This is a genomic window from Arthrobacter sp. SLBN-53, from assembly GCF_006715585.1.
Classification (GTDB): Bacteria; Actinomycetota; Actinomycetes; order Mycobacteriales; family Mycobacteriaceae; genus Mycobacterium; species Mycobacterium neoaurum_A.
On record NZ_VFNN01000001.1, the window covers coordinates 4694866 to 4752128 of the forward strand.

Sequence of the window (57263 nt, forward strand, 5' to 3'; positions counted from 1 at the left end):
TCACGCCATCTGCCGGCGCTGCGGGTGCCGGTGGCGGCGCCGCAGGTGGCGCCGCGGCTTCCGGGTCCGCTGGTGCCGCTGTTCCGGCGTCTGCGGCCGGTGCCGCGGGAGCCGCTGGTGCTTCTGGCGCCGGCGGAATGGGGCAGGTGGGCGGCATGCTCGGAATGCCCATGCAGATGGCCCAGCAGGCCGCGCAGATTCCCCAGCAGGTCGGTGGGATGGTGGCGTCGTTGCCTCAGTCGGCCATGCAGGGTGCCCAGCAGGTGGGGGAGCAGGTTCAGCAGATCGTCGAGCAGTTCTCCGACAAGGAATCAAAGGACGGCGAGTCGAAGCCCGAAGAGCGTTCGGAAGCGGGCGAGCGCGGTGAGCGTGCTCCAGTCGACAAGCCGTCGCGTGCCGCTGAAGACAACGCGACGATCAATCTTTAGGGCGCGCTGTCGGCAGGCCCGGTGACAATGCCTCCGCAAACGTAGTACTACTCGTAGTACTGGTACTGCCTGTAGTACTACGGGGTTCAGCTGACCATTGCCGGTAGGGCGTCGGTGGTGAGCACGCTGATGTGCTGCCAATAAATCCAGTCGGTGATAGCGGCGCGTTGGAGTTCGGGGTCGAGCGCTGTCTGGGCCTTATGCAGGGCGACGGCTTGCAGGTGGTCGGCGTAGGTGATCATCGCTTTCAGGTGGGCGCCGGCGCGGTCGGGGTTGGCGCTCAGTAGCGGCTTGCACACTTCGAGCAGCAGGTTGATCCGGTTGTCCGGCGGTGGGGTGGCGTCGGCGGGGGTGGGCGGAAGGAGTTCGGCCAGCCCGGCCGGTCCCACCGTGGCCAGTTTGGTGGCGACAGCTGGAGCTATGACTTCAAGTCGGCTGCGGCCCTGCATCTTTCCGGTGTCGGGCATGTCTTCCGGGGTGAGGATGTCGCGGGCGGCGCCGAGGTCGAAGCCTTTGAGGTTTGCTTCGGTGCCGATGACGGCTTGCAGGGTGAGGTTGTGGTGGCGTGCCCATTCCTGCAGGGCGAGCAGGGGATAGGTGGCCCAGGTGCCTCGGGTGGAGGCGGGGATGGATTCGTCGGCGGAGACCATCTTGACCTGTGGGGGCAGTTGGACGTGCTCGGGGATGTAGGCGAGCCCGTAGTTGTTGGCGACCAGGATTTGACCGTCGCCGGTGACGCCGGCGATCCAGAACAGGCTGGGGTCGGTGATGTCGACGTTGAGCGCGGCGGCAATGTGCCGGGCCAGTTGGCGTGGATTGTTTCCCTTGCGGCGCAGGGCTCCTGCGGTCGCTGCGGCGGCAATGGCATCGCGTTCGGCGCGCGCGGCCGAGATCGGGACCGGGGCAGCCGCCGCGCCCGCGGCGCCTTGGCTGGTCGAGGTCGGTGCGATGGCGGGGCCGACGGATCCGGCTGCGGGTGCGACCGGTGCGGCAGGAGCCGGCGTCGATGGGGGCGCCAATGGCATGGGCGGAGCTCCGGTCGGGGGCGCGGCGGGTGCCGCGGGTGCGGGAGCGCTGGGTGCGACGGGTCCACCGGTGTGGTTGACCGCGGCCGCCGGCGAGGTTGCACTGGATGTGTCGGGTGCCTGGTAGACCGCGGGTGCCGGTGTTGCGGGTGCTGGGGTCGGCTGTCCCAACGGTGCTTGGGTCAGCGGGGGCTGCGTCGAGCCGGCGGCCTTGGTGATATCGCTGAAACCCTTTTGGAAGTCCTGCTGGGGCGTATTGACTGGCGCGGCACCAGAACCCGCGCCGCTGCCGGCCGAGGCTGCGGGGGCTTGGGGGCTGCCGCCGGAGGCTCCACCACCCGCGCCTGAAGCACCCCCGCTGCCCACGCCGCCGCCGGATGACGAACCGCTGCCTGTCGAACTAGGCATAGATCCTGAGGTGCCACGAGGGCCTACGACTGGGGCCGTAGTACTGATTCCAGTCGAAGTACCAGGAGTTCCGCCTATGCCAGCTGGCGTAGGCGGACCCGCGGACGGCGCTGTGATGTTGCCCTGAGCGGAGACAGGTTGCGGCGCGGGTGCCGGCGTCGGCGTCGGCGTGTCTTCAGGTGGAGGCGGAGCAGTGAATCCGCTTTGATTCGCTACAGGCTGTGGCTGCCCCGCGGATTGTGACTGTTCGGATGGGGGGGAGCCTTGAGACTGTTCGTTTGGAGGAGAAAGCATGCTGCTAGATTGTTGCCCGGCCTTCTGCGGCGCCGCCGCTGGACCTCCCTGATTCACGAAATTTGATCTAGTGTTGCTAGCGGGCTCGCGTCCGGCAGCCGCATTTGATGACGCCGTGACTGGCGCAGATGCGTTGTTCCGTGAAAGTCCCTCGAGGCCAGCTCTGATCTGCTCGTCCGTGAGATTCCAACTCGAATACTTAGATTCGGCCGCTGCTGAGGCGACAGCCGCAATGTTTTCTTCGCGTGTTCTATTTACTATCTCATCTATTCTTTTTTGTCGGACTTCAGGTCTTAGATCAGCACCGTCCAGCGCTGCAATCTGGCTCTGGGCGGTAATAACGCGATCAAAAATGGAGATTTTAGTTGTTAGAACCACGCCATATATAAAGTTCATCCAGGCTATTGCACGCGCTAGATCATATTGGGTCCGAGTCATTGACCGAATTCGGCCTTGTACGGCATCGGAACCAGCGGAAGCGCCAGTTCCGTACCAAACTACGCCGGCAGATAGCTCGCTTCCCTCGCGCGACCATAGATCGGTGCTGTGTGAAAGCCCCCGTAGTATTTCACCGAGAGCCTCCGCACGGTTCAGGTAATCCTGCTCGTCAACGTCGGGCCATCCGCCATCGCTGGTCATTTGGTCGGCGTAGTTGCCTGTAGGCCTGGCGAAGGTCAACTATTTGCCGTCCGAGTAGGCGCAGGCGTTGTACAAAATGAAGCCAGCCTGAGACGCTGCGCTTGATAGATAGCTATCATCGGTCGTATACGAGGGGATGGCTTCCGCAAAAGCGCGCCAATATTGTCCCGCGAGATTAGCGAAGTCATCAAATATCGCGTCGCCACTGTCCTTGCCTATGCGTTCCAGATCCTCTGCGTACTTGGACATAACTGAAGCAATGTGTTCCATCGAACTTCGCTGCTCGGGTGTCCACTCGCTCGCCGGGATATTGGCATCCAAGCTGAACCAACTGGCTGCGTCGACATCGAACTGATCTAATCTGTCCTTCCATTCGTCGCACTCGCTGTTCGCTTCAGAATCCATGAAGATGGCCGGATTCTCAGTCGCAAGTGGTTCGCTCGGAATCGACGGCGGCGCAGCTTGCTTCACGAGTGGGCTGCGCGCGGCTGCAGAGCGGTTGTTTACTGCTGCGCATATCGCAACAATTGCGCTTGATGATGCAGTCGCTACCCTAGCTAGCTCGTTGTCGATTGGCGTGTAAGTAGGAACACTATCCGCGTATGCGCGCCAGTAAGCTATGGATTGCTCATACAGTTCGCGCATAACACGATTCGTCGTCATCTTGGCAAGCGCGACGGACTGATCTGCTGCGCGACGCATGGCGGCGGCTACCGCTTCATGAGTTGCCCGTTCCGTTGCCGTCCAGGATGAAGCTGGGATTGATGGGTCTCGGGTGTGCCATCCCTGGCTTTCCTCCTTCGACAAAGTGTCAAGGATTGGACGCGACGGTGCGCACGACGGATCCTCCGTTATGACCCGAACTGGCCCGGAGTCTCGGATACTCGCGAAGCCGTTGGCGGCAGTATCGGCTCCATTCGGGGTGTGGTCAGCGTTGCTGTCGCGGGTGAACAGCAGCGTGGCGCCAACTGACATGGCGATGACCAGCAGTATTGCGACAGTTATTAGCGACCATTTCAGACCGTTGTTCGTGGATGGAGCTGGCGGCTGTGGCCACCCAGGTGGTACAGGTGTACGTCCAAACTCATGCTGCGGTTGCTGACCAAAAGGATGTTGAGGACCTGCGTGAGGAGGTTCCCAACCGGGCGGCGGGGGATTCGTCACTGGCGCCACCTCTGAGAATCGCGCGCCGTCACGAATCCACCCCCATCGCTGTCGAGTCTCACCGAACCGATGCTAGCCACCCTGGCCCGTTCCTCAGTTTAAGCCGAGGCGCAGTGCGTCACGTGCACTTCTTTCCCGCAGGACGAGGCTCGGTCAGCACCTACTGGATTCGTCAGCGTCCGTGCCTTTGTGCTTTGTCGCTTCACCGTGGCGGGCCAACCAGGGATCGCATCGCCGTGTGGCGGCGGCTTCTGATGAAATCCGTTTGCCATCGCTTCGCGAGTGGCGGTGTCATCAGGCATCGTGTCAGCGCACTGCTTTCGCATTCCAGGTGTAGCGACATTTTCCGCAGCGCCGAGGGGACCCCATAGCCCTGAACTGCGGCCCTGCATCTTTCCGGTGTCGGGCATGTCTTCCGGGGTGAGGATGTCGCGGGCGGCGCCGAGGTCGAAGCCTTTGAGGTTTGCTTCGGTGCCGATGACGGCTTGCAGGGTGAGGTTGTGGTGGCGTGCCCATTCCTGCAGGGCGAGCAGGGGATAGGTGGCCCAGGTGCCTCGGGTGGAGGCGGGGATGGATTCGTCGCCGGAGACCATCTTGACCTGTGGGGGCAGTTGGACGTGCTCGGGGATGTAGGCGAGCCCGTAGTTGTTGGCGACCAGGATTTGACCGTCGCCTGTGACGCCGGCGATCCAGAACAGGCTGGGGTCGGTGATGTCGACGTTGAGCGCGGCGGCAATGTGCCGGGCCAGTTGGCGTGGATTGTTTCCCTTGCGGCGCAGGGCTCCTGCGGTTGCTGCGGCGGCAATGGCATCGCGTTCGGCGCGCGCGGCCGAGATCGGGACCGGGGCGGCCGCCGCGCCCGCGGCGCCTTGGCTGGTCGAGGTCGGTGCGATGGCGGGACCGACGGATCCGGCCGCGGGTGCGACCGGTGCGGCCGGAGCCGGTGTCGATGGGGGCGCCAGTGGCATGGGCGGGGCGCCGGCCGGGGGCGCGGCGGGTGCCGCGGGTGCGGGAGCGCTGGGTGCGACGGGTCCACCGGTGTGGTTGACCGCGGCCGCCGGCGAGGTTGCACTGGATGTGTCGGGTGCCTGGTAGACCGCGGGTGCCGGTGTTGCGGGTGCTGGGGTCGGCTGTCCCAACGGTGCTTGGGTCAGCGGGGGCTGCGTCGAGCCGGCGGCCTTGGTGATATCGCTGAAACCCTTTTGGAAGTCCTGCTGGGGCGTATTGACTGGCGCGGCACCAGAACCCGCGCCGCTGCCGGCCGAGGCTGCGGGGGCTTGGGGGCTGCCGCCGGAGGCTCCACCGGACAGACCCCGCCGGAACTGGAACCGCCACCGCTGGAGCCGAGACTCGGGGTGCCGGACGAGGAACCTTGGGGTTGGCCGAGATGGGGAACGCTGGCTGTGCGCTCGCGGGAACATTCGATACAGAAGGGGAGTTCGACGTACCAGGGGTCGTCCTGGGCGGCGGGGCTTGAAGGGTGGGCGCCTGCTCGTAGTTGGCTTGAGTCGCGTTCGCCGGCGGAGGCGCTGCACTGGGGTTGGGTCAAGTTCGCTTTTCGGTCTGAACCTGGCGCTGTGCCCGCACCATCGCCGGAGTTCATCAGATTCGATTGAGTGTTTTTCGCTGGTGAGCTGTTATGGGCGGCTGGTCCGGCATTGGACGGTGAATTCTGGCTTAGCGGCGTTTTCAGTGCATTGGTAATCTGGTCTTCGGTGAGTACCCAATTGCTCAGCTTGGACTGGCCTGCTGCCGCTTCGACATCAGCAACGTTTCCGTCGCGTGCCGCTGAGACGATGTCTTGAATTTTTCTGGATGGTGACTCTGGGTTGAGGCTAGAGGCTTCAAGCTCAGCAATCGTCGCTTGGGCCGCAGCTACACGCTCGATTATCGAGACTTTCGTATTTAGAATGGTCGTAAAAATACTGCCTAACCAGGTGATCTCAAGCACAATTTTTCGCTGCACTGCCTCGATCGTCGAGATTGTGCTGCGAATCGAAGCCGCGCCCAGCATTCGCGGCATTGCCCGAGCAGAAAGTGCCTGACTCTAGTTCTGCATTCTCGCGGAGCCAAGACTCGTGGGTAGCTCCAACGTCTCGCAACAGGTTCGCCGGCATCACGCCGCGGTTCAGAAAGAGGTGTTCGTCTAGTTCAGGCCAACCACCACCGGGTCCGCGTACTTTCCTGACGGCTTCGGGGGGGGGGCATTCCTAGCCTTGCAGGCCTAGGCAAGCGTCGTAAATTACAAAGCTTGCTGAAGACGCAGTACCAGAAAGGTAGCTGTCAGCCGTTGTGTAGCTCGGGATTGCCTTTACGAAGGCTCGCCAGTATTGTGCCGACAGCATAGCTATATCCTCAAACGTCGAATTTCCAGACTTTCGACCTTTACTCTCGATATTATTTGCATAATCGGTCATGATTTCAGACATTTCCGCCATATCACGTTGCTGCTTTGGAGTCCACTCGCTGGCCTCAATATTCGGATCCAAGGACAACCATGCTGCAGCGTCTCTGTCGAACTTGTCTCCCATCTTCAACCATTCTCTGCAGATCAATTCCTGGTCAGACTTGATGAAGATAACTGGATTATCTGAGACGGATATTTTGTCGGTAGATGTCGGCTCTTTCCCTGGTTCGATCAACGAACCCCGAGATAAAGCAGCCCCATTCTCGATTGCCGTACATATAGAGGTCACTGCGTTCGATGAGGCATTGGCAGTTCGAGCCAGCTCATTGTCTATGGGCGTATATGTCGGAATGCTCTCTGCATACGCGCGCCAGAATGCAGTCGACTGTTCGTACAGGTCGCGCATGACTCTATGTGGAGTCTGCTTTGCGAGAGGTAGCGTCTGATCAGCAGCCCGTTGCATCGCGGCAGCTACCGACTCTTGGATCGACTTTTGAGCTGGCGTCCAGGACGTGGCCGGGATATTTGGATCTCGGGCCTCCCAACCCTGATTCTGCTGTTTAGACAGCGTGCTGGCAATCGGTCGCCAGGCGGCGCAAGTCGGATCCTCAACTATGATGCTGATCGGTCCATTATCGTTTGCACTAGCGGTGTCGTCTGCAGGCGGAGTCCCGTTGATTGACGGAGATTCCTTGCCGTCATCCCGCGCAAAAAGTAGCGTCGCCCCGACTGATACAGCGATGACCAGCAACACCGCGACGCCGATCAAGAGAAACTTCAAGCCGTTGTTCTTTGGCGGCGCAGTCGGCGGACCCCAACTCGGCTTTTGCGGTGGCCACTGTCCAGAGCCGTACTGCGGCTGGCCATGGCCGTACGGTAGTTGGGGTCCAGGCTGTGGTGGTCCCCAGTTTCCGGGCGGCGGAGGATTCGTCACTGGCGCCACCCCTTGCAATTGGGCGCCGTCACTAATCCACCCCCATCGCCGGACATTGTCGACTTGATGCTAGCTACGCTGGCCCGTCTGTCAGTTTAAGTGAGTGCGTCGGGCCGTTGTGCACTTCTTCGGCTGGTGTAACCGTTGGTGCCAGGGCCGTCATTGAGATACCTCATCAGCCGGCCACCCTGGGGACGCTGGCAGCGTCGGGAAGTTGGACCTCGGATAGGAGTTCCCCGGTTTGTAGTCGCGGTCGGCGGGAGGCTGCTCGGCTCGTGACTGACATTCGATGACGTCTGCCGAGTTGTTAGTCCACTCTGCCAGCAACAGGAATCCGCCTTGATAGTTAGAAACTCGCCAGCCAGCGAACACGTTTTTGAACGGTGAACGCGACGGCCCTCGTTGTGCTGACAGATCTGTAGCGTTTTCGGGGGCCGTTAGCTGGACCCGAAAGGCGCTGATACCGCCATTCGGCCCTGGACCGCCGATGTTTGGTTGCAGTCCGAAGTCTGTTTCCGACGCGGAACCGTAGGAGAAGACACAGCCAACAGCTGTAGCTTGGCGACCCGAGGTATCGATTCGAAGGATGTGATGGCGGGCGGTACCCACCCACTTTTGAGCATGAAAGGGAACAGGCCACAGCTTTTCGGTGCCGTCTGGCCCGTCGGGAGTGTTGGGCTCAACTGAGTTTTGAAATCCCGGATACAGGTATTTTTCGTCCGTGGTGAGGTAGGCGAGATAGTACGACTCGACATAAGCCCTCACTGCGACAGCGGGGCCTGTGGTCAAGTCTATCCCCGGTTCAGCGCTCCACGTTATGGTGAAGTCTTTCAACATCTCTGGCCAGCCCGCGGCTGGCGAATCTGGCTGAGTATCGGCCGGCCGGGGGGAACAGCCAGTGGCGCAGAGCAGTATCAGTGCCGACGCAGTAGCAATAACGTGCCGCGTTCGTCTCAACCTTCATCGTCCTTTTCGGGAGTTGGCTGATTGTCGGGATCTTGAATGACTTTGTTGTACCGGTCTGCGTAAACCTCATCCGGTCCTTTTGCGTTCACGACCGTGGTCTGCTCACCCACCTGCTCATTGAGTGTCGAAACGAAGGTGGCGTCATCGACCGATTTCTCGCCGTCTGGTCCAGTTGGTTGAACCACGCGAGGGTGTAAGGGATCGGAGCGGTCGATCCAGTCGTCAGGCAGCGTCAGCGGATGTCCGGTGGCCAACATCGCGTTGAGTATGTATTCGCTTGATCTCGATGCGGACATAGTTGGCAGTGGACGCTCGCCTGGAGCTTCAGACGTGTCAAAGAGTTCTTGGCCAAAGATCGATCCCACTTGGCCGACGATAGGTCCGGCGACCATTCCCGCCCCTGGGATGGCTGACGCACCCGTGCTCAAGCCGGCGACAGCAGCATCAAATCCGTTCTTTTTCCATTGGGTTTCGCTAATCTGCGACCGATGGTCGTTTGCTTCGAAAGCTTGGAACGCCTCGTGCGCACCGACATCGACCAAACCGCGCATGGTTGCTGCCGAGTACATGTGCGACTGGGCGCCTGGATCCTTCGGGTTCAGCGCGAACGCGGTCTCTTGTTTGATTGCTTCTCTGTACGCGGCTTCGTTGATTACTCCGGCAGCGGACTCATCCGTGTTGAGAACCGCAAAAACTCCTTTGGCGTTGGGCATCTGGCCCTCGCGGCGAAGAATGTCGTCATCGATCTTGAAGTAGTCGGACGTTTGAAGTCCACCCATTTCCTGGACAAACGGCACAAGCCCGTGGGCATACCTCTGGGCCAACTCGGGATTGAGTTGTCCAAGCGTCTGGCCGTCGATGTACATAAGCTCGGGTCTGTGCTCTCCGAGGTACTGGGCGTAGACATCCGCAACCTCGGCAGCCATCGGTGAGGGTTGGCCATCGGGTCCTACCTCACCCGTCCAGCTGAACAGGTAGCCAGCGGCCTTCCCGTTGTCCTCCCACTCGGTGGTGTTGATGTCGTGGAGGAAGTCGTTGACGTCCACACCGTTTCTACCCATGAGCTGATCATTGATGATCTGGTGGTCATCGTCGATCGCTTCGAAAATGGCTTGCGCCGTCGTTTTTCGATCGTCGTACGTTCCTGGCTGGTCAGGCACGTCCATGATCTTGTCGGCAGCAACTATGAGCTTGCGATCCAGCTCGGTGCCGGTCTGGAACCTGGGGTCACCGTCTTTGACGATGTTGGCAATGTCGGTGATGTCCTTGCCGTGCTGCAGCGTGGTGCCGTGGCCGCCATAGTCGCCGGTAAGGCTGGAGCCCGCGTTGTTGAGGGCGTTCTGCACGCTGTCGGGTAGCTGCTCGGCCGAGCCTTTGATCGGACCGTCGGCCCCGTCGATGACGACGTCGTCATTGCTCATCAGCTGCCATGAGTCGGCGAGGATTCCTTTGTTGTCGCCCAGTGAGTCACGAGCGTTTGTCAGCTCGTCGATACTCATACCCTTCTGCTGCTTCTGCATCTGAGACAAGTACGCGTTCTGTTCCGGCGTCAGCGGAGTACCGGGCTGAATCGAATCCAGGACATCGCCTACGCGTTCGGCTGATCCCGGATCGTCACCGCTGAGCGCATCTTCGACATCGCGGGCAGCCTGTTCCTCAAGAGGCAACGCCGACATCTCTTCTTCGTCACTCATCAGCTGCACTTCGTCGTCCCGCTGCTCGGGCTTGTCTTCCTTGCCCGCACCGCCGAACTTCTGGTCCTGCAACGCATCCCACTCGGTGCCCAGCTTGGTGATGTCACCGGCCACCCGGTTCAATTCGGAATTGGATGTGCTGACGATCCCGGACAACTCGCCGAGGCCCTTCTGCACGATCGGCAGGATCAACTGCTCCCGATTCTTCCCGGGCGGCACCGATGCCGCGGCGTCGACCACCCACTGGCGCAGATTGTCGAGGTTCTGCCGGCCGGTGGCGACGACGTTGGCCGACTCGTTGACGTGACTGGCCAACCGCTTGTCCAGTACAGCCAGCTCGCCCAGCACCCGGGCGTGTTCCTTGTTCACCTCGCCGTAGGCGTTGGCGGCCGTACCCGACCACGCCGAGCCCGGTGCGGCGGTCTGCACCGTGGACTGCAGCTGCTGCAGTTGTGCGCTCTGGTCGAACTGCTCACCGGTCTGGGGGACCCCCGCCCCGAACGTCCGGCGAGCCTTGTCCCACGTCGACAAGAATCCCTCGAGCGCACCCACCTGATCTCCGTCCCCCGATCCAGCCCTTTGAGTCTATTTGCCGGACGATGCCAGAAAGCGCACCTCTTTGGGAGAGGCTTGCCGAACCGTAAAAACGGCAAAAGTGACAAAACCGGGACTGCTCCCTCGGTACCCTGCCGCTGTGGAGCTGACCCTGCAACGCATCGGCGCCTGGTGCGGAACCGTCATGATCCTGCTCTACGGCGCCAGCTTTTCCGGTATAGCCCAACTGTTCCCGCCGCTGTCACCGGCCGCGTCCGCCGACCAGATCGCCGCCTTCTTCGTCGACCACAAGCTCTGGATCCGGTTCGGTGTGTCGGGCGCTCTGCTCAGCGCCGTAGTGGCGCTGCCGTTTCTGGCCGCTATCATCCTGCGGATCCGACGCGCCGAGGGCGGCTGGGGGATGCTGTCGATGACCCAGCTGATGGCCGCAACCGTCTTCGTGCCGGCCCTGCTGTTCCCGCAGTTCTTCCTCGGCGTCGCCGCCTTCCGCCCCGAGGAACGGTCCGCCGAACTCACCCAAGCTCTCAACGATGTGTTCTGGCTGTGGTTCATCGGCATCGTCGGCACCATCATCGTCCAGAACCTCACGCTGGCCGCCGCCGCATTCATCGACAAGGGTGACCCGCCGACCTTTCCGCGCTGGTACGGCTACCTCAACCTCTGGGTTGCCACGCTCTCACTACCCGGCTGCGTGGTGGTCGTCTTCAACGATGGCCCGCTGGCCTGGGACGGTGTCTTCGCCTTCTACATTCCCGGCCTGGTCCTGGTGGTGTGGCTGTTCAGCACCACCGCCGTGATGCTGAAATCGATCAGCGCCGAACAGGGCGCACGGGCCCGCGCGTGAGCGCCACGGCCACGCCAATCGTTAACCGGCGCATCCCCGGTGAGAGCGGCACCTGGGTGTTCCTGTTCGGCGACATGCTCGTCTTCGGCGCCTTCTTCGTCACGTTCCTGGTCGAACGCGCCACGGCGCCGGAGGTGTTCGATGCGGCGCGCACCACCCTGCACATCGGAGTCGGCGTCACCAATACCCTTGTGCTGCTCACCAGTTCGCTCTGCGTGGTACTGACCATCAACGCGATGCGCGCCGAGCAGCATGCCCTGGCGACGAGGGCGGCGGCCGCCGCGATGGTGTTGGGCCTGACCTTCATCGCGCTCAAGGTCTACGAGTACGTCTCGCTGGGTGCCGCGGGACATGGGCCGGGCGCCAACGATTTCTACCTGTACTACTTCATCCTCACCGGCCTGCACCTGTTCCACGTGTGCCTGGGTCTGGGTGCGCTGGCTTTCGTGCTGAGCCAAACCCGCCGACACGACCTGAGCGACACCCGCACCGCGCTGGTCGAGGGGGCGGCCTGCTTCTGGCACCTGGTCGACCTGCTGTGGATCGTCCTGTTCGCCCTGCTCTATCTGGTCAGCTGATGACGGCACTGAAACTACTCACCAATCGGGCGGGCGCCAGCTGGCTGCTCCTGGTCGCCGCGACCGTGCTGTCCTGGGCGGTCGGTGCCGAGCACGGTACCGGATCACTGGTCGCGGTACTGGTGCTCGGGATCGCCGCCGTCAAAGTCCGCCTGGTCGGGCTGGACTTCATGGAGTTGCGCCACGCGCCAATTGCGCTGCGAGCGGCGTTCGAGGCGTACTGCGTGGGGCTGTGGGCGCTGTTGTCGGCGCTCTACCTCTGGCTCTAGACCCTGTCGATCCCGCCCGCGCGCAACGCCGCCAGATCGGGTGCGCCGCATCCGTGCAAACACACGCGCAGCTCGGCGATGAAACGACCCAGCCAATCCTCGGCTGCGGCGGCGGACTCGATCGCCGGCACCAACAACGGCTGCGCCACCGCGACCACGTCGGCGCCCAGCGCAATCGCCTTGGCCGCATCCATCCCCGTGCGGATGCCGCCCGAGGCGACCAGCGGCATCGACGGCAGCGCAGAGCGCACCTCCACCAGGGCCTGCGCGGTCGGAATGCCCCACTCGGCCACATCCGGATCGCTCACCGAGCCATAGCGCACGAACTGTTCGACGCGTGCCCACGACGTCCCGCCGGCCCCGGCCACGTCGACGGCGGCCACCCCGATATCGGCCAATCCGCGCGCGGCAACCCCACCGATCCCGTGGCCCACCTCTTTGACCAGCACCGGATACCCGACCGAAGCGATCACCTGCTGCAGCCGGGCCAGCGACCCGGCGAAATCGGTATCACCCTCGTACTGCATCGCCTCTTGTAGCGGATTGGTGTGCACCGCCAGCGCGTCGGCGCCCACCGATGCCAGCGCATCGCGTAACGACGGCACCACGTCCACGCCCACCTGCGCCAGCCCGATATTGCCAATCAGCAGCACATCGGGGGCGATATCGCGCACATGAAAACTGGTGACCGATTCATCGCCGAGCATGATGCGCTGCGAGCCGAGCATCATCCCGACACCGAGCGACTGTGCGGCCGCCGCCAGATGGCGGTTGATGGTGCCCGACAATTCCGAGCCGCCCGTCATGGCGCCGATGAGCACCGGCGCGGCCAGTCGCTTACCGAGGAACTGCGTGCTCAGGTCGATACGGGCGAGGTCGGTCTGGGTGAGTGCGTTGTAGGGCAGCCGGTAGCGCTCCAAACCCGTGCGCACCGTCTGGTACTGGACGGCCTCCGATAGGCAGACGTCGATATGCCGACGCTTGCGCACCTGCATGCGGTCGTCGAAGCCGGGGCCGATGCTCACCGGATCGACATTGCCACATCCGGCCCGACCCGGCGGAGTGCGCCATGAACCCGGCCGTCGGTCCCTGAGACAATGGCCGGGTGTCTGATGCCTTGTGGATCGCGCTCGCGGTCATAGCCGTACTGGTCGTCGTCGCACTGGTCGTCGGACTGGTGCGCTACCGGAAGCGTCGGATCAGCCTCTCCGCTCCCGACACCACCACCGAGATCGACAAGTCGGGTGGCTACAAAGCCTCGACGGGCATCACGTTCAGCTCCTCGACGGCCGCGCCGCCGGTCGAACGGATCGACACCACCGGCCTTCCGGGCGTCGGCGATGACGCGGCCGTGCCGCGCGATGCGCCCAAGCGCACGATCTCCGAGGTCACGCTGCCCGAGCCGGCTGTCGAGACTCCTGTCGAGCCGCTTGTCGAAGAGCCCACGCCGGTCGAAGAGCCCACGCCGGTCGAAGAGCCCACGCCGGCTGAAGAGCCGGCGCCAGAGCCGGAGCCGGAACCCGCGCCTGAGCCGGAGCCGGCCGCTGAGGCCGAACCGGCCGCGGTCATCGAACCGATCGCACCCAGCGAGGGCCGCCTCGAGCGACTGCGTGGCCGCCTCGCCAAATCCCAGAGCACGCTGGGCCGCGGCATGCTCGGCCTGCTCGGCGGCGGAGACCTCGACGAGGACTCCTGGGAGGAGATCGAGGACACTCTGCTGATCGCCGACCTCGGTCCCGTCGTCACCCAGAACGTCATCACCGCACTGCGCGCGAAGATGGCGAGCTCGTCGGTGCGCACCGAAGCCGACGCCCGCGCCGTCCTCAAGGACGTCCTGGTCGCTGAACTGCGCCCCGACCTCGACCGGTCCATCCGGGCACTCCCGCACGCCGACAAGCCCTCGGTGCTGCTCGTGGTGGGCGTCAACGGCACCGGCAAGACCACCACGGTCGGCAAGCTGGCCCGTGTCCTCGTGGGCGACGGCCGCCGGGTCGTCCTGGGCGCCGCCGACACGTTCCGTGCCGCCGCGGCCGACCAGTTGCAGAGCTGGGGCGCGCGCGTCGGCGCCGACGTCGTGCGCGGGCCCGAGAACGCCGACCCTGCCTCGGTGGCCTTCGACGCCGTCGACAAGGGCATCGCGACCGGCGCCGACGTCGTCGTCGTCGACACCGCGGGCCGCCTGCACACCAAGACCGGTCTGATGGACGAACTAGGCAAGGTCAAGCGCGTGGTCGAGAAGCGATCCAAGGTCGACGAGGTGCTCCTGGTTCTCGACGCCACGATCGGCCAGAACAGTCTGCCGCAGGCCAAGGTTTTCGCCGAGGTCGTCGACATCACCGGTGTGGTGCTGACCAAACTGGACGGCACGGCGAAGGGCGGCATCGTGTTCCGCGTGCAGCAGGAACTCGGCGTCCCGGTCAAGCTGGTCGGCCTCGGTGAGGGACCCGACGATCTGGCCCCGTTCGAGCCCGCGGCATTCGTCGACGCGCTGCTCGGATAGCGCGTGCGCAACCGGGAAACACAGGTGTAACAGACAACGGGAATCCGTTCACGCACGCGAAACATCGGTGAACCACCGATGAAACGAGGGCGAAAGAGTCTCTTCGGGAGGCCGATTACAGCGGCGCATTTCCCAAGGAGGTTCATACAAAGTGGTTCCTGGCTTGCACGATGTGGCCCTGGCCATACCCGACGAAAATTTCCTGCCGTTCGGCCCCGGAGGCCTGGACTCCGGCAACACGGCATGGGTGCTCGCATCCGCCGCCCTGGTGCTGTTCATGACCCCGGGCCTGGCGTTCTTCTACGGAGGTCTGTCCCGGCAGAAGTCCGTGCTGAACATGATGATGATGTCTTTCGGTTCGCTCGGCTTGGTCAGCGTCATCTACGTGCTGTGGGGCTACTCGATGTCCTTCGCCTCCGCGCACACCGGCGAGACGCCCGGCCTGTTCTTCGATAACCCGTTCTCGCTCTTCGGGGTCAACCAGTTGACCGAGGTGCGCGAGATCAACGGAGCCGAGTCCTACGTGCTCGGCGGCTTCGGCACCGTCCCGGCCATCGTCTGGGTCGCCTTCCAGCTGACCTTCGCCGTCATCACCGTCGCCCTGATCAGTGGCGCGGTCGCCGAGCGCATGAAGTTCGGCACCTGGCTGACCTTCGGTGGTCTGTGGGTCACCTTCGTGTATTTCCCGCTGTCGCACATGGTCTGGGGCGGTGGTCTGCTCTCCGGTAGCGATCAGGGCCTGGCGGCCAAGCTGTTCGGTGTCGACGAGGAAGGCGCGGCCAACGTCGCACCGATCGACTTCGCCGGTGGCACCGTGGTGCACATCAACGCCGGTATGGCGGCGCTGGTGCTCGCCATCCTGCTGGGCAAGCGGGCCGGTTTCGGCAAGACGGCATTCCGTCCGCACAACATCCCGTTCGTGATGCTCGGCGCGGCCATCCTGTGGTTCGGCTGGTTCGGCTTCAACGTCGGTTCCGTGGGTGGTGCCGATATGGTTGCCGGCCTCGTGTGGGTCAACACCACCGCCGCCACCGCGGCCGCGATGCTCGGCTGGTTGCTCGTGGAGCGTCTGCGTGACGGGCATGCCACCAGCGTCGGCGCCGCCTCCGGTGTGGTCGCCGGTCTGGTCGCCATCACCCCGGCCTGCGGCAATCTGACCCCGGTCTGGTCACTGGTCGTCGGTGCGATCGCGGGGATCTTGTCGGCCTTGGCAATCGGCCTGAAGTACAAGTTCGGCTATGACGACTCGCTCGACGTCGTCGGCGTCCACCTGATCGCCGGCCTCTGGGGCACCGTGTCGCTGGGCTTCTTCGCCACCGAAACCGGGCTGTTCGTCGGCGGTGACTACAAGCAGTTGGTGGTCCAGATCGTGATCGCAGGTGCGGCACTGCTGTTCACCGCGGTGCTGACGACGATCATCGCCTTCGTGGTCAAGCCACTAGGCTGGCGAGTCAGTCAAGAGGAAGAGGCCACCGGCATCGACGAGACCGAGCACGCAGAAACCGCTTATGAACTCGCATGATCGCGAACAATTGACTCCAGTCCTGGAAGGATCGACCATATGAAACTGATCACCGCGATCGTCAAGCCATTCACTCTCGAAGACGTCAAGACCGGCCTGGAGCAGACGGGCATCCTCGGTATGACCGTCAGCGAGGTGCAGGGTTACGGCCGCCAGAAGGGCCACACCGAGGTCTACCGCGGCGCCGAGTACTCGGTGGACTTCGTGCCCAAGGTGCGCGTCGAGGTCGTCGTCGACGACTCGGCCGTGGACAAAGTCGTGGATGTCATCGTCCAGGCCGCCCGCACCGGAAAGATCGGCGACGGCAAGGTGTGGGTGAGCCCGGTGGAAACCGTCGTGCGAGTACGCACGGGAGAGCGCGGAGTCGACGCCCTCTGATCATCCGGTGATGGAGGTCGTTTCCCGGCCATGCACGCAAGACCGTTCAACGTAGGGCCGGGGGAGGACCGAAATGACTGATCAGACACCAGATCCCGCCGCCGGGGCAGCCCGATGGGAAGCCCCGGCGGCGGGATCGCCGCGTCCGGCCACCGATCTGGCCAAGGCCACCGCGCAGCTTCTCAACACCGGCGGTAAGCAGTTGGATTCGGCGGGTCTGCGCGACGCGCTGCTCGACCTGCACGAATTCTGGTTGTCCACCAAGGCAACCGAGATCGGTATCACCGCCACCAGCGGATTCGCGATCGTCGCAACCGGGGGGCTGGGCCGCGGCGAATTCCTGCCCTACTCGGACCTCGACCTCACGCTGCTGCACGACAACATGCCCGCCGATGTGGTCAGTAGGGTTGCCGAACTCCTGTGGTACCCGTTGTGGGACGCCAACATTCGTATCGACCACAGCGTCCGGACCGTTCCCGAGGCGCTGAAGGTCGCCGGTGAAGACATCGCGGTCGGGATGGCGATGCTCGACGCTCGCCACATCGCCGGTGACGCAGAGCTTTCCGCGCTGCTCACCGGCGGCGCACGCCGTCAGTGGCGGATCGGCATCGCCGGTCGCTTCGAAGAACTCGTCGAACACACCAGGGCGCGCTGGGCGCGCAGCGGTGAGATCGCCCACCGCGCCGAACCCGACCTGAAGAACGGTCGCGGCGGCATCCGCGATGTCCAGTTGCTCAACGCCCTGGCCATCGCCCAGCTGGCCGACGTGTACCCGAGCCGGCTTCTCGCCTCGCCCACCGGGACGCTCGGCGGAGCGCACCTGTCGCTGCTGAACGTCCGCACCGAGTTGCACCGCGTCTCCGGGCGTGGACGCGAGCAGGTGCTGGCCCAGTATGCCGACGAGATCGGTGCCGCTCTGCGCATCGGCGACCGGTTCGACCTGGCGCGGGCGATCTCCGATGCGGCCCGCACCATCAGCTACTACGTCGACGCCGGGATCCGAACCGCGGGAAACGCCTTGCCGCGCCGCGGTTTCGCCGCGTTGCGACGCCCGGCGCGGCGACCCCTCGACGAGGGGGTCGTCGAGTTCGCCGGTGAGGTCATCCTGGCCCGTGACGCGCGGCCCGAACGCGATCCCGGCCTGATCCTGCGGGTCGCCGCCGCCTCGGCCATCACCGGGCTGCCCATCGCGGCGCCCACCCTGAGCCGATTGGCCGGTGCGGCACCCGAACTTCGCACGCCCTGGCCGCGGGAGGCGCTCAAAGACCTGCTGGTGTTGCTCTCGGCGGGCCCGACCGCGGTGGCCACCGTCGAGGCCCTCGACCGCACCGGGCTGTGGGGCCGGCTCTTCCCGGAATGGGGCGCCGTCCGGGACCTGCCACCGCGTGATGTCGTGCACATCTGGACCGTCGACCGTCACCTTGTTGAAACCGTCTCCCGCGCAGCGGCATTGGCCACCCGCGTGTCGAGGCCCGATCTGCTGGTGCTCGGTGCGCTGGTGCACGATATCGGCAAGGGCCGCGGCGGGGACCACAGCATCATCGGTGCCGAGCTGGCCACCCAGATCGGCACCAGGCTGGGACTGTGGCCCTCCGATGTCGAGTTGCTCTCGAAGATGGTGCGCTACCACCTGTTGCTGCCCGACACCGCAACCCGGCGAGACCTGCAGGACCCCAACACCATCGCCTCGGTGGCCGAGGCGCTCGGCGGCGACTCGCAGTTACTGGAGTTGCTGCACGCGCTGGCCGAGGCCGACTCGCTGGCGACCGGGCCCGGGGTTTGGGGGGACTGGAAGTCCTCGCTCATCGGTGATCTGGTGCGGCGATGCCGGCTGGTCATGGCCGGTGAACCGCTGCCCACCCCCGATCCGGTGGACCCTCGCTATCTGGAGCTGGCGGCCGACGCCGGGGTGCACGTGGAGATGGTCCCCGGGGAGGGGCCACACATCCACAACGTCACGATGATCGCGCCGGACCAACGTGGTCTCCTGTCCAAGGCTGCCGGCGTACTGGCGCTCAATGCGCTGCGGGTGCACTCTGCGTCGGTGAACAGCCACGAGGGCGTGGCCATCAACACCTTCGCGGTATCACCGCATTTCGGTACGCCACCGGCCGCCGAACTGTTGCGCCAACAATTCATCCTCGCCCTCGACGGGGGTCTGGACGTCGCCGACATGCTCGCCCGCCGGGACCTGGAGGCCGCTGCCGGACCGGCTCGGGTGGGCGAAACGCCGGCCTCGGTGCCGGCCATCAGTGCCACGGCGCCGCCACGCATCCTGTGGTTCACCGGGGACACCCCCGGTGAACTCGTGCTCCAGGTCCGCGCCGGCGACCGACCCGGCCTGTTGTCGCGGCTCACCGCGGTCATCGAGCGCCGCGGCCTGGACATCACCTGGGCGAAGGTGACGACGCTGGGTTCGGTGGTCATCGATGTGTTCAACATCGTGGTGCCGGCGCTGGGCGAGACGAAACTCGACGAGGTGCGCGCCGAGATGGAACGCGAGCTATACGCGATGCTGCCGGCCCCGCCACGCAAGGTGTCCGAAGCCAGTTAGCTTGCGGGCGAGACGGTCACCCAGGTGTTGTTGACCGCCGCCGTTCCGGTATAGGTGTCCACCCGCGACGGGTCGTGGAGCTCGTTGACATTGGCTCCCGGCAAGGTGTTGGCATGCTGCCATCCCGTGTTGCGATGTCCCCACCCGTGCGGCACCGCGACGGTGCCCGGCCGCATCTCATCGCTGATATCGACCGGGATCTCGATGCTGCCGACGTCGGAGGCGATGCGCACCAGCGCACCCTGAACCAGTCCGCGCGCACCGGCGTCCTCGGGATGCATGAGCACCGTGCACCTGTTGTTCCCGCCGGTCATGGTCGGCGCGTTGTGCAGCCAGGAGTTGTTGCTGCGCAGGTTGCGTCGGCCGATCAACTGCAGCCGGCCGGCACCGGAATCCTCGGCCGCAGCGGCCAATCGGGCGGCGGCGTCGGCGACGAACGCCGCCGGCGCCAGCTGGACCAGACCGTCGGCGGTGGCGATGACCTCCCGCAGCCGGGGTTGCAACGGGCCGAGGTCGATACCGCCCGGGCTGTCGCGCAGTGCGCGCAGGGTGATCGCCTTGCGGCCGCGACGCAGCCTCCCGTACGGGCCGGTGGCCAGCACCAGGGCCGCGGTGTGCATCGGGTCGATGGCCTTCATCAGTATGGTGCGCAGCGTGGCGGGTATCCGCCGCAGCGGTGCCGGCGCCAGCTCGAGGGCGAGTCGGGTGAGGATCTCCCAATCCTCCATCGCCCCGGCCGGCGGTTCGAAGGAGCGATGCTGATAGCGGACATTGTTTCGCACGCTGTAGACGGTGGTGAGCAGGTTGACATCCTCGCGCTCCAACGGCGAGACGGGAGGCAGGATGAAATCGGCGTGCCGACTGGTCTCGGTGACGTACATGTCCACGGCCACATAGAAATCCAGCTGTGCCATCGCCGCGTCGAGGCGTCCCCTCTGTGGGATCGAGGACACCGGGTTACCCGCGTAGGTGACCATCGCCCGGATCTGGCCGGGACCGTCGGAGAGCATCTCGTCGGCCATCACGACGGCCGGGAGTTCGGATCGGAAAGAACGGTGCCGTCCCGAGCGGTCGGTATGGGTGCCGTGTTTGATCGGAAGACGCTTGGCCAGACCTGGAACGTCGATGATCGGCGTCGCGAACATGGTGCCGCCGGGGCGGTCCAGGTTCCCCGTCACCGTGTTGATCACCATCACCAGCCAACTGACCAACGTGCCGGTTTCCTGGTGGCAGATACCGATTCGCGCGTAGATGGCCGCCGATTCGGCCGCGGCGTGATCGCGGGCAAGCGCCCGGATCTGCTCGGCGGTGACGCCCGCGCGCGATGCCATCGCCTCCGGGGTGGCTCCCTCGACCAACGCGGTCAGCTCGGTCCAACCGGATGCGATCCGCGCCAGGGCCGCTGTGTCGCAGAGGTTTTCGGTGACAAGTACATGCAGCATGCCCAGCAGCAGGAACAGGTCGCCGCCGGGGCGCACCGACACGTGCTGATCGGCCAGCCGGGCGGTCTCGGTGCGTCGCGGGTCGATCACCACGACCGTTCCGCCGCGCTCACGGATGGCCTTGATACGTCGTTTGGCCCCCGGCATGATCGACAACGATCCGTTGGACACCGCGGGGTTGGCGCCGATGACCACCAGTCGGTGACAGCGGTCGATATCGGTCACCGGCATCAGGAAGTTGGAACCGAAGACCTGCCAGGCGGCGTACTCGTGGGGCATCTGGTCGATGGAGGACGCAGTGAAGAAGTTCGGCGTGCGCAGGGCCATCCGCAGGAGCAGTCCGTAGCCGGCGCCGGAGCTGTGCGCGGCCGGGTTGCCCAGGTACATGCCCAGCGCGTGGGAGCCGTGGCGGTCGCGGACCGCGCGCAGCCGACGGCCGATCTCGCGGAAGGCCTCATCCCAGCCGACTGGTTCGAACCGGTCGCCGACGCGGCGCATCGGGGTCCGCAACCGGTCGGGATCGTCGTGCAGTGCGCCCATCGCGGTCGCCTTCGGGCAGATGTAGCCCTTGGAGAAGACGTCGGAGGGGTTGCCGGCGATGCGGCTGATTCGACCGTCGGTGACGGTGACGTGGATGCCGCAGTGCGCCTCGCACAGGGTGCACTGGCTGACGTGGGTGGTGCTGTCCGGCTCGGCCGGCGCGGCGCGCTGGGGGAGAGGGAGGTCAACGGTTGTCATGGGGGCCTCCGGCCGTTTCTGTCAGCGGGCGTTGACAGATTAACGCCCGCTGTCGCCCGAGGCCAGAGTGCGCCGTGAGTTCATCATGGCTGACCGTTAGGCTTACCAGGTGTTTGAATCGCTGTCTGACCGGTTGACCGGTGCTCTCCAGGGGCTGCGCGCCCGCGGCCGGCTCACCGACGCCGACATCGACGCCACCGCGCGTGAGATCCGACTTGCCCTGCTCGAGGCCGACGTCTCGCTGCCCGTGGTGCGCGCCTTCGTCGGCCGCATCAAGGATCGCGCGAAGGGCGCGGAGGTTTCCGCGGCGCTGAACCCCGCCCAGCAGGTCGTGAAGATCGTCAACGAGGAGCTCATCGGCATCCTCGGTGGCGAAACCCGCCAGCTCTCCTTCGCCAAGACCCCGCCGACGGTCATCATGCTCGCCGGCCTGCAGGGTTCCGGTAAGACCACGCTGGCCGGAAAGCTCGCCAGATGGCTCAAGGCACAAGGGCATACACCGCTGCTCGTGGCCTGTGATCTGCAGCGTCCCGGCGCCGTGCACCAGCTCCAGATCGTCGGCGAACGCGCGGGTGTCTCGGTGTTCGCGCCGCACCCCGGCGTCTCTCCCGATGGCGTGACCATCGACCAGATGACCACCGGTGACCCGGTGTCGGTCGCGGCCGCCGGTCTGGCCGAGGCCAAGGCCAAGCACTTCGACGTCGTCATCGTCGATACCGCCGGTCGCTTGGGCATCGACGAGGAACTGATGGGCCAGGCCGCCGCGATCCGCGACGCGGTCAACCCCGACGAGACGCTGTTCGTCCTCGACGCCATGATCGGTCAGGATGCCGTCACCACCGCCGAGGCGTTCGGTTCGGGCGTCGGGTTCACCGGTGTCGTGCTGACCAAGCTCGACGGGGACGCCCGCGGCGGCGCGGCGCTGTCGGTCCGGGAGATCACCGGTGTGCCGATCCTGTTCGCCTCCAGCGGCGAGAAGCTGGAGGACTTCGACGTCTTCCATCCCGACCGGATGGCCAGCCGCATCCTCGGGATGGGCGACGTTCTCTCCCTCATCGAGCAGGCCGAGCAGGTCTTCGACGCCGAGCAGGCCGAGGCCACTGCCGCCAAGATCGGGTCCGGCGAGCTGACACTTGAGGACTTCCTCGAGCAGATGCTGGCCATCCGCAAGATGGGCCCGATCGGCAACCTGCTGGGCATGCTGCCCGGCGCCGGCCAGATGAAGGACGCCCTGGCCGCCGTCGACGACAGCCAGCTCGACCGCGTGCAGGCCATCATCCGCGGCATGACCCCCGCCGAGCGGGCCGACCCGAAGATCATCAACGCCTCCCGCAGACTGCGCATCGCCAACGGATCCGGCGTCAGCGTCTCCGAGGTCAACCAGCTCGTCGACCGCTTCTTCGAGGCCCGCAAGATGATGTCGCAGATGGCGGGCCAGATGGGCATGCCGTTCGGGCGTAAGAACGCTCAGCGTAAGGCGGCCAAGGGCAAGAACAAGCAGGCCGGCAAGAAGAAGGGCCGCGGCGCCAAGGGGCCGACCCAGCCGAAGAGCCCGTTGGGTGCCGGTATGCCCGGAGGTTTCCCCGACCTGTCCAACATGCCCAAGGGTCTGGACGAGTTGCCGCCAGGGCTGGCCAACTTCGATCTGTCCAAGCTGAAGTTCCCCGGGCAGAAGTAGTCCGTGCAGCCGCTGCATATCCGAGGCCGAGGGTTACCCGACGGTGAGCAGGTGCAGTGGTGGGTGCACGGCGGCGTGCTGTCAGCCGAGCCGATCGCCAACGCCGACACCGTCTTTGACGGGGGCTGGATCATTCCCGGCCTGGTCGACGCGCACTGTCACGTCGGGCTCGGACCCGGTGGGCCGACGACGGTCGAGGAGGCCGTCGAGCAGGCCGAGGTCGAACGCGATGCCGGGGCGTTGTTGCTGCGTGATGCCGGCTCACCGGTGGACACCCGCAGCTTCGACGACCGCGACGACCTGCCACGCATCATCCGGGCCGGCAAGCACCTGGCCCGGCCGAAGCGCTACATGCCCGGTCTGCCGATCGACATCGAGGACGAATCGCAGCTGCCTGCCCACGTCGCCGAGCAAGCCCGCTGGGGTGACGGCTGGGTCAAGCTGGTCGGGGACTGGATAGATCGGGGCGTCGGGGATCTGGCGCCACTGTGGTCCGACGACGTGCTGGTCGAGGCGATTGCCGCCGCCCACGCCGAGGGCGCTCGGGTCACCGCGCACGTCTTCGGCGAGGAGGCGCTGCCCGGGCTCATCAAGGCAGGCATCGACTGCATCGAGCACGGCACCGGTATCACCGAGGACACCATCGAGCTGATGCTGGAGCACGGCACGGCGCTGGTCCCGACGCTGATCAACATCGAGAACTTCCCCGGCATCGCCGATAAGGCGGCCAAGTACCCGACCTACGAAAAGCACATGCGCGATCTGTACGCCTCCTGCCACCAACGGGTGGGTGCCGCGCACGAGGCGGGTGTGCCGATCTTTGCCGGCACCGACGCCGGCGGAATGGTCGCCCACGGTCGCATCGGTGACGAGATCGACGCGCTGCGCCGGGTCGGGATGACCGCGACGGAGGCTCTCGGCGCGGCGTGCTGGGACGCGCGGGCCTGGCTGGGCCGTCCCGCGCTGGCCCACGGCGCGTCGGCAGACCTGCTGTGTTTCAGCGAGGATCCGCGCGAGGTCGGGGTGAGCAACCCCGATCTGGTGCTGCTGCGCGGGCGGATCTGGCGCTAGCCGGCCGGCGCGCAACCATGCCCGGACGGGTCAGTACACGTCGCGCACGTAGCGGTGACTCTTGATCAGGTCGTTGACGTAGGCATGCGCACCCGCGGCGTCGAGACCGCCGCAGCGGGCGACGATATCGTGCAGCGCCGCGTCGACATCCTTGGCCATCCGGTCGGCGTCACCGCACACGTACACGTACGCACCGTCGGTCAGCCAGCGGTAGAACTCCTCTGCGTTCTCCTGCATCCGTTGCTGCACATAGACTTTGGCTTCCTGATCGCGCGAGAACGCCAGATCCAGTCGGGTCAGGATGCCCGCGTCGGTGAACTCCTGCAACTCCTCGCCGTAGAGGAAATCGGTGTCGCGACGACGGTCGCCGAAGAACAACCACGCCGGACCGGTCGACTCGGTCGCGCGGCGCTCCTGCAGGAAGGCGCGAAACGGTGCGATGCCGGTGCCCGGGCCGATCATGATGATCGGGACGTCGCCGGCGGGTAGCCGGAAATGGGTGTTGGGACGCAGGTGCACCAGCACGTCCTGGCAGCGATCGGCCAGGAACGTCGACGCCACCCCGCCGTGGGCGCGCCCGTCGAGGTCGTAACGAACGCTGGCGACCGTCAGGTGCACCGCGGCGGGATGTTCCAGCGGGCTGGACGCGATCGAGTAGTCGCGGAACTGCAGGGGGCGCAGGGTGTCGAGCACCTCGTCGACGTTCAGGTCGGCCAGCGTGACGATATCGAGCACATCCTTGCCGTACAGCCACGAGTTCTCGGTTCCGCCGTGGGTGTCACCGGACTGCAGCGCCGCCGACACCTCGGCATCGGTGGTGCGGCCTGCGGCCAGATTCAGCAGTGCCCGCGAGGGCGTGCGGATCTCGAAGTGTTCGGTCAACAGCACGCCCAGCGGCTGCTCGTGTCCGGTGACGGTGTAGTCGGCGCCGACGCCGAACGCGGCCAGCAGCGCCTCGACCAATGCGGGGTCGTTCGTCGCGTGCACCGCCAGCGAATCACCGGCCTGGTAAGCGATTCCGGTTCCGGTCAGGTCGATCTCGTAGTGGCGGACCTCTTTGTCCGACGCGGTCGAATTGAGCCAGCGATTGACGGCCAGCCGCGCGCGCACCGGCACGTTGCGCTCGCGCGGTTCGCTGCGTTCGGAGGCCGGCACCGCCGCGGGCTGCGGTTCCGTTGCGCCCTGTTGCGCGGTCATCACCTTGATGATGTCGGCGGTCCAGGCCTTGGCGGGCTCCTCGTAGAACCCGTCGACGTCGACACGGTCGACCATGCGTTGTGCGCCGAGCGCCTCGAGCCGCTCGTCGAGCAGCTTGCCGGCGTTGCAGAAGAACTCATAGGAGCTGTCACCGAGCGCGAGCACCGAGAAGTGCAGATGCTCCAGCCGGTCGGTGTCGGCGCTGATCGCCTCCCAGAACAGGGTGGCCGAGTCGGGGAACTCGCCCTCGCCGAAGGTCGATACCACCACGACGAAGTGGCTGGCGTCCTGCAGCTGGCCGAGTTCGACCTGGTTGAGCTCCACCGCCTCGGACTCGATGCCGATCTCGGCGACCGATTCGGCGAAGGTCATGGCGGCGTCCTCGGCGTTACCCATATCGGTGCCGAACGCGACGATCAACGAGATATCAGCTTGGCCGGACAAGGAGTCCCCTTCGGTCGTGCGTGGGACGGCTGTCCGACGCTCAAATTAGGGTGACCTTACTTGTTTGGCCGTCGATTGTGCGAGCCACCCCGGTCAGGGTTGGCTGAAACCCCAGTCGAGAAGGCTGATCGCCTGGCCGTACAGATCACCCGAGCCGTACATCTGTACCACCACCAGCCTGCGGTCGCCGCGTTGGGCGGCACCGACGTAGGTTTTGCGGGCCAGGTTGGTGAAGCCGGTCTTACCCCCCAGATCGCCGGGGTAGCGGGTGAGCAGTTCGTTCTGGTTGGCCAAGGTGCGCCCGGGAAACGCCGCCGATCTCGAACCCATGATCTGGGCGATCAGCGGATAGCGCAGTGCGGCGCGGAACATGACGGCCAGATCATGGGGTGTGGTGACCGACTCCCAGCCCGGACCGTCCAGCCCGGAGGGCGAGGACGCCCGGGTGTTGCGGGCGCCGACGCTGGCGGCCTTTCGGTTCATCGCGGCGACCGCGTTGCGCTGGCCGCCCAGCATGTCGGCGAGCATGTTCGCCGAGTCGTTGCCCGACACCATGAGCAGCGCGCTGAGCAACTGGGACACGGTATAGGGCTGGCCGGGAGTCAGTCCCACGCACGAGCATTCGACCTTGGTGTGCGACGTGTTGGCTCTGGCGAAATTGTCCGGCCGCAGGTTGTCGAGCACCGTCATGGCCAACAACACCTTGATGGTGCTTGCCGGGGCGTAGGAACCGTAGGGGTCGTTGGCGGCCAGGACCCGGCCGGTATCCAGATCGGCCAGCAGGTAGGCCTTGGCGGGACCGTTGGTGAATGTCTGGGCGCCAACGGGTTCCACGGCGGGCGCGGCGTGAGCGGGCGCCGCGATGACCGTGCTGAGGGCGAGCGCGGTCGCCGCGAGCAGATGCCGCACCCGCGTGAGCGTACGGCCGGCAGGACTCGAAGCGGTCTCCGTCCGGTCTCGACTCCGACGCCAGCACGCCGACTACAGCACGCCGACGCTGACGGCGCGGTCTTGGGCGAATCCCCAGTCCAGCAACGCCGACGCCTGATCCCAATAGGTCGGACCACCCTCGCGGACGAGGCCGAACATCATCGCCACCACCAGACGGCGTCCGTCCCGCTGGGCCGCGCCCACGAAGGTCTTTCTCGCCATATCGGTGAACCCGGTCTTGCCGCCCAGCATGCCGGGGTAACGGGTCAAGAGCTCGTTCTGATTGACCAGGACGCGGTCGCCGTTGCGGCCGGGAAAGACCGCCGTCGGCTGCGCGGTGATCGCCGCGAACCCGGGATTGGCCATCGCGGCGCGGAAGATCACGGCGAGGTCGTGCGGCGAGGACCAGATGTCGATACCCGGCCCGTCCAGTCCTGAGGGGGAGCCCGCGGTGGTGGCGCGGGCACCGATCGCGGCGGCCTTGGCGTTCATCTTCTCCAGCGCCGCCGGCCTGCCGCCGAGCATCGTCGCCAGAGTGTTTGCTGCGTCGTTGCCCGACACCAGCAGCAGACCCTCCAACAGCTGACGCACCGTATAGGTCACGCCGGGGGCCACACCCGCGCAGTTGCACTCCACCTTGGTGTCGGCCTCATCGGCGACCACCGTCGCGTCCAGCGGCAGTTCGTCGAGTGCGACCAGGGCCAGCAACACCTTTATCGTGCTCGCCGGTGGGTGGCGCGCGTACTCGTCTCGGGCGGCCAGGACCGCGCCCGAATCCAGATCCGCGACCACCCACGCCTGTGCAGGTCCGTCGGGTATCGGCAGCGAACCGACGGGCTGGTTCACCCCGATATCGGCACTGGCCGAACCGGCGCCGATGGTCACCAGGAACAGGGCCGACACAACACCGGCGACAAGCCTTCGCATGGCTTGTGACCCTAACTACCTTTTGCACCCAGAGGTTTGGAAGGTGCCCTCACCGGTAACGTAAGACCAGCGCGAACCAGAGTGGCCATCGACCATCGAGGGGGACGAAAACAATGTGCGGCATCGCCGGCGAGGTTGCTCGCGGCCGGTCGGCAGATCTCGGAGCCATTGCCCGAATGGCAGAAACCATGGTGCCGCGGGGCCCCGACAGTGGAGGTTTCTGGTCCCAGGGCGGTATCGCCCTCGGTCACCGCCGACTGGCGATCATCGACCTGTCCAGCCACGGGCAACAGCCGATGCACGACCCCGAACTCGGACTCACGGTCGCGTTCAACGGGTGCATCTACAACTACCCGCAGCTGCGCCAGGAACTCCTGGGCAAGGGCTACCGATTCTTCTCCCACAGCGACACCGAGGTCGTGCTCAAGGGTTACCGCGAGTGGGGTGAGAAGGTCGTCGACCACCTGTACGGCATGTTCGCCTTCGCGGTCACCGAGGTGGACAGCGGTCGGGTGCTGTTGGCCCGCGACCGGCTCGGCATCAAGCCGCTGTACTACACCGATACCCCCGACGCCTTGCGGTTCGCTTCCTCGCTACCGGCGCTACTGGCCGCCGGCGGGGTCGACACCTCGATCGATCCCGTTGCGCTGCACCACTATCTGAGCTTCCACTCGGTGGTTCCCGCCCCCCACACCATCGTGGCCGGTGTCAAGAAACTGCCGCCGGGCACCATCATGCGGATCGAACCGGACGGCAGGCGCACCCAACACACCTACTGGGAGCCCGTATTCGAGCGGTCGGCGGAGCGTTCGGGGTGGTCGGACACCGAATGGGAAGAGGCCATCCTCGCCTCGCTGCGAACCGCCGTCGAACGCCGGCTCGTCGCCGACGTGCCGGTCGGCTGCCTGCTGTCGGGCGGGTTGGACTCCAGCCTGATCGTCGGGCTGTTGGCCGAGGCCGGCCAGCACGGCCTGGCCACCTTCTCCATCGGGTTCGAGGCCGCCGGCGGTGAGGAGGGCGACGAGTTCAAGTACTCCGACATCATCGCCCGCCACTACGGCACCGACCACCACCAGATCCGCATCGACACCGCCCGCATGCTGCCCGCGCTGTCGGGAACCATCGCGGCCATGAGTGAGCCGATGATGAGCCACGACTGTGTGGCCTTCTACCTGCTCTCCCAAGAGGTCAGCAAGCATGTCAAGGTGGTGCAGTCCGGGCAGGGCGCCGACGAGATCTTCGCCGGCTACCACTGGTACCCGCCGATGGCCCACGCTCCCGACGGTGATCCGGCCGCCGCGCTGGCCAGCTATCGCCAAGCCTTCTTCGACCGCGACCACAACGCACTGAACGCGCTGCTGCAACCGAATTGGCGCTTGGATGCCGACATCGCCGGCGACTACGTCCGGAGTCATTTCGCCCACCCCGGTGCGGCGACGGCGACCGATCGCGCGTTGCGCCTCGACACGACCGTGATGTTGGTCGACGATCCCGTCAAACGCGTGGACAACATGACCATGGCGTGGGGACTGGAGGGGCGGGTGCCCTTCCTGGACCACGAGCTGGTCGAACTCGCCGCGACCTGCCCGCCGCACCTCAAGACCGCCCACGAGGGCAAGGGTGTGCTGAAAGAAGCGGCCCGCAAGGTCATCCCGCACGAGGTGATCGACCGGCCCAAGGGCTACTTCCCGGTGCCGGCGCTCAAACACCTCGCCGGGCCCTACCTCGATCTCGTGCGCGATGCGCTGCACAGCGACGGCGCCAGGGCCCGTGGTCTGTTCGACAAGACCGAAGTGGACCGACTGCTGGCCGACCCGAACGGTTACCACACCCCACTTCGGGGTAACCCCCTGTGGCAGCTCGGGCTGCTGGAGCTCTGGCTGGCGCACCACGTGGATGGGGTAACGACGAGATGACCCTGGAGAAGGCGACTCCAGAGGACGACGCCTCGCCGAAAGAGGTCATCCAAGACCTCGGTTGGGGCCGGCTGGTCTTCGGACAGACCTTCGACGATCCTGGTCAACTCGGCACCGCGCTGCGCGCCGAGGCCAGCGGCCGCCGCGATATCGGCATGTACCTCGAGGCGCCGCACGTGTTCGTGGCCCTCAACCCGCAAGAGTTCTTCATCGACCCGAGCTTCACCTATCGCCTGGATCTCACGACGCCGTTGGCCTACCGACCCGAAGACCTGCCCGGTGTGACGGTGCGGCGGGTGCAGTCCATGGCGGACTGCGCCGCCATCAACGAGATCTATCTGCAGTGCCGGATGGTGCCCGCCGACGTCGACCTGATGTGGCACAACAGCCAGTCCGAAGAGCACATGATCTATCTGGTCGCCGTCGACGATCAGAGCGGATCGGTGGTGGGCACCGTCACCGGTATCGATCATGCTCAGTTGTTCGACGATCCGGAGAACGGTTCGAGCCTGTGGTGTCTGGCCGTCAGCCCGACGTTGTGTCGTCCGGGCGCCGGCGGGCTGCTGGTGCGCTCACTGGTCGAGGAGTTCATCGCCCGCGGGCGAGCCCAGATGGACCTGTCGGTACTGCACGACAACGACGCGGCCATCGCCCTCTATGAGCGGATGGGTTTTCAACGCGTCCCCGAACTCGGCGTCAAACGCAAGAACGCGATCAACGAAAAGCTCTTCGCACCCGCGCAACCCGAGGAAGAGCTCGATCAACTCAATCCGTATGCGCGCATCATCGCCGACGAGGCCATCCTGCGCGGTATCGCCGTCCAGGTCCTCGATGCCCAGGGCGGGTACCTGCAACTCACCCACGGGGGCACCACCGTCACCACGCGGGAGTCGCTCTCGGAGCTGACCAACGCGGTGGCGATGAGCCGGTGCGACGACAAGCGCATCGCGCGCAAAGTGGTCGGCGAGGCCGGAATCGTTGTGCCCCAGGGTGTCACAGCCACCTTCGGGGAGGAGGATCACCGCTTCCTTGCCAAGGTGGGCTCGGTGGTGGTCAAACCTGCCCGCGGTGAGCAGGGCGCCGGCATCACCGTCGGGGTGACCCGCCACGACGAGCTGGACCGTGCGCTGCAGCTGGCCAGCAAGCATTGTCCCGACGTACTGATCGAGGAGCGTTGTGCCGGCGAGGATCTGCGCATCGTGGTGATCAACGGCAAGGTCATCGCGGCGGCGGTCCGCCGCCCGCCGGAAATCATCGGCACCGGCAAGCACACCGTGCGGTCGCTCATCGAAGCCCAGAGTCGGCGCCGGGCGGCGGCCACCCAGGGGGAGTCGCGCATCCCGCTGGACTCGGTAACCGAGGACACCGTGCGCGAAGCCGGCTGGGAGATGGACGATGTGCTGCCCGCCAACGAGCGCCTGGTCGTGCGGCGCACCGCCAACCTGCACACCGGCGGCACGATCGTCGACGTCACCGATGACCTGAACCCGTTGCTGGCCAAGGTGGCGGTCGACGCCGCCGATGCCATCGGCATCCCGGTGACCGGTATCGACCTGATGGTGCCGTCGGTCGACGGCGAGGAGTACGTTTTCATCGAGGCCAATGAGCGTCCGGGCCTGGCCAACCACGAACCGCGCCCGACGGCGCAGGCTTTCGTGGATCTACTCTTTCCCCGGACCGCGGCGACACCCTGGGCGTGGCAGCCCGATCCTGTCGACCAGGGTTAGCGGTATCACGGGGACGCCTGGACTGTTCGGGCGTCCCGTAATCAATGCTTGAGAAGGAGGCATGGTGTCCGAACGTGCGGTGATGCCGGAAGAGACCCGGGCGTGGATGATCGACACGCTGTTGGCAATGCTGCAGACGCCCAGTCCGTCGGGTCGCACCGACGCGGTGATGCAGTTGATCGGCGACACACTGAACGAGATCGGCGTGCCGTTCACCCTGACCCGCCGCGGTGCGTTGACCGCGGTGCTGCCCGGTGAATCCAGCACCACCGATCGTGCGGTGGTGGTGCATGCCGACACCATCGGCTGCATGGTGCGCGATCTGAAGGACAACGGGCGCCTGGAGCTGATCCCGGTGGGCACGTTCTCGGCCCGTTTCGCCACGGGCGCCCGGGTGCGGATCTTCACCGACGACGCCGACGAGTTCTTCACCGGGACGGTGATGCCGCTCAAGGCCTCCGGGCACGCGTTCGGCGACGAGATCGACACCCAGCCCACCGAATGGGAACACGTCGAGGTCCGCATCGATCGCAAGGTGACCAACCGGGCCGAGCTGGAAAGGCTCGGGTTTCGGGTCGGCGACTTCGTCGCATTGATCGCCGCCCCCGAGCTGACCTCGGACGGCTACATCGTCTCCCGGCATCTGGACGGTAAGGCCGGTGTCGCGGTGGCACTCGCGCTCGCCAAGACCGTCGCCGAGCAGAAGATCGTGCTGCCGCACACGACGACGATCATGGTCACCATCACCGAAGAGGTCGGGCACGGCGCCAGCCACGGTTTGGATCCCGACGTCGCCGAGCTGGTGTCGGTCGACAACGCGGTGTGTGCCCCCGGGCAGCACTCCATCGAGGACGGCGTGACCATCCCGATGGCCGATCTGCACGGACCGTTCGACTATCACCTGACGCGCAAGTTGTGCAGGCTGGCCGAGGAACACCAGATCCCGCATGCGCGCGACGTCTTCCGCTACTACCGCTCCGATGCGGCTGCGGCGATCGAGGCCGGTGCCAACACCCGGGCCGCGTTGGTCGGATTCGGCCTGGACGGCAGCCACGGCTGGGAGCGCACCCACATCGATTCCCTTGAGGGTGTCTACAACCTGCTGTTCGCCTGGTTGCAGACGCCGCTGACGTTCGCGAAATGGGATGCCAAACCGTCCGGCCAGCTGCGCGACTTCCCGTCGTCGAAGCAGCCCGCACCCACCGAACAGTGGGTGCCGCTGTCCCGCGGCGACCACGCCGAACCGGGCGAATGGTCGGGCGAGCACTGGCCGCCCGCGGAAGGTCCCGCCGGCCAGCAGTGATGAATGGTTCAATCGAGTCGTGCTGAGCATCGAAGAGATCTCCGACCGTCTCGAAATACAGCAACTGCTCATCGCCTACTCCACCGCGATCGACTCGCGCCGGTTCGATGATCTCGACCAGGTGTTCACTCCCGACGCCTATATCGACTACCGGGCCATGGGCGGTGTCGACGGCCGCTACCCAGAGGTCAAGGCGTGGTTGTCGGAGGTGCTGTCCAACTTCCCGGCCTATGCGCACATGTTGGGCAACTTCGACGTGCGGATCACCGGCGACACCGCGACCTCGCGCACGCTGTGTTTCAACCCGATGGTGCTCGGAGGGGACGGACAGGTCCTCTTCTGCGGGCTCTGGTACGACGACGAGTTCGTCCGTACCGCCGAGGGCTGGCGGATGACCAAGCGCGTCGAAGAGAAGTGCTTCGACCGGGTCGTCTGAGTCGGCGCCGCCGTCGGGTGGCCTGAATTTGGGCGGGCCCTGGCTGCTCTGGCAGAATGGGCCGCTGTCCGTTCGCGACCCGTTAGATGCGCCGCGCGGCGGTCACACACGTAAGGCAAAACCGGATCCCGGCATCCCGCCGGAGATCGCCGAATTGCAGCGTGGCAATGCACAGGAGTGATTCATGGCTGTCAAAATCAAGCTCACCCGTATGGGCAAGATCCGCAACCCCCAGTACCGCATCGCCGTCGCCGACGCGCGCAACCGCCGCGACGGCCGCTCCATCGAGGTCATCGGCCGTTACCACCCGAAGGAAGAGCCGAGCCTGATCGAGATCGACTCGGAGCGTGCGCAGTACTGGCTGGGCGTCGGCGCGCAGCCGACCGAGCCCGTCCTCGCGCTGCTGAAGATCACCGGTGACTGGCAGAAGTTCAAGGGCCTGCCGGGCGCCGAGGGCACCCTGAAGGTCAAGGAGCCCAAGCCCTCCAAGCTGGATCTGTTCAACGCCGCACTGGCCGCCGCCGATGACGCGCCGACCGGTCAGGCCGTGACCCAGAAGAAGAAGAAGGCCCCCAAGGCCGACGACAGTGCTGAGGCTCCTGCCGAAGAGGCCGCGGCCGAAGCTCCCGCCGCCGAATGAGTTCCGTCGTCGTCGACGCCGTAGAGCACCTGGTGCGCGGGATCGTCGACAATCCCGACGATGTCCGGGTGGACATGGTCACCAACCGTCGTGGTCGCACGGTCGAGGTGCATGTGCACCCCGAGGACCTGGGCAAGGTCATCGGCCGCGGCGGGCGCACCGCCACCGCGCTGCGGACCCTGGTCGCCGGGATCGGCGGCCGCGGGATCCGTGTCGACGTGGTGGACACCGACCAATAGCGTCATGGAGTTGGTCATCGGGCGGGTCGCCAAGGCACACGGTGTCACCGGCGAGGTCGTCGTGGAGATCCGTACCGACGACCCGGCGCAGCGGTTCGTCCCTGGTGCGCAGTTGCGCGGTCGCGCGGCCCGGGGTGGTCCGGAGCGAAGCTTTGTCATAGAGACGGTGCGCGAGCACGCCGGTCGACTGCTGATGCGGTTGACCGGCGTGTCCGACCGCAATGGGGCCGACGCGCTGCGCGGCACTCTGTTCCTCGTCGACACCGAGCAGCTTCCACCCATCGATGATCCCGACGAGTTCTACGATCACCAGCTCGAGGGGCTGGCCGTGCGCACCGTCGACGGCACGGTGATCGGCACCGTTGCCGAGGTGTTGCACACCGCGGCCGGTGAGCTGCTGTCGATCAAAACCCCGGAGGGCCGTGAGGTGCTGGTCCCGTTCGTCAGCGCCATCGTCACCGCCGTGTCGTTGGCCGACGGCACCGTGGATATCGATCCCCCCGACGGCCTGCTCGATATGGACTGATATGCGGCTGGACGTCATCACGATCTTCCCCGCCTATCTCAATCCACTTCACGAAGCCTTGCCCGGCAAGGCAATACAGGCCGGCATCGTCGAACTCGCGGTACACGACCTGCGACGCTGGACCCACGATGTGCACAGGTCGGTCGACGATTCACCCTATGGCGGTGGTCCCGGCATGGTGATGAAGGCGCCGGTGTGGGGAGCGGCGCTCGACGAAATCTGTACGCCTGAAACGCTTTTGGTGGTGCCCACTCCTGCCGGGCGGCCGTTCACGCAGAGCACCGCGCAACGGTGGAGCACCGAGCATCACCTGGTGTTCGCGTGCGGACGCTATGAGGGTATCGATCAGCGGGTGGCCGATGATGCCGCCAAGCGGATGCGGGTCGAAGAGGTGTCGATCGGCGACTATGTGCTCGCCGGCGGCGAATCGGCCGCGTTGGTGATGATCGAGGCCGTGGTTCGGCTGATACCGGAAGTGCTCGGTAATCCCGAGTCGCATCAACAGGATTCGCATTCCGATGGACTGCTCGAGGGGCCCAGCTACACCCGGCCGCCGGTCTGGCGTGAGCTGGAGGTTCCACCGGTCCTGCTGTCCGGCGACCACGCGAAGATCGCGGCCTGGCGCCACGACCAGTCGGTGCAACGCACCAGGGAACGCAGGCCCGACCTTCTCGACTGACCCGGGCCGGCGGTGTGCCGCCACCGGTAGCCCGGCCGGCATGAGGGACAGCCGAACTCGCTTCCAAGTCTGTTCTTGTCGGTGCCGACCGACCGGCAGGAAAACAGCGCTGAGAAAGCTGAGAGTTCTCTCAACATAGGTTAGGCATACCTATTGTGTTCTCCGTACAGTGCAGCTAACGTTCCGACGCGTCTAGCTGACACCGCTGTCAAAAAAGGAGAATTCGTGCCAAAGTCTCTACCTGCCGACTCATCGGAGCACAGTTTCGGCTCCCCGAACGAGTCGACATCGGCTCCCCGTCCTGGCAAACTTTTTGCGGCCAGTGTGGCGATGGCAACCGCAGGTGCCCTCGTCGCTGCCCCCGTGGTGACGGCACCGACAGCGCTGGCGGCCAGCACCCAGGCCCGTCACCAAGCCGTCGAGCTCGCGGCGTTCGAGAACCCGTTCGTGGTGCTGCAGAGCGCATTACAAGCCACCGGCAACAACCTGAACACCCTCGGCGGCAACATCAACACCCAGTGGACCACGCTCGGTGCGACCCTGGGCACACCGGCCGTCCAGGCTGAACTGGCCGATACCGTCCGCAACGTCTTCAACCCCGGTCGCACCATCGGCGCAACCGTCGCGGCCCCCGGGAAGTACGGCCCACGCATCCTCGAAGGTGCAAGCGACATCGGCAGCGCGGCCTTCAACGCGCTGGCAGCACTGGTGGTCAGTCGCCCGTCCTTCGACACCGCCGGCCGGCCGATCCTGGATCCGGAGACCGGTGAGCAGGTCATCCGCCCGGCGGTGCTTCCGCTGGTCGCGGGCCTGCTGGCCCAGGGCAAGGTCGTGGAGGCCTTCGGCGAACTGAACTACTGGTTCCTGGTGGACGGGCTGGTGCACCTGCGTGCCGCGTCGCTGGACCTGCTGCGCATCCCTGGCGACTTCCTCGACGATCTGGGCCTGGGTACCCTCGGCCGGATTCTCGGCACGTCGTGGATGACCACGGTCAGGCCCGATGGCGAGCTCGATGGCCCCGGCCTGTTGTCGCGCGGTGTGATCGGCAACTTCGGCAGGGCCATGCTGGCGCCCGCGGTGACGGCGACATTCCAGACCGTCGAGATCGTCCAGGCCACGATGTCGGCGGTGATGAGCGGCAACCTGGTGGATGCTCTCAGCCATCTGGTCAACGCGCCGGTGAAGATCATGAGTGCCTTCGTCAACGGTTACGTGCCGGGCTTCCTCGGCGGTGACGATCCCATCTGGGAGCCGGGCAGCGGCCAGACCTTCCCGGGTCTGTTCTCCCCGCAGGGCACCTTCGATTTCTTCTTCGCGCAGCTGCCGCAGCAGATCGCCCGTGCCCTCAACGTTCCTCGGCCCGAACCGGTGCCCGAGGCGGCGGCAGAGCAGGAAACCGATCCGGCCGCCGGTTTGGTGCTGCAGACGGGCTTGCGGTCCGATGTCGAGGACCACTCGCCCGAATCGGTCGAAGAGGTGACCGATCCTGTTGCGGGTGAGCCGGTTTCGGGGGAGTCGACCGTCGCCGACGAGGCCACCGAGGCCACCGAGGTCGTTGATGAGGTGACCGATGGGACCGGCGGCGATGCTGCCGATCTCACCGATGCCGGCGGCGGTGCGCAGGCCGTCGACCTGGCCGATGGCCTTAAGGGCGACGAGGGTTCCGAGGATTCCAAGGACGACCTGAAGAACGAGCTCAAGAATGACCTGAAGAACGAGAAGAACGAGAAGGACTCCAGCGAGTCCAAGGACGCCAAGGACTCCGGTGAGGCCAAGGGCGCCAAGGGCTCCAACGAGTCCACGGGTGCCAAGGACTCCGGCGACTCCGATCGCGGCGACACCACGTCGAGCGGATCCGGATTCGACAGCGGAGAGTGATCTCTGGCGACATGAGATGAGGGGCCTGTCCTGAAGGCCCTGTCCGTGGGGGTGACCGACAGGTCATCCCCACGGTTCGTCTCGCCCCTAGAGGTGCCCGCCGGGGAAGATCGTGCGGACGGCATCGGTGATGGTTTCGCGCGCCGCGTCGTCTCCGGTGGCCTGCATGGAGCTGATGGCCATCACGAACCGGCGATCGGGGCCGATGACACCGGTGGACAGGTGCATCCAGTCGGCGCCGACACAGCACATCCAGCCCTGCTTGACCGCGACCGGTTCGCCGGGAATCCCCTCCGGGATGCCGAAGCGCTGCGGATAGACCCCACCGGGCACCATGCCGTCGGGCGCGGTCGGGGTGGACTGTGACAGGTTGGCAATGATGATGCTCGCCCGCTCCGGCGGAAGCCCGCCCGTGCCGGCGAGCAGCTTGTCGTAATAGCGGACCAGGTCGGTCACCGTGCTCGTCGTGTTGAACCACCGCCCGTTGCCCGGCGCGCTGGTCGTCGACAGGCCATATCGCGCGACGACGCGATCGATGATGTCGGTGCCCCCGCTGCGATTCCAGAACACCTCGGCGGCGCTGTCATCGGAGGATCGCAACATCACGTCGAGCATCACGCGGTCCTCGGGGCTGAGTTCTGCCTGTCCCTCGGACTCCTGGAGCAGCAGATCGTCGGCGATGAACAGTTTCACCACCGAGGCGATCGCGACGGGGTCCGGAGCCCCGTTGGTCACCATCTGGCCGGTATCGCGGTCCAGGATCGCGACCGTCAGGTCGGCGCCGGCCGCGGCGGCATCGTCGCTGGCCTTGTTTACCCGGTTCTGCAGCCCGTCGAAGGTTGCGGCGGGCTGATCGGGTGGAGCTTGGGGGAGCGGTGCCGCCGTCGCCAGTGGCGCGGCCACGGTGAGCTGAGGCGCCTCGGGTGATACCGCAGGTGCGCCGTACCCCTTGGCTTCGCACCCGGCCACCAGAGCTGTCGTACACGCCGCTGCCAAGACCAGGTGGAAGGCGGTCACCGGCCGCGGCATGGAGTCCTCCAGGTTCTCAGGTGGATGGGGATCGCCGGCCACGGTGGCTCAGGCATGTCATCTACCCCGGTGACCAGTAGCCTAATCACCGTCGCAGGCCGCTGCAGCCCGGGCCGACCGGTGTGCGATTTCGCCTGTCGCGCCTCGTCTGGCACAATTGAACAGTTGCCTGCGCAGGGTCAGTCCCTGCTGCCTGGCACGTCCAGTCAGATCCGCCCGAATACGTCGGCTCGGCTGCGCGAACGTTGCGCCGCCCGCGAAGAGCCGCCCACAGCAAGGAAGAGTCACCGATGAACACGCTTGACTTCGTCGACCAGGCGTCGCTGCGCGACGACATCCCGGTATTCGGCCCCGGCGACACCGTCAACGTGCACGTCAAGGTCATCGAGGGTTCCAAGGAACGTATCCAGGTCTTCAAGGGTGTCGTGATCCGGCGCCAGGGCGGCGGCGCCCGCGAGACCTTCACCGTGCGCAAGGAAAGCTACGGCGTCGGCGTCGAGCGGACCTTCCCGGTGCACTCGCCCAACATCGACCACATCGATGTCGCCACCCGTGGTGACGTCCGTCGCGCCAAGCTGTACTACCTGCGCGAGCTGCGCGGCAAGAAGGCCAAGATCAAGGAAAAGCGCTGACGCTGACCGGTCAGGTCATGACGACACGCCCGCCGGTCCGGCTGCTTTCAGCCATGCTGGCTACCCTGATGCCGTGACCGACGACGCCGAGGAAACCGCCAATCCGGAATCGGGTACCGATACCGACGGCGACGAGCAGCACAAGCCGAAGAAGAAGGGCGGCGCCCTGCGTGAGGGCGCCATCCTGGTCACCATCGCACTTGTGCTCTATTACGTGATGTTGACCTTCGTGGCCCGTCCGTACCTGATTCCCTCGGAGTCCATGGAGCCGACGCTGCACGGCTGCCCGGGTTGCGTCGGTGACCGGATCATGGTCGACAAGCTCACCTTCCGGTTCACCGAACCCGAACCGGGCGATGTCGTCGTCTTCAAGGGTCCGCCGAACTGGAACATCGGCTACAAGTCGATCCGGTCGGACAACACCGCGATCCGCTGGATGCAGAATGCGCTCTCGTTCATCGGCTTCGTGCCACCCGACGAGAACGACCTGGTAAAGCGGGTGATCGCGGTCGGCGGACAGACCGTGCAATGTCGCGCGTCCACCGGTCTCACAGTCGACGGCAAGAAACTCGACGAGCCCTACCTGGACCCCACCACGATGAACGCCGACCCGGCGGTCTACCCGTGCCTCGGCAACGAGTTCGGGCCGGTCACCGTGCCCGAGGGCAAGCTGTGGGTGATGGGCGACAACCGCACGCATTCGGCGGACTCGCGCTCCCGTTGCGCGAACCTGCCGCAGGACGCGCAACGTGGGCTGATCTGCACCGGTGATCCGGAGGCGGGCACGGTCCCGGTCGCCAACGTCATCGGTAAGGCCCGGTTCATCGCGTGGCCGCCGGGCCGGTGGGGCGGCGTGGACAGCGTGAACCCGCAGGCCGACTAGGAGCCGGTGCTGTGCCGGCGAGTTGGCCGCCCCGAGCCGTGATCCGCAGATCCGGCCTGCGCACCCTGGAATCGGCGCTCTACCGCAGTGGACTGGGCCCGGTGGCCGGCGTCGACGAGGTCGGCCGCGGCGCATGCGCAGGTCCGCTGGTGGTCGCAGCTTGCGTTCTGGGGCCCAATAAGTTCAAAAGCCTTGCCGCCCTTGATGACTCGAAAAAACTCACCGCGGTCGAGCGGGAACGACTCTTCCCGCTGATCCGTCGTTACGCGCTGGCTTATCACGTGGTCTTCATACCGTCGGTCGAGGTCGACAGGCGCGGGGTGCACCATGCCAACATCGAGGGCATGCGGCGCGCGGTGGCAGGGTTGCCGCTGCGGCCGGGTTATGTGCTCTCCGACGGCTTTCGTGTCCCCGGGCTGCCGATGCCCTCCCTGCCGGTGATCGGCGGCGATGCGGCGGCCGCCTGCATCGCCGCGGCCAGCGTGCTTGCCAAGGTCAGCCGGGACCGGCTGATGGTGGCGATGGACCGCGAACACCCTGGCTACGGCTTCGCCGAACACAAGGGCTACAGCACACCGGTACACACCGCCGCGCTGGAGACGCTCGGGCCGTGCGCCGAACACCGGTACTCGTTTGCGAACGTCCGGCGAGTCGCGGGCCCGGGAGCGGCGGCGCGCAGCTTTGATGGTGACGCCGGGTGGGGAATGATGGATGCCAACCTAGACGAAGGACAGCAGAGCAGATGAGTGCCGAGGATCTCGAGAAGTACGAAACCGAGATGGAGCTCTCGCTGTACCGCGAGTACAAGGACATCGTCGGGCAGTTCAGCTACGTGGTGGAGACCGAACGACGCTTCTACCTCGCCAACAGCGTCGAGATGGTGCCCCGCAACGCCGACGGTGAGGTCTACTTCGAGCTACGGCTCGCCGACGCCTGGGTGTGGGACATGTATCGCCCGGCGCGCTTCGTCAAGCAGGTCCGGGTCATCACCTTCAAAGACGTCAACATCGAAGAGGTCGAGAAGCCCGAGTTACGCCTACCCGACTGATCCTCGGGAATATGCGTCCGGCCGCTCGGGTATGTAGTCGGTATGGACAAAACAGCCATCGACGCGATGAACCAGGCCGTCATCGAGGAGTTCCGCACCACCGGCGGCCAGGCGGGCGGGGTTTTCGCCGGTAAGCCGTTGATCCTCCTGCACCACATCGGTGCGAAATCGGGAACCGAGCGCATCGCGCCACTGGTACCTCTCATCGACGACGGCAAGGTCTACATCTTCGCCAGCAAGGCCGGCGCGGACACCAATCCGGACTGGTACCGAAATCTGGTCGCCCACCCGCAGGTGACGGTCGAACGCGGCACCGAGACCTACCAGGCCTCGGCCCGGGTCCTCGAAGGCGCCGAGCGGGACGAGGTGTACGCCAAACAGGTTGCGCTCCAACCGCAGTTCGGGGAGTACCAGCGCAAGACAGACCGGGTGATCCCGGTGGTGGAGCTGGTGCGGTCCTAACCGCGTAGGTGCGCGTCGAAGAAGGTGAACACCCGCTTCCACGCGTCCTCGGCGACGGCTTCGTTGTAGCCGAAGCCCGTCACCCGCAACAGTGCCTGGGCGGGCAGTTGATTGGCGAAGCTGTGGCCCGCGTCGGGATAGACCTTGATATCGGCGTCGATCTGCTCGGCTCCGACCGCCTTGTTCAGAGCGGCAGGCGCACCGCGGCCCAGCGGATCCTTGGCGCCGAAACTCGCCACGATGGGACAGGCGCCGCGCAGCGTGTCCGCCAGATTCTTCGGTAGCGGTGTCCCGTAGAACGGCGCCGCCGCGCCGAAGCCCTTGGGCGACAGGATCAGCGCGAACTGTCCACCCATGCAGAATCCCGCGATCCCTATCGTGCCGGTGCAGTCGGTTCGCTCGATCAGATGGCGCCGGGCGGCCAGGATGTCGTCGATGGCCGGGCCCTGTTTGGTCAGCGCTGCCCGCATCACCGTGGTGATGCAGCGGGCGCGGCCGCCGCGGGCGTACAGGTTCGGGGTGATGGCCAGGTAGCCGGCGGCCGCGACCCGTTCGGAGACGGCCTCCTTGTCGGGACGGTAGCCGATGGCGTCGTGCACGATCACCACGCCGGGCCACGGTCCGGCACCCGCGGGGGTGCCGATCAGTGCGTCGATGGGACCCTCGGGGGTGTCCAGGGTGATGGTGCTCATCACCCAAACCTAGAGGCCGTAATGTCGCTTGTCGTGTCTGACTCTGTTGACCTGGCACCGGAGGTCGTCGTCGCGCTGCAGCGGATGCGTCAACGCGACGACGTGCCACTGCGCTGTAACAAGGGCCCCATCCGAGCGGCCGTCGCGGCCGCGGTGCACGCGCTGTCCGCCGACGAACTCGGCGCCAGGGTGCGGCCGTGGGATCTGTCCGCATTGCGGCGGGCGGCGGCTGGGCTGGGGCCGATTGACGGTGCGACGGTGCTCTTCGTCGATGACGGTGTCCTGGTCGCCGAGTTACGCCCGGACGGCCGGCGGATCGCCCTGCGCGGTGTCGACGACAGCTGGCGCCTCGTCCGCTTCCTGGCGGCATCCGAGCGCCCCGATGCGGTTCGGTTGTCCTCCGAGAGCTGCCGCGAGATCACGTTGGATCGGCTGTCGGTCGAGGGTGTCCTGGCGGCGCTGGGCATCGACAAGCCCGATGACGTCGAATTGGACGTCGAATCCGCGAAACTCGCTCATGGTGAAACCGAGACCCGCTACCGCTATCTTTTCACCCACCAGGGGCGTTCGGTGCTGGCCGAAGAGGTCACCTGCGAAATCGACGACGCCGCCTCGAGCTCCCGCCGGGTGCGCGGTGTGGTGATCGACAACGGTCGTGGCGCACTGCTCACCGGTAGCCGGGACCGGGCTGTGCTGATCCGGGGTTGATAGCTTGACCGGATGACTGGCGTGGCGCACGGACCTCTGGCCGGGGTGCGCATCATCGAGATATCGAGTTTCGTGGCGGTGCCGCTGGCGGGTATGACGCTGGCACAGCTGGGCGCGGAGGTGATCCGCGTCGATCCCGTCGGTGGTGCCGCCGACTACCGACGCTGGCCCGTCACCGAAGCCGGCGACAGCATCTACTGGGCCGGACTGAACAAGGGCAAGCAGTCCGTCGCGGTCGACATCCGCTCGGCCGAAGGCAGGCAGATCGTCCGCAGGTTGATCGCCGATGCCGGCGTCCTCATCACCAACGTCGCTGGGCGGCAATGGCATTCCTATGACGAATTGGTTTCCCTGCGTCCCGACCTCATCCACGTCGAGATCTCCGGTCGTGCCGACGGAGGGACCGGTGTCGACTACACGGTCAATGCCGCGGTCGGATTCCCGCTGATCACCGGGCCCGCCGAGTGCGACGCCCCGGTCAATCACGTACTGCCGGCCTGGGATGTGTCCTGTGGGCTGTACACCGCGCTGGCAGTGGTGTCGGCGCTGCGGGCACGTGATGTCGGCGCAGGTGGTCAGCGCATCACGATACCGCTGGAGAACGTCGCGCTCGCCACGGCGGGCAACCTCGGTTTTCTCACCGAGGTGTTGCTCGGGGCGGGAGAACGCCCTCGCCTCGGGAACTCCCTGTACGGCCAGTACGGTCAGAACTTCACCAGCAGCGATGGCGCCGTATTCATGGTTGTCGCATTGACCGGCAGGCATTTTCGGGATCTCGCCGATGTCACGGGGACCACCGCGGCGGTCGACGCGCTCGGCGTGGCGTTGGGGGTGGACTTCACCGACGAGGGGCAGCGTTACCGGCATCGTGACGCCCTGACCGGTCTGTTCACCCTGTGGTTCGCTCAGCACAGCGCCGCGGAGATCACCGCCGCCCTGACACCCACCTCGGTGCTCTGGGAGCGTTACCGCAGCTTCTCCGAGGTCGCCGCCGACCCGCGCGTCACCGACAATCCACTGTTCACCAGCATGGATCAGCCCCGGATCGGCCGGTATCTGGCACCGGGGCTTCCCATCGCCACCGACGGCAGTTATCCACCGGCGGTACCCGCACCGGCGCTCGGTGACCACACGGCACAGGTGCTCGCGACCTTGGGTCTTTCCGACACCGAGATCGAGGCACTGGTCGGGTCGGGAGTCGTCGCGTGAGCACATTGACCGACCTGCTGACCGTGCGGCAGACCGGGGTCGACAGCTGGCACGGGTCTGGTGCGGGCCCCGAGGGCAAGCGATCCTTCGGCGGGTTGTTCGCCGCGCAGAGCCTGGCGGCGGCCATCGCCACGGTGCCCGCCGAGAAGCGGGTGACCAACATGCACCTGCAGTTCCTGCGCGGCGGGGAGGCCGGTGACGGAGCCGATTACCGCGTCGAGCGGGTCTACGACGGCAGGACCGCCGCGGCGCGCCGGGTCGAGGGCCGCCAACACGACCGCCTGCTCAACACGGCGACGGTGTCGTTCTCGGCCGAGATGGCCGGGCCCGAGCACGGCACGCATCCGATGCCCACACATCCGGACGCGTTGGACCCTGACCGATCCCTGGGCCCGTCACCGTCGGTGCCCCTGGACGAATTCGAGATCCGGGTCGATGATCAGGGCGACGGGCCGGACTTCGTGCGGCGTTTCTGGTGGCGCGCCACGGTTGCGTTGCCCGCAGATCCGGTGCTGCACACCCTGGTCGCGGTCTACATCACCGACCTCTACGGCGTCGACCCGATCTTCGCAGTGCACGGGCATTCGATGCGCGATCGCACCTACCGCGGTGGCACGACCGACACGTCGATGTGGTTTCACCGGCCCGTCTTCGCCGATCAGTGGAATCTGCTGGAATCCCGGTCCCCGGCGGCGGCCCGGGGGCGCGGCGTCGTCTCCGCATCGCTGGTGCGCGCCGACGGCGCAATCGCCGCCACCATGGTCCAGGAGGGGCTGGCCGCCAACCGCTGACGCAACCGGCGGATCGCCTGGGCCACCCCGACTCCGACCGCCAGAGCGGCCAGCACACCCGCCAACCGGTGCTCACCGAACAGTGGGTAGACCTGGAAATGCGTCAGATAGATGTAGAGCGAGGCATCGGCCAGCACGGCGAGCACGCCCGCGGCCGGTATCGGGCAACGCAGTGACGGCAACCAGATCAGCAATGCCAGACCGCCGAGAACCAATGCCTCCCGGACCGGGTCGGCGAAGTACCCGTACACACCCACGGCGGTCACCGCGGTGACCGCGGCACGTTGCCACCCCGAGGTCGCCTTCGAGACCGCCCACCCGACGGCGAAGAACCAGAAGGCGGCCATGCTGAACCAGGCGGCCTCCCCGGTCACCAGATAGCGCAGGATCAGCCCGGCGACCAGGAACACCGCGGCGACGCCGAAGCCGTGCGCTCGTTCGATCCGGTCGACCGCCGGTAGCGCCAGCGCCAGCGTCAGCAACACCAGGACCCAGACGAGCACTTCGATGAACCACAACCGGCCCGCTGTCATGCTGTCGAATGGCCCGAGAATCTTGTTGGCCAGCAGCAGATTCGTCCAACCATAGTCGTCGCTGAACGACATGGTGATCGCGATCCACAGGATGGTCGGTACGGCGATCCAGCCGATCGTGTTGCGGAGCTGGCGGATCCGCTCCGTGCGGGGGACCCCGGTCAGGCAGAACCGTCCGAAGTTGTAGCCGGCGACACCGAGCAGGATGTGCGCACCACCCCACATCTTGAACAGTTCGGCATGTGATCCGACGATGAGCACGATCGCCACGGCGCGCAGCGCCACACTGGTATCCATGGTGGCCGTCCATCGGCGCCGCCGCGGTTGCAGCGCCTCCAGTTCGGCCAGCGACAGCTGGGCCCATTGCCGGGGGAGCATGCCCAGGGCGCGTTCGATGCGCACCGACATGGACACGTAGGTCAGCGAGTTCCCGCCGAGGTCGACGAAACTGGCGTGGGGATCGATGCCTGCGCGGTCGAGGTGCAGGACGTCGGCGAAAATGGCGCGCAACGGGGTGGCGGCGGCGGTCTGCTCGGTGCGCAGCGCCTGCACCGCCGGATAGTCCGGCTTGCCCGAGGACAACATGGGCAACCGCTCGACCGCGACGACGTCGACCGACCCGGCGGGCAGACCGGTGATCTCGGTGACCGCGCTGCGCACCGCCGATGTCGGGGCGGTCGTCGCGACGACCATGACCTCGTCGAGGACGGCACACAGCGCGGGAAGCTCACGCTCGCGCAACGCCGACTCGACCCGTTGTAGGTCGATGCGCAGGCCGAACAGCTTGGCGATGCGATTGGCGCGGCCGACGACCTCGAAGAGACCGTCGGGACCGACACGCGCCAGGTCGCCGGTGCGCAATTCGGTGATGACGCGGCCGGTCGCCAGGTCGGCACGGTCGTGGGCGTACCCCATCATCACATTGGGTCCGGTGTAGACGAGCTCACCGATGCGACCCTGGTCGCCGTCGGCGACGTCTCCGTCGATGCGCAGATGTCCACCGGGAATCGCGCGCCCGATCGCCTCGGGGCGCTCGGCGGCGAATTCAGGTGGCAGATAGGCCATTCGGGCGGTGGCCTCGGTGGCGCCGTACATGACGAACAGTTGCCATCCGTTTCGGCGACCGAGCTCGGCGAAGGCGCGCACCCGCCGAGGTGCCAGTGCGCCGCCGGCCTGGGTGACGTAACGCAGGTGCGGTAGATCCATCGAGTCGAATCCGATGCGGTCCAACAGGTCGAAGGTGTAGGGCACCCCGGCGAACGTCGTGGCCCGATGGGCACGGAACACATCCCAGAACTGTGCGTCGATCACCGACAGCTCGGTCAGCAGCAGGGCAGCACCGCGCAGCAGGTGGCTGTGCACGACCGACAGTCCATAGCAGTAGGACATCGGTAACGTCGTTGCCGCACAATCGGTATCGCGAATGTCGAGGTACTCGGCGATGGAACGGGCATTGGCGATGAGGTTCTCGGCCGACAATCTGACCAGCTTGGGTGAGCCGGTGGTGCCCGAGGTGGACATCAACAGCGCCAGGTCGGGATGCAGCACACGCTCGGGCGCCCGGCGGGGGTGTGCGCCGAGCGCGTCGATGACGATATCGGGCGCGTAGGTGTCCAGCAGGTCGCTGTGGTCTCCGCCGGGTGGCACCGGCAGCACGACGTGTCCCGCGGCGAGCGCGCCGAGGTACCAGGTGAGCGTGTCGATATCGTTGCGGGTCTCCAGCAGCACGAGCTTGCGGGGACCACCGAGTTCGGTGGCTGCGGCCTCGACGAGACCGGCAAGTGCCCGATAACTGACCGTGGTCTCTGCGGTGTGCACTGCCGGGCGCTCACCGTGACGACGCAGATGGGCGATCAGATCTCTCATGGCAGCATCAGGGCGGTACCCAGGACCGTGAGGCGGACCTTGGTGTCCACCGCGGGCGGGTCGATGCTGTGCTGGCGCACCGTGATCGGAGCAGTCTCGCCGATATCGACGGTGAGCAGCACGTCGTGGCCGAGGAATTCGGTGGCCAGCACCGTGCCGATACCGGGTTCGGGGTGCGGTCCGGCATCGGCGATCGTGGCGGCCACCAATTGCTCCGGACGCAGCAAGACGGTGCCCGAGCGTGCGGCCGGTGTCCCCGACAGCGGTATCCGACCGAGCGCACAGTCGGCCGCTCCATCACGGACGGTCGCCTGCAGGAAAATGCAGTCGCCGAGGAACTCGGCGGTGAACCGATCGGCCGGGGCGCGATAGACCTGTTGTGGCGTGCCGACCCCGGTGAACCGGCCGGCCCTCATGACGGCGACCTGATCGGCCACCGACAACGCCTCGCCCTGGTCGTGTGTGACCAGCAGGGTGGTGATCCCGGCCTCGGTGAGGACCTTGGTGACCGCACGCCGGGTGGCGGCACGCAGTCCGGTGTCGAGCGCCGAGAACGGCTCGTCGAGCAGCATCAGGGCCGGCTTGCGGGCCAGGGCACGGGCCAGGGCGACGCGCTGCTGCTGACCGCCGGACAGTTCATGGGGCCGGCGCTGCGCGAAAGACGGCTCCAGTGAGACGGTTTCGAGTAATTCGGCGACCCTCGACCGAACCTCGGCGCGGCGGGGTGAGCCGTCCAAACCGTAGGCGATGTTCGCTCCGACCGTCAGATGCGGAAAGAGCGCACCGTCCTGGGCGACATAACCGACCGAACGGCGATGCGGGGCAACACAGGACTGGGCCGAGGCCACCCGGCGTCCGGCGATGTCGATGGTGCCGGAGTCGGGTTTGTCGAATCCGGCGACCAGGCGCAGCAGGGTGGTCTTACCGCACCCGGAGGCACCGACGACGGCCGTGATGCTGCCGGTGGGCAGCGTCAGGTTCACCTGGTCGAGAACCGGTGTGCCGGTGAAGGATTTGGACAGATCGTGCACGGCCAGCGTATCGGTCATGAATGCGTCACCTCGCGGAAGAGTGCCACCGTCACCGGGATGGAGAGCGCCACCAGGACCAGGGCGTACGGGGCGGCGGCGGCATAGTCGAGCTCACTGGACAACGACCAGAACCGCATGGCCAGCGTGCGGGTACCGGTGGGCGCGAGCAGCAGGGTTGCGGTCAGTTCGGTGGCCACCGCCACGAACACCAGCGCCGCTCCCGCGCCGGCCGCCGGGGCGATCAGCCGCAATGTCACCCGCAAGAAACTGCGGGTCGGCGACAGTCCCAGTGACCGCGAAGCCTCCTCGAGCCCCGGCGGAATCTGGGCCAGCCCGGCGCGCAGGCTGACCAGCGCGCGCGGCAGGAACATCAGAACGTACGCGCCGAGCACGAGGGACACCGTCTGGTACAGCGGGGGAGCGAAGCGGATCGCGACGGTGACCAACGCCAGCGCGGTGACGATCCCGGGCATGGAGCTGGTGACGAAGTTCGCGCCCTCCACTGCTCGGGACAGTGCGCCGCGATACCGCACCGCGAGCCACGCGAACGGGAAAGCCGCCAGCGTGGTCAACACCGCCGCCACCGCCGCCAGCACTGCCGTCTGCCCCATGGCCTGGGTCAGGTCGACGGCATCCCACACCGCCACCCCGCCGATCCACAACCAGCGCAGCAGCGTGTAGACCGGGACGCCAAGCGCCAACAGCGCGAAGATCGTCAGCCCGGCCAGTGTGGGAATGGTCCACCCGCCCAACCGGATCGGAGTCATCACCCGCGGGGCACCCGAGCCCACCCGCGCGAAGCGGGCATGGCCGCGCAGTACCGCTTCGGTGGCCAGCAGCACCAGGCACAGCACCACCAGGACACCGGCCAGGGTTGCCCCGGCCGCGCCGTCGAAAGTTGCCTGGAACTGTTCGAAGATGGCGGTGGTGAAGGTCGAGAAGCGCAGCATCGCGAAGGCGCCGTACTCGGCGAGTAGATGCACGCCGATGAGCAGTCCGCCGCCCAGAATGGCCAGCCGCAGCTGTGGCAGCACCACCCGGCCGAAGACGCCGACCGTTCCCGACCCGAGTGCGCGCGCGGACTCCTCGATGGCCGGGTCCAGCCGCCGCAGGGTCGCCGCCGCGGGCAGGAACACGAACGGGAAATAGGAGAGCGTGGCGACCAGCACGCCTGCCCCGAAGCCGTGCAGGGTCGGCCATACGCTGACCCAGGCGTAGCTGTTGATGAAGGCGGGAACCGCCAGCGGTGCGACCAGCAGCGGTCGCCACAGCGCGGCGCCGGGCACATCCGTGCGCTCCACCAGCCAGGCCGCACCGACACCCAGCACGACACACAGCGGCACCGTCACCACGACCAACCCGACGGTGTTGAGCAGCAGCTCACCGACCCGGGGCCGCACCACGAGCTCGTAGATGCGATCCGGTCCGGTGCTGATGACCGCCCACACCACATACCCGAGCGGGATGAAGGTGGCGGCCACCAGCACGCCGATGGCGCCGGTGAGTGCCGGGCCGGGGCGTGCGGCGGGTCGCGGTCCCGGAGTCGGGCGGTCGGTGTGCGTGGAAACCACCTAGAGCAGGCCAGCCTTCGTCATCAGGTCCGTCACCTTGGCCGCGTCGAGGGTGGACGGATCCACCGCAGGCGCCTGCAGGGTGTCCAGCGGGGGCAGCGCCGGGTTGGCGGGCACGCCGCTGGCGACCGGATACTCGTACGAGGTGCCCTTCTCCAGCACCTCCTGGCCGGCCTTGGAGGTGATGAACTTCAGGAACTGCTGGGCCTGGTCCTTCTTCTTGCTGGACTCGAGCACGCCGCCGCCGGAGATGCTGATGAAGGCGCCCGGGTCCTCGTTGCGGAAGTAGTGCAGCGCGGTGTTACCGCTGATTTCCTTGGTCTTCGCCTGGTCGCGGAACCAGTAGTAGTGGTAGATGATCCCGCCGTCGATCTCCCCGTCGTTCACCGCGCGCAGTGTGGCGATGTTGTCCTGCAGCAAGGTCGCATCGGACTTCATCGCCGACAGCCAGGCCGAGGTGGCCTGTTCGCCGGTGAGCTGCAACATCGCCGCGATGATGGCCTGGAAGTCGGGCTTGGCCGGGGGAGCGCCCCAACGGCCCTTCCATTCGGGCTTCTGCAGATCCATGATCGACCGCGGCAGCTGCCCCAATTGCACCTTGCTGGTGTTGTAGACGAACACCGTCGAGCGCGCGGCCACACCGGTCCACTTGTTCGTCGAGGGCCGGTACTGGGCCGGTACCTGTTCGACGGTTGCGGGGTCGACGTCGGCGAACAGCCCGGCGTCCTCGACGGCGGCCATCGCCGGTGAGTTCTCGGTGAGGAATACGTCGGCCGGAGAGGAGTCACCCTCGGCGATTAACTGGTTGCCCAGCTCGGTGTCACCGCCCTGGCGGTAGGTGACCTTGATACCGGTCTCCTTGGTGAAGGCGTCGATCCACTCCTTGGTGAGCGACTCGTGTTGCGCGTTGTAGATGAGCAGTTCATCGCTTTGATCGCTGGACGAGCACGCGGTCGCCGCCGATACGACAGCAAGGACGGACAGCAGTGCCATCACCCGTCGGAAGTGGATACCCATGAGGCAATCCTTGCATCCCTACCTAGGTAAGGTTTGCCTTCCCCCACTATTCACAGGCAGCGCAACGGGAAGGCATCCCGCTCGGCCCGCAATAACGCCTCCGGATCGTCGAACACCGACTGCGGATCGACCCACTGGATGGACTGACTGTCGCCCAATCGACGGAAGTACAGGCACCGGCCCGGGCCTGCTGTGCGATCTCTGGCCAGCCGCGGCGGCAGCGGCAGCCGGTGGAGACCGCCGCCGATCGGGGCGGCGCCGGCCTGTCGGGCGCTGTCGAACCTCAGGTAACGCAGCGCGACGGGTCGCTGTTCGCGAGTGCACCGCGACGAGATCATGCGCACGGACAGCTCACCGGCGAGCACGCACCGGTAGAGGGCCTCGTCGAACTCGACCCCGTGCAGGTGGAATCTTCCGGTGCCGTCGGACCATTCGATCGCCGGGCGGCCGGTATCGCAGTGCACGACATCGGTGTCGGCACTCTCGTAGCGAGTGGTGGGCATCGGCACCAGGAGCACTTCGCCGTGGATCGGCAGGATCCAGCCGAGGCCGAGGCGGACCGCGCGACGCATGGGCTCGCAGTGGCGGGCCCAACGGCGTGCCGAGACGATGGTGTTCGGTGGCAGCCACTCGGCTTCGGGCATGGTCGCCACGAAGTGGTTGTAGAGAGTGTCGCGCTCGTCACGCAGCCGCACCGTGCCAGGAGCGTCCTCGATATCGCGGTTGCCGGACCACCGGTGCATCCGGCGCCAGCGTGGATCCGGGCCGATGACCGAGGCGATACGCAGCGCGCGATCGAGGGCGGCAACGATGGTGTAGCCCGTTCGGTGGCCGACATCGTGGGTGACACAGAATTGCGAGACCAGCGCGATGGCGGCGTCGTCATCAAACGACCCGGTGGGCGCGGTGATATCGGACCGGAGCACACGGGTGGGGTTGGACATGGGCGTGACGCTAGCGATGGGGTCCGACATGTCCATTTCGCGACAACCGGGTGCGCGGGCACGGCCGATCACGCAGGATCGAGGCATGAAACAGATTGCCACGCTCGCGCTCGCCGGCCTCGCCGCGTCCGTCATCTCCGTCTCGGCCGCCCCGGCAGCGCAGGCTGCTCCGCCATGCTCGGCGAGCAATCTGGCGACCGTGGCCAGCGGTGTGCTGGCGCAGGCCGGTGGCTATCTGGACACGCACCCGTCGGCCAACGATGTGTTGACCGCGGCGGCCAATCAGCCGACCAATGAGGCCGAGCAATCCATCCGCGGTTACTTTCTCACCCACCCGGGTGAGTTCCTGGACCTGCAGAACATCGCCAGACCGCTGATCGATCTGCGCCGCTCGTGCGGGGTGGCGGTCTCACCCGGTCAACTGGCGGCACTCATCGACGCCCTGAGCTGACGAGCCGGGTACGGACGGCTCAGAGCCGTCCGTACCGGCTGCGCACGAAACTGTAGGCGCCGTAGGCTGCGATCCCCACGGCCGCGATGATCAGCAGGAACTTGCCGAACGGCGCCTGACCCAGAGTCTTGACCGCGGCGTCCAGACCGGAGGCCTTCGCGGGGTCGGCCTGCAGGGTGGCGACGATGACGAGGATCCCGGCACCGGCGAGCACAAGCCCCTTGGCGGTGTACCCGGCAATGCCGACCGCGGTCATACCCGTGCCGCCGGAGACCCGCAGATCCTTGAAGAACTTCTTCGACACGCCCTTGTAGACGTGGTACCCGCCGACACCGAGAACCCCGAGCCCGATCACGATCAACACGGCCCTACCCCAACCGGACTGCATCAGCTGTGCCGACATACCCGAGTTCTGCTGGCCGCTGGATTTACCGCCTCCGGTGGCGAAACGCAATGCGGAGAACGCAATTGCGATGTTCGCGACCGCAAGGCCGACCGATTTGGCACGTTTCCAGGCCGGCGAGTCGTCGTCTCCGGATCGTTCGGTCGGCTTGGATCCGACCACCGCCTCGGCCAGGTGCCACAGCCCGAGGGCGAACAATCCCAGCGCCGCGATCCACAGCATGACCTGACCGCCGGTCTGGCCGGCCAGGGTGGCCAGCGCACCGGATTGATCGGCGTTGCCGCCGCTGCCGAGCGCGAGCCGCAGGATGATGTATCCGAGCAGCAGATGTAGCACGCCGCTGGCCGCGAAGCCGGCGCGGGCGCCGTACTGGAATGCGTCGCTGTCGGTGGCCCGGTCCACCGCGCCGTGGACCGGGCTCGCGCTCGTCTTCATGGTGTCTCCCCGTACCGCCGATTGACGTCTTCGATGGGCCCGGGTACCCCCTTTTTGACGCGCGCGAAACCGTCAACCGAAGATGAGGCCGCCGGTCTTGGTGGTGGCGCGTGCGTAGCGGTCCTGGACGTCGGCCCAGTTGACGACGTTCCAGAAGGCCTTGACGTAGTCGGCCTTGACGTTCTTGTACTGCAGGTAGAAGGCGTGCTCCCACATGTCGACCTGCAGCAGCGGGATGATGCCCAGCGGGACGTTGGCCTGCTGGTCGTAGAGCTGGAAGGTCAGCAGGCGGTCGCCGAGGCTGTCGTAGCCCAGGACGGCCCAGCCCGAGCCCTGCAGTCCGTTGGCTGCCGCGGTGAACTGGGCGCGGAACTTGTCGAAGCTGCCGAACTGGTCGTCGATGGCGGCCGCGAGGTCACCTTCGGGCTTGTCGCCGCCGTTGGGGGAGAGATTCTTCCACCAGATGCTGTGGTTGACGTGGCCGCCGAGGTGGAAGGCCAGGTTCTTCTCGTTGAGGAAGATCGCCGACTGGTCGTCTCCTGCGCGGGCCTCTTCGAGCTTGGCCACGGCGTCGTTGACACCCTTGACGTAGGTGGCGTGGTGCTTGCTGTGGTGCAGTTCGTTGATCTGGCCGGAGATGTGGGGTTCCAGGGCGCCGTAGTCGTAATCGAGGTCGGGCAGGGTGTATTCAGCCACCGGGTTTCCTTTCGTTGCGGGTACCTCGGCCAAGGTAGAACCTGAAGCGGCCTTGAGGTCAACCGTCGGCTGCGTCACCATGGGTGCCATGACCGGCCCGAGGTGGAGTGCCTTCAAGGGCGCGGTGAACCGGGCCACCGCAAGTCGGACCGTCGAGTCGATCGCCCGCATCGGATACCCCGTGAGCGGGATGCTGCACCTGTTGATCGCCTACATCATCGCGCGCATCGCATTCGGGTTCCGGGGAGAAGCCGACCAGACCGGGGCATTGGCGGTGCTCGCCGGACAGCGCGGCGGGTCGATGTCGTTATGGGTGGTGGCATTCGGTCTGTTCGCATTGGCGATGTGGCGATTGGCCGAGGTGGTGCTCGGGCTGCATCCGGGTGAGAGCGCCACCGCGGACAAGCGGGATACGCCGTTGGTCAACCGGCTCAAGGCGCTCGGACTGGCAGTCGTCTACCTGGCGCTCGCCTTCGCGGCGGTGCAGTTCGCGATCGGCGTGGGCAGGCAGGGCAGTGAGCGGGCGGCCGGGCTGAGCGCGCGGCTGATGCAGACCGGTGGTGGCAAGGCCGTTCTGGTCGCCGTCGGGTTGGCGATCGCGGCGTTCGGCGGCTACTTCATCTACAAAGGCGCGTCGCGGAAATTCCTCGGCGACCTCACGGTGCGGGGTGGACAGCTGATGACCGTGCTGGGTTTGGTCGGTCATGTCGCCGAAGGGCTGGTGTTGTCAGCGGCGGGGATCTCGGTGATCGCGGCATCGTTCCTGCATGATCCGGCGCGGGCGACCGGACTGGATGCAGCGGTACGGGCGCTGGGGCAGACGGAATACGGCCAGGTGACCTTGCTGGCCGCGGCGGCGGGCTTTGCCGCCTACGGGTTGTACAGCATTGCGCTGACGCGGTATTCGCGGATGTGAGCGGTGGCCGCGGGCCCGTACCTCGACCCAGGTTCACAAGAACACCCTGAGTAGAACCATTGCGTGCGCAATGGGGCGCCCTCGATAATCACCGCCATGAGCCACGCCGAGCCACACAAGACCGACTCCACCCCGGCCCTGTCCGGGATCGCGCCGCAGCTGGAGGAGTTGGCCGCGCGCCTGGGCGTCAAGTCGGTGCTGGTGATGCGCTCGGATCCGGACTCGATGGTGGTCGCGGCCACCGCCGGAGAGGCGACCAAGCATTACACCGTGGGTGCGGCGGGTAAGAAGGCCGGCGCCGATGACAGCCGGACCCCGCTGTACTGCGAGCGGGTGGTGGATACCGATGAGGCGCTCTTCGTTCAGGATTCGCGTGTCGACGCCATCTTTGCCGGTAACGAGGACGAGACCGAATTCGGATTGCACAACTATCTCGGTGTTGCCGTGCACGATGCCGATGGGCGAGTGGTCGGCACGGTCTGCGTACTGGACGACACGGCGCGGGAGTACACCGCCGATGAGCGTGCTGAGCTGGACCGGGTGCGCACCGAGGTCGAGAAGGTGGTGGCCACCGATGGCGACGCGCTCGGGTGAATGCGTCTGTGGATGAATCGGTGATTGTGGATTAGTAGGTCTGCGTCGGCAGTTGGTGGCGCTGGGTGTCCGTGGTCGGGTGCAGGGTCGGGGTATGGAAACCTGGACCCGCGCCGAGATCGGGGCTTTGGGCGAGCAGATTGCGGCGGATCATCTGAGCTCGCTCGGTTTGACGGTGCTGGAGCGTAATTGGCGGTGCCGTTTCGGCGAGTTGGATGTGATCGCGTTAGATCCGGTGTCTCGGGTCGTGGTGTTCGTGGAGGTGAAGGCGCGCACCAGTGATCGGTTCGGCGGTGTCGCGTATGCCGTCACCCCGGAGAAGGTGCGCCGGTTGCGGCGGTTGGCGGGCCTGTGGTTGGCGGCGCATCCCGGTGGTTACGCCGGGCTGCGTCTCGACGTCATCGGGATCCGATTCGGGCGTAGCCGGGAGCCGCAGCTGCGTCATCTCGAGGCGGTCGGCTGATGGCATTGGGGCGGGCATTCGCGGTGGCCATCCGCGGGCTGGACGGCATCACGGTGGAGATCGAGGCCGATATCACCAGCGGTCTTCCGGGGGTGTTCCTGGTGGGGCTGCCCGATACCGCGTTGCAGGAGGCGCGGAATCGGGTGCGGGCGGCGATCACCAACTGCGATAACAGCTGGCCCGACACCCGGTTGACGTTGGCGCTGTCGCCGGCGACGTTGCCCAAGGGCGGCTCGGCCTATGACTTGGCGTTGGCCTCGGCGGTGATGTCGGCGCAGCTCAAGCAGCAGTGGCCGGCGTTGGAGAAAACGGTGTTGCTGGGTGAGTTGGCGCTCGATGGCCGGGTGCGGCCCGTCAACGGCGTGTTGCCCGCGGTGTTGGCGGCCAAACGCGACGGGTGGCCCGCGGTGGTGGTGCCGGTCGGGAACCTGGCCGAGGCCAGCCTGGTCGAGGGCATCGAGGTGTGGGGTGTGCAGAGTCTGCGGCAGTTGCACGCCTGGTTCAAGGGCGCGGGGCGGTTGACCGGTCGGATCGAAGATGTGGAGACGCCGTCGGCGCCGCCGTGTCCGGACCTGGCTGATCTTATCGGGCAGACCGAGGCGCGGATGGCCGTCGAGATCGCGGCGGCGGGGGCGCATCATCTGTTGTTCACCGGGCCGCCCGGTATCGGGAAAACGATGCTGGCGCAACGGTTACCGGGCCTGTTGCCGGTGTTGACCGACGAGGAGTCCATCGAGGTCACGGCCATTCACTCGATCGCGGGCACATTGTCGCCGGACACCCCGCTGATCACCAGGGCGCCGTTCATCGCGCCGCACCACTCCTCGACCGTGGCGGCGATGGTCGGCGGGGGTACGGGACTCGCGCGCCCGGGCGCGGTCAGCCGGGCTCATCGCGGGGTGCTCTTCCTCGACGAATGCGCCGAGATTGCCACGAGCGTGTTGGAAGCACTGCGAACTCCTCTGGAGGACGGCGAGATCCGACTGGCCCGTCGCGACGGCGTGGCCCGGTACCCGGCGCGGTTCCAACTGGTGATGGCGGCCAACCCGTGCCCGTGCGCACCCACGAATCCGGCCGATTGCCTGTGCAATCCGGGGGCCAAGCGGCGATATCTGGGCAAGCTGTCGGGCCCGCTGATGGACCGCGTCGATCTCAAGGTCGAGATGCACGCGATTCGCTCGGGCGCGTTCACCCACGATATGGCGGAACCGACCGCGGCGGTACGCGACCGGGTCGCGATGGCCCGCGCCACGGCCGCCGAGCGCTGGCAACGATTGGGTGTGCGGACCAATGCCGAGGTACCGGGAACGGTCTTGCGCACCACCTTCCGGCCCGGCAAGGCCACGATGGCAGTGCTGCGGGCGGCGGTGGACCGCGGAAAGCTCAATCTGCGCGGTGCCGATCGCACGCTGCGGATCGCCTGGTCGATCGCCGATCTTGCCGGCGCGCAATCACCGACTCCCGAGCACGTGGCCACCGCGTTGAGCTTCCGCCAAGGGGGTGCGCGATGACCGACGATGTGCGGCGGGCCTGGGCGTACCTGTCGCGGGTCGCCGAGCCGCCCAACCATGAACTCGCGAAACTGGTTGCCACACATGGTCCCGTCGAGGCCGCCGCGATCATCCGGGCCGGGGCCGAACCGCTCGAGTTGCGTAACGCGGTATCCGCGCGCCGGGATATCGACCGTGCCGCAGTGGATCTGGAGATGCTTGATCGGCGCGGCGGCCGGCTGATCACCATCGATGATCCGCAGTGGCCGCACCTGGCTTTCGCGGTGTTCGGCTCGTCGAATGTCACCGACCGTGAATCTGGCCGGTCACCGCTGGTGTTGTGGGCGCTGGGACCCGCGGCGCTCGATGATGTGGCGGCACGGTCGGCGGCCATCGTGGGAACCCGGGCGTGTACGTCATACGGTGAGCACATGGCGGCCGATCTGGCCGCCGGTCTGGCCGAGCGTGA

General features: G+C 66.2%; 53 protein-coding genes and 1 pseudogene (2 of these 54 only partly in view). 35 read left to right on the forward strand and 19 right to left on the reverse strand.

Going from position 1 to position 57263, the window contains the following annotated elements; all coding sequences use genetic code 11:
- Nucleotides 1-428, forward strand: partial view of a hypothetical protein gene (locus FBY28_RS22530; RefSeq protein WP_141869452.1) — the 3' portion only. The gene continues 283 nt to the left of window position 1, outside the view; the window shows 428 of its 711 coding nt (coding positions 284-711); its start codon lies beyond the left edge, outside the window; its stop codon occupies nt 426-428.
- Between the two features lie 86 nt (nt 429-514).
- On the opposite strand, the gene FBY28_RS22535 is transcribed toward FBY28_RS22530, so the two are convergent.
- On the reverse strand, nt 515-1453 hold the full coding sequence (locus FBY28_RS22535) for an EspK C-terminal domain-containing protein (RefSeq protein WP_141869453.1): 939 nt from the start codon (nt 1451-1453) through the stop codon (nt 515-517).
- Between FBY28_RS22535 and FBY28_RS26285 the strand changes: the two genes are divergently transcribed.
- Nucleotides 1452-1580, forward strand: a complete 129-nt coding sequence (locus tag FBY28_RS26285; protein ID WP_268817304.1) for a hypothetical protein — start codon at nt 1452-1454, stop codon at nt 1578-1580. The genes FBY28_RS22535 and FBY28_RS26285 overlap by 2 nt on opposite strands.
- 1253 nt (nt 1581-2833) lie before the next feature.
- On the opposite strand, the gene FBY28_RS22540 is transcribed toward FBY28_RS26285, so the two are convergent.
- On the reverse strand, nt 2834-3769 hold the full coding sequence (locus FBY28_RS22540) for an ESX-1 system-associated protein (protein WP_524912034.1): 936 nt from the start codon (nt 3767-3769) through the stop codon (nt 2834-2836).
- 287 nt (nt 3770-4056) lie between these two features.
- A complete protein-coding gene (locus tag FBY28_RS22545) occupies nt 4057-4926 on the reverse strand; it encodes an EspK C-terminal domain-containing protein (protein ID WP_216847900.1) in 870 nt (289 codons plus the stop codon).
- Here FBY28_RS22545 and FBY28_RS26290 point away from each other — a divergent pair.
- The gene (locus FBY28_RS26290) at nt 4925-5053 is read left to right on the forward strand and encodes a hypothetical protein (protein WP_286178385.1); all 129 of its coding nucleotides are present in this window, start codon (nt 4925-4927) and stop codon (nt 5051-5053) included. The two genes, FBY28_RS22545 and FBY28_RS26290, sit on opposite strands and share 2 nt — an antisense overlap.
- 1115 nt (nt 5054-6168) lie before the next feature.
- On the opposite strand, the gene FBY28_RS22555 is transcribed toward FBY28_RS26290, so the two are convergent.
- Together FBY28_RS22555 and FBY28_RS22565 are read right to left on the reverse strand one after the other, a co-directional pair.
- Entirely contained in the window at nt 6169-7146 is a 978-nt protein-coding gene (locus FBY28_RS22555; protein ID WP_141869456.1) for an ESX-1 system-associated protein, read from the reverse strand.
- A gap of 1106 nt (nt 7147-8252) precedes the next feature.
- Nucleotides 8253-10511: a TPR repeat domain-containing protein gene (locus tag FBY28_RS22565; RefSeq protein WP_141869458.1), complete on the reverse strand. Its 2259-nt coding sequence runs from the start codon at nt 10509-10511 to the stop codon at nt 8253-8255.
- Between the two features lie 142 nt (nt 10512-10653).
- On the opposite strand from FBY28_RS22565, the gene FBY28_RS22570 reads away from it, so the two are divergent.
- From FBY28_RS22570 to FBY28_RS22580, 3 genes are read left to right on the forward strand one after another with little or no spacing between them, the layout of a single operon-like run.
- Nucleotides 10654-11358 (forward strand): hypothetical protein, encoded by a 705-nt coding sequence (locus tag FBY28_RS22570; RefSeq protein ID WP_019511298.1) that lies wholly within the window; start codon nt 10654-10656, stop codon nt 11356-11358.
- Nucleotides 11355-11936, forward strand: coding sequence for a cytochrome c oxidase subunit 3 (locus FBY28_RS22575; RefSeq protein WP_141869459.1), 582 nt, complete (start codon nt 11355-11357; stop codon nt 11934-11936). Before FBY28_RS22570 ends, FBY28_RS22575 begins: the two co-directional genes overlap by 4 nt.
- Nucleotides 11936-12205 carry a cytochrome C oxidase subunit IV family protein gene (locus FBY28_RS22580; protein ID WP_141869460.1) on the forward strand — a complete coding sequence of 90 codons (270 nt, stop codon included), beginning with the start codon at nt 11936-11938 and terminating at the stop codon, nt 12203-12205. Before FBY28_RS22575 ends, FBY28_RS22580 begins: the two co-directional genes overlap by 1 nt.
- On the opposite strand, the gene fni is transcribed toward FBY28_RS22580, so the two are convergent.
- Nucleotides 12202-13230: a type 2 isopentenyl-diphosphate Delta-isomerase gene (fni, locus tag FBY28_RS22585; RefSeq protein WP_216847901.1), complete on the reverse strand. Its 1029-nt coding sequence runs from the start codon at nt 13228-13230 to the stop codon at nt 12202-12204. The two genes, FBY28_RS22580 and fni, sit on opposite strands and share 4 nt — an antisense overlap.
- A gap of 80 nt (nt 13231-13310) precedes the next feature.
- Here fni and ftsY point away from each other — a divergent pair, with 80 nt between their 5' ends.
- The 4 genes from ftsY to FBY28_RS22605 all read left to right on the forward strand — a co-directional run bounded on the left by ftsY (nt 13311) and on the right by FBY28_RS22605 (nt 19159).
- Nucleotides 13311-14705 (forward strand): signal recognition particle-docking protein FtsY, encoded by a 1395-nt coding sequence (gene ftsY / locus FBY28_RS22590; RefSeq protein WP_141869461.1) that lies wholly within the window; start codon nt 13311-13313, stop codon nt 14703-14705.
- A gap of 202 nt (nt 14706-14907) precedes the next feature.
- Nucleotides 14908-16227, forward strand: a complete 1320-nt coding sequence (locus FBY28_RS22595; RefSeq protein ID WP_286178517.1) for an ammonium transporter — start codon at nt 14908-14910, stop codon at nt 16225-16227.
- A gap of 39 nt (nt 16228-16266) precedes the next feature.
- Nucleotides 16267-16605, forward strand: a complete 339-nt coding sequence (locus tag FBY28_RS22600) for a P-II family nitrogen regulator (protein ID WP_019511304.1) — start codon at nt 16267-16269, stop codon at nt 16603-16605.
- A gap of 73 nt (nt 16606-16678) precedes the next feature.
- Complete coding sequence (locus tag FBY28_RS22605) at nt 16679-19159, forward strand: [protein-PII] uridylyltransferase (protein ID WP_141869462.1); 2481 nt, start codon at nt 16679-16681, stop codon at nt 19157-19159.
- On the opposite strand, the gene FBY28_RS22610 is transcribed toward FBY28_RS22605, so the two are convergent.
- Nucleotides 19156-21339 carry a molybdopterin-dependent oxidoreductase gene (locus tag FBY28_RS22610; RefSeq protein WP_141869463.1) on the reverse strand — a complete coding sequence of 728 codons (2184 nt, stop codon included), beginning with the start codon at nt 21337-21339 and terminating at the stop codon, nt 19156-19158. The genes FBY28_RS22605 and FBY28_RS22610 overlap by 4 nt on opposite strands.
- Before the next feature lie 109 nt (nt 21340-21448).
- Here FBY28_RS22610 and ffh point away from each other — a divergent pair, with 109 nt between their 5' ends.
- Both ffh and FBY28_RS22620 read left to right on the forward strand, forming a co-directional pair.
- The gene (ffh, locus tag FBY28_RS22615; RefSeq protein WP_141869464.1) at nt 21449-23017 is read left to right on the forward strand and encodes a signal recognition particle protein; all 1569 of its coding nucleotides are present in this window, start codon (nt 21449-21451) and stop codon (nt 23015-23017) included.
- Between the two features lie 3 nt (nt 23018-23020).
- Nucleotides 23021-24088, forward strand: coding sequence for an amidohydrolase family protein (locus FBY28_RS22620; protein ID WP_141869465.1), 1068 nt, complete (start codon nt 23021-23023; stop codon nt 24086-24088).
- 30 nt (nt 24089-24118) lie between these two features.
- Here the strand turns inward: FBY28_RS22620 and FBY28_RS22625 are convergent, their stop codons facing one another.
- The 3 genes from FBY28_RS22625 to FBY28_RS22635 form a co-directional block, all read right to left on the reverse strand.
- Complete coding sequence (locus tag FBY28_RS22625) at nt 24119-25729, reverse strand: diflavin oxidoreductase (protein WP_141869466.1); 1611 nt, start codon at nt 25727-25729, stop codon at nt 24119-24121.
- 93 nt (nt 25730-25822) lie between these two features.
- Nucleotides 25823-26638 carry a D-alanyl-D-alanine carboxypeptidase family protein gene (locus FBY28_RS22630; protein ID WP_141869467.1) on the reverse strand — a complete coding sequence of 272 codons (816 nt, stop codon included), beginning with the start codon at nt 26636-26638 and terminating at the stop codon, nt 25823-25825.
- 72 nt (nt 26639-26710) lie between these two features.
- Entirely contained in the window at nt 26711-27586 is an 876-nt protein-coding gene (locus tag FBY28_RS22635) for a D-alanyl-D-alanine carboxypeptidase family protein (RefSeq protein WP_141869468.1), read from the reverse strand.
- 113 nt (nt 27587-27699) lie between these two features.
- On the opposite strand from FBY28_RS22635, the gene FBY28_RS22640 reads away from it, so the two are divergent.
- From FBY28_RS22640 to FBY28_RS22680, 9 genes are all read left to right on the forward strand, one after another.
- Nucleotides 27700-29502, forward strand: coding sequence for an N-acetylglutaminylglutamine amidotransferase (locus tag FBY28_RS22640; RefSeq protein ID WP_141869469.1), 1803 nt, complete (start codon nt 27700-27702; stop codon nt 29500-29502).
- Nucleotides 29499-31229, forward strand: coding sequence for an N-acetylglutaminylglutamine synthetase (gene ngg, locus FBY28_RS22645; protein ID WP_141869470.1), 1731 nt, complete (start codon nt 29499-29501; stop codon nt 31227-31229). The genes FBY28_RS22640 and ngg overlap by 4 nt, the downstream gene beginning before the upstream one ends.
- A gap of 64 nt (nt 31230-31293) precedes the next feature.
- Nucleotides 31294-32532, forward strand: coding sequence for an osmoprotectant NAGGN system M42 family peptidase (locus FBY28_RS22650; protein ID WP_216847902.1), 1239 nt, complete (start codon nt 31294-31296; stop codon nt 32530-32532).
- A gap of 19 nt (nt 32533-32551) precedes the next feature.
- Nucleotides 32552-32968 (forward strand): nuclear transport factor 2 family protein, encoded by a 417-nt coding sequence (locus FBY28_RS22655; protein WP_141869471.1) that lies wholly within the window; start codon nt 32552-32554, stop codon nt 32966-32968.
- A gap of 184 nt (nt 32969-33152) precedes the next feature.
- The gene (gene rpsP, locus FBY28_RS22660; protein WP_141869472.1) at nt 33153-33608 is read left to right on the forward strand and encodes a 30S ribosomal protein S16; all 456 of its coding nucleotides are present in this window, start codon (nt 33153-33155) and stop codon (nt 33606-33608) included.
- Complete coding sequence (locus FBY28_RS22665; RefSeq protein WP_005148848.1) at nt 33605-33847, forward strand: RNA-binding protein; 243 nt, start codon at nt 33605-33607, stop codon at nt 33845-33847. Before rpsP ends, FBY28_RS22665 begins: the two co-directional genes overlap by 4 nt.
- A 4-nt stretch (nt 33848-33851) precedes the next feature.
- The gene (rimM, locus tag FBY28_RS22670) at nt 33852-34373 is read left to right on the forward strand and encodes a ribosome maturation factor RimM (RefSeq protein ID WP_141869473.1); all 522 of its coding nucleotides are present in this window, start codon (nt 33852-33854) and stop codon (nt 34371-34373) included.
- A gap of 1 nt (nt 34374) precedes the next feature.
- Nucleotides 34375-35052: a tRNA (guanosine(37)-N1)-methyltransferase TrmD gene (gene trmD / locus FBY28_RS22675; RefSeq protein WP_141869474.1), complete on the forward strand. Its 678-nt coding sequence runs from the start codon at nt 34375-34377 to the stop codon at nt 35050-35052.
- A gap of 330 nt (nt 35053-35382) precedes the next feature.
- Entirely contained in the window at nt 35383-36930 is a 1548-nt protein-coding gene (locus FBY28_RS22680; protein ID WP_141869475.1) for an ICP22 family protein, read from the forward strand.
- 87 nt (nt 36931-37017) lie between these two features.
- Here the strand turns inward: FBY28_RS22680 and FBY28_RS22685 are convergent, their stop codons facing one another.
- Nucleotides 37018-37959 (reverse strand): serine hydrolase, encoded by a 942-nt coding sequence (locus tag FBY28_RS22685; RefSeq protein WP_174241711.1) that lies wholly within the window; start codon nt 37957-37959, stop codon nt 37018-37020.
- A gap of 290 nt (nt 37960-38249) precedes the next feature.
- Between FBY28_RS22685 and rplS the strand changes: the two genes are divergently transcribed.
- From rplS to FBY28_RS22710, 5 genes are all read left to right on the forward strand, one after another.
- Complete coding sequence (gene rplS / locus FBY28_RS22690; protein WP_019511321.1) at nt 38250-38591, forward strand: 50S ribosomal protein L19; 342 nt, start codon at nt 38250-38252, stop codon at nt 38589-38591.
- Between the two features lie 73 nt (nt 38592-38664).
- Nucleotides 38665-39474, forward strand: coding sequence for a signal peptidase I (gene lepB, locus FBY28_RS22695; RefSeq protein WP_141869477.1), 810 nt, complete (start codon nt 38665-38667; stop codon nt 39472-39474).
- Nucleotides 39475-39485: 11 nt separating this feature from the next.
- On the forward strand, nt 39486-40220 hold the full coding sequence (locus FBY28_RS22700; protein WP_141869478.1) for a ribonuclease HII: 735 nt from the start codon (nt 39486-39488) through the stop codon (nt 40218-40220).
- Nucleotides 40217-40522, forward strand: a complete 306-nt coding sequence (locus tag FBY28_RS22705) for a DUF2469 domain-containing protein (protein ID WP_019511324.1) — start codon at nt 40217-40219, stop codon at nt 40520-40522. The genes FBY28_RS22700 and FBY28_RS22705 overlap by 4 nt, the downstream gene beginning before the upstream one ends.
- A gap of 42 nt (nt 40523-40564) precedes the next feature.
- A complete protein-coding gene (locus FBY28_RS22710; RefSeq protein WP_141869479.1) occupies nt 40565-40984 on the forward strand; it encodes a nitroreductase family deazaflavin-dependent oxidoreductase in 420 nt (139 codons plus the stop codon).
- On the opposite strand, the gene FBY28_RS22715 is transcribed toward FBY28_RS22710, so the two are convergent.
- Nucleotides 40981-41676: a dienelactone hydrolase family protein gene (locus tag FBY28_RS22715; protein ID WP_141869480.1), complete on the reverse strand. Its 696-nt coding sequence runs from the start codon at nt 41674-41676 to the stop codon at nt 40981-40983. The genes FBY28_RS22710 and FBY28_RS22715 overlap by 4 nt on opposite strands.
- 33 nt (nt 41677-41709) lie before the next feature.
- Between FBY28_RS22715 and FBY28_RS22720 the strand changes: the two genes are divergently transcribed.
- The 3 genes and pseudogenes from FBY28_RS22720 to FBY28_RS26295 form a co-directional block, all read left to right on the forward strand.
- Nucleotides 41710-42384 (forward strand): hypothetical protein, encoded by a 675-nt coding sequence (locus FBY28_RS22720; protein WP_141869481.1) that lies wholly within the window; start codon nt 41710-41712, stop codon nt 42382-42384.
- 12 nt (nt 42385-42396) lie between these two features.
- The gene (locus FBY28_RS22725) at nt 42397-43593 is read left to right on the forward strand and encodes a CoA transferase (protein WP_141869482.1); all 1197 of its coding nucleotides are present in this window, start codon (nt 42397-42399) and stop codon (nt 43591-43593) included.
- A gap of 23 nt (nt 43594-43616) precedes the next feature.
- Nucleotides 43617-44309 (forward strand): annotated as a pseudogene (locus FBY28_RS26295) (acyl-CoA thioesterase); the annotation flags it as partial.
- Here FBY28_RS26295 and FBY28_RS26455 read toward each other — a convergent pair.
- The 5 genes from FBY28_RS26455 to FBY28_RS22755 are packed head-to-tail and all read right to left on the reverse strand — an operon-like array spanning nt 44252 to nt 51346.
- Nucleotides 44252-46783, reverse strand: coding sequence for an AMP-binding protein (locus tag FBY28_RS26455; RefSeq protein WP_216847904.1), 2532 nt, complete (start codon nt 46781-46783; stop codon nt 44252-44254). The pseudogene FBY28_RS26295 and the gene FBY28_RS26455 sit on opposite strands and share 58 nt — an antisense overlap.
- Nucleotides 46780-47832, reverse strand: coding sequence for an ABC transporter ATP-binding protein (locus tag FBY28_RS22740; protein ID WP_141869484.1), 1053 nt, complete (start codon nt 47830-47832; stop codon nt 46780-46782). The genes FBY28_RS26455 and FBY28_RS22740 overlap by 4 nt, the downstream gene beginning before the upstream one ends.
- A complete protein-coding gene (locus FBY28_RS22745) occupies nt 47829-49385 on the reverse strand; it encodes an ABC transporter permease (protein ID WP_141869485.1) in 1557 nt (518 codons plus the stop codon). The genes FBY28_RS22740 and FBY28_RS22745 overlap by 4 nt, the downstream gene beginning before the upstream one ends.
- Nucleotides 49386-50402: an iron ABC transporter substrate-binding protein gene (locus tag FBY28_RS22750; protein ID WP_141869486.1), complete on the reverse strand. Its 1017-nt coding sequence runs from the start codon at nt 50400-50402 to the stop codon at nt 49386-49388.
- Between the two features lie 50 nt (nt 50403-50452).
- A complete protein-coding gene (locus tag FBY28_RS22755; RefSeq protein ID WP_141869487.1) occupies nt 50453-51346 on the reverse strand; it encodes a hypothetical protein in 894 nt (297 codons plus the stop codon).
- 85 nt (nt 51347-51431) lie between these two features.
- Here FBY28_RS22755 and FBY28_RS22760 point away from each other — a divergent pair, with 85 nt between their 5' ends.
- Complete coding sequence (locus FBY28_RS22760; protein ID WP_019511333.1) at nt 51432-51797, forward strand: heme-binding protein; 366 nt, start codon at nt 51432-51434, stop codon at nt 51795-51797.
- Nucleotides 51798-51816: 19 nt separating this feature from the next.
- Here FBY28_RS22760 and FBY28_RS22765 read toward each other — a convergent pair whose 3' ends face one another.
- Entirely contained in the window at nt 51817-52635 is an 819-nt protein-coding gene (locus FBY28_RS22765) for a DUF1206 domain-containing protein (RefSeq protein ID WP_141869488.1), read from the reverse strand.
- A 72-nt stretch (nt 52636-52707) separates the two neighbouring features.
- A complete protein-coding gene (locus tag FBY28_RS22770) occupies nt 52708-53331 on the reverse strand; it encodes a superoxide dismutase (protein WP_141869489.1) in 624 nt (207 codons plus the stop codon).
- 88 nt (nt 53332-53419) lie between these two features.
- Here FBY28_RS22770 and FBY28_RS22775 point away from each other — a divergent pair, with 88 nt between their 5' ends.
- The 5 genes from FBY28_RS22775 to dprA all read left to right on the forward strand — a co-directional run.
- Complete coding sequence (locus FBY28_RS22775) at nt 53420-54247, forward strand: DUF1206 domain-containing protein (RefSeq protein ID WP_141869490.1); 828 nt, start codon at nt 53420-53422, stop codon at nt 54245-54247.
- A gap of 96 nt (nt 54248-54343) precedes the next feature.
- The gene (locus FBY28_RS22780) at nt 54344-54841 is read left to right on the forward strand and encodes a GAF domain-containing protein (protein WP_141869491.1); all 498 of its coding nucleotides are present in this window, start codon (nt 54344-54346) and stop codon (nt 54839-54841) included.
- 94 nt (nt 54842-54935) lie between these two features.
- Complete coding sequence (locus FBY28_RS22785; protein ID WP_141869492.1) at nt 54936-55304, forward strand: YraN family protein; 369 nt, start codon at nt 54936-54938, stop codon at nt 55302-55304.
- Nucleotides 55304-56815: a YifB family Mg chelatase-like AAA ATPase gene (locus FBY28_RS22790; RefSeq protein WP_141869493.1), complete on the forward strand. Its 1512-nt coding sequence runs from the start codon at nt 55304-55306 to the stop codon at nt 56813-56815. Before FBY28_RS22785 ends, FBY28_RS22790 begins: the two co-directional genes overlap by 1 nt.
- Nucleotides 56812-57263 carry the 5' end (the start) of a DNA-processing protein DprA gene (gene dprA / locus FBY28_RS22795; RefSeq protein ID WP_141869494.1) on the forward strand. The gene runs 676 nt beyond the window's last position, so only the first 452 of its 1128 coding nucleotides appear in the window; the start codon lies at nt 56812-56814; its stop codon lies beyond the right edge, outside the window. The genes FBY28_RS22790 and dprA overlap by 4 nt, the downstream gene beginning before the upstream one ends.

Coding starts and splice junctions, on each gene's coding strand:
- FBY28_RS26285 (WP_268817304.1), top strand. CDS start 1,452: ATGGGCGGAGCTCCGGTCGGGGGCGCGGCGGGTGCCGCGGGTGCGGGA.
- FBY28_RS22535 (WP_141869453.1), bottom strand. CDS start 1,453: ATGCCATTGGCGCCCCCATCGACGCCGGCTCCTGCCGCACCGGTCGCA.
- FBY28_RS22540 (WP_524912034.1), bottom strand. CDS start 3,769: ATGTCAGTTGGCGCCACGCTGCTGTTCACCCGCGACAGCAACGCTGAC.
- FBY28_RS26290 (WP_286178385.1), top strand. CDS start 4,925: ATGGGCGGGGCGCCGGCCGGGGGCGCGGCGGGTGCCGCGGGTGCGGGA.
- FBY28_RS22545 (WP_216847900.1), bottom strand. CDS start 4,926: ATGCCACTGGCGCCCCCATCGACACCGGCTCCGGCCGCACCGGTCGCA.
- FBY28_RS22580 (WP_141869460.1), top strand. CDS start 11,936: ATGACGGCACTGAAACTACTCACCAATCGGGCGGGCGCCAGCTGGCTG.
- FBY28_RS22600 (WP_019511304.1), top strand. CDS start 16,267: ATGAAACTGATCACCGCGATCGTCAAGCCATTCACTCTCGAAGACGTC.
- FBY28_RS22605 (WP_141869462.1), top strand. CDS start 16,679: ATGACTGATCAGACACCAGATCCCGCCGCCGGGGCAGCCCGATGGGAA.
- FBY28_RS22610 (WP_141869463.1), bottom strand. CDS start 21,339: ATGACAACCGTTGACCTCCCTCTCCCCCAGCGCGCCGCGCCGGCCGAG.
- FBY28_RS22635 (WP_141869468.1), bottom strand. CDS start 27,586: ATGCGAAGGCTTGTCGCCGGTGTTGTGTCGGCCCTGTTCCTGGTGACC.
- FBY28_RS22640 (WP_141869469.1), top strand. CDS start 27,700: ATGTGCGGCATCGCCGGCGAGGTTGCTCGCGGCCGGTCGGCAGATCTC.
- ngg (WP_141869470.1), top strand. CDS start 29,499: ATGACCCTGGAGAAGGCGACTCCAGAGGACGACGCCTCGCCGAAAGAG.
- rpsP (WP_141869472.1), top strand. CDS start 33,153: ATGGCTGTCAAAATCAAGCTCACCCGTATGGGCAAGATCCGCAACCCC.
- FBY28_RS22665 (WP_005148848.1), top strand. CDS start 33,605: ATGAGTTCCGTCGTCGTCGACGCCGTAGAGCACCTGGTGCGCGGGATC.
- rimM (WP_141869473.1), top strand. CDS start 33,852: ATGGAGTTGGTCATCGGGCGGGTCGCCAAGGCACACGGTGTCACCGGC.
- trmD (WP_141869474.1), top strand. CDS start 34,375: ATGCGGCTGGACGTCATCACGATCTTCCCCGCCTATCTCAATCCACTT.
- FBY28_RS22680 (WP_141869475.1), top strand. CDS start 35,383: ATGGCAACCGCAGGTGCCCTCGTCGCTGCCCCCGTGGTGACGGCACCG.
- FBY28_RS22685 (WP_174241711.1), bottom strand. CDS start 37,959: ATGCCGCGGCCGGTGACCGCCTTCCACCTGGTCTTGGCAGCGGCGTGT.
- rplS (WP_019511321.1), top strand. CDS start 38,250: ATGAACACGCTTGACTTCGTCGACCAGGCGTCGCTGCGCGACGACATC.
- FBY28_RS22705 (WP_019511324.1), top strand. CDS start 40,217: ATGAGTGCCGAGGATCTCGAGAAGTACGAAACCGAGATGGAGCTCTCG.
- FBY28_RS22710 (WP_141869479.1), top strand. CDS start 40,565: ATGGACAAAACAGCCATCGACGCGATGAACCAGGCCGTCATCGAGGAG.
- FBY28_RS22715 (WP_141869480.1), bottom strand. CDS start 41,676: ATGAGCACCATCACCCTGGACACCCCCGAGGGTCCCATCGACGCACTG.
- FBY28_RS22725 (WP_141869482.1), top strand. CDS start 42,397: ATGACTGGCGTGGCGCACGGACCTCTGGCCGGGGTGCGCATCATCGAG.
- FBY28_RS26455 (WP_216847904.1), bottom strand. CDS start 46,783: ATGAGAGATCTGATCGCCCATCTGCGTCGTCACGGTGAGCGCCCGGCA.
- FBY28_RS22740 (WP_141869484.1), bottom strand. CDS start 47,832: ATGACCGATACGCTGGCCGTGCACGATCTGTCCAAATCCTTCACCGGC.
- FBY28_RS22750 (WP_141869486.1), bottom strand. CDS start 50,402: ATGGGTATCCACTTCCGACGGGTGATGGCACTGCTGTCCGTCCTTGCT.
- FBY28_RS22755 (WP_141869487.1), bottom strand. CDS start 51,346: ATGTCCAACCCCACCCGTGTGCTCCGGTCCGATATCACCGCGCCCACC.
- FBY28_RS22760 (WP_019511333.1), top strand. CDS start 51,432: ATGAAACAGATTGCCACGCTCGCGCTCGCCGGCCTCGCCGCGTCCGTC.
- FBY28_RS22765 (WP_141869488.1), bottom strand. CDS start 52,635: ATGAAGACGAGCGCGAGCCCGGTCCACGGCGCGGTGGACCGGGCCACC.
- FBY28_RS22775 (WP_141869490.1), top strand. CDS start 53,420: ATGACCGGCCCGAGGTGGAGTGCCTTCAAGGGCGCGGTGAACCGGGCC.
- FBY28_RS22780 (WP_141869491.1), top strand. CDS start 54,344: ATGAGCCACGCCGAGCCACACAAGACCGACTCCACCCCGGCCCTGTCC.
- FBY28_RS22785 (WP_141869492.1), top strand. CDS start 54,936: ATGGAAACCTGGACCCGCGCCGAGATCGGGGCTTTGGGCGAGCAGATT.
- FBY28_RS22790 (WP_141869493.1), top strand. CDS start 55,304: ATGGCATTGGGGCGGGCATTCGCGGTGGCCATCCGCGGGCTGGACGGC.